The organism is Micromonospora sp. L31 (genome assembly GCF_052068075.1).
Classification (GTDB): Bacteria; Actinomycetota; Actinomycetes; order Mycobacteriales; family Micromonosporaceae; genus Micromonospora; species Micromonospora purpureochromogenes.
Window position 1 is genome coordinate 1 of the sequence record NZ_JBQHDC010000003.1, and the last position, 57,403, is coordinate 57,403.

Annotated in this window: 51 protein-coding genes; 16 read left to right on the plus strand and 35 right to left on the minus strand. The window is 72.7% G+C overall.

The genetic code is table 11. From position 1 onward, the window contains the following. Positions 1–609 precede the first annotated feature (609 nt). Positions 610–1,374, minus strand: coding sequence for an SDR family oxidoreductase (locus tag ACTMS9_RS09585; RefSeq protein WP_441164720.1), 765 nt, complete (start codon positions 1,372–1,374; stop codon positions 610–612). Between the two features lie 99 nt (positions 1,375–1,473). Between ACTMS9_RS09585 and ACTMS9_RS09590 the strand changes: the two genes are divergently transcribed. The 4 genes from ACTMS9_RS09590 (at position 1,474) to ACTMS9_RS09605 (ending at position 4,281) form a co-directional block, all read left to right on the plus strand. Beyond that, complete coding sequence (locus ACTMS9_RS09590) at positions 1,474–2,328, plus strand: helix-turn-helix transcriptional regulator (protein ID WP_441142892.1); 855 nt, start codon at positions 1,474–1,476, stop codon at positions 2,326–2,328. Positions 2,329–2,487: 159 nt separating this feature from the next. Continuing rightward, positions 2,488–3,408 carry a polysaccharide deacetylase family protein gene (locus ACTMS9_RS09595; protein ID WP_441142894.1) on the plus strand — a complete coding sequence of 307 codons (921 nt, stop codon included), beginning with the start codon at positions 2,488–2,490 and terminating at the stop codon, positions 3,406–3,408. A 47-nt stretch (positions 3,409–3,455) separates the two neighbouring features. After that, positions 3,456–3,905 carry an Rv0361 family membrane protein gene (locus tag ACTMS9_RS09600; protein WP_441164721.1) on the plus strand — a complete coding sequence of 150 codons (450 nt, stop codon included), beginning with the start codon at positions 3,456–3,458 and terminating at the stop codon, positions 3,903–3,905. A 73-nt stretch (positions 3,906–3,978) separates the two neighbouring features. Beyond that, on the plus strand, positions 3,979–4,281 hold the full coding sequence (locus tag ACTMS9_RS09605) for a DUF1540 domain-containing protein (protein WP_441164722.1): 303 nt from the start codon (positions 3,979–3,981) through the stop codon (positions 4,279–4,281). Between the two features lie 39 nt (positions 4,282–4,320). Here the strand turns inward: ACTMS9_RS09605 and ACTMS9_RS09610 are convergent, their stop codons facing one another. Continuing rightward, positions 4,321–6,330: a protein meaA gene (locus ACTMS9_RS09610; RefSeq protein WP_441142899.1), complete on the minus strand. Its 2,010-nt coding sequence runs from the start codon at positions 6,328–6,330 to the stop codon at positions 4,321–4,323. A gap of 151 nt (positions 6,331–6,481) precedes the next feature. On the opposite strand from ACTMS9_RS09610, the gene ACTMS9_RS09615 reads away from it, so the two are divergent. Both ACTMS9_RS09615 and ACTMS9_RS09620 read left to right on the plus strand, forming a co-directional pair. Then, positions 6,482–7,330: an ABC transporter ATP-binding protein gene (locus ACTMS9_RS09615; protein ID WP_441142901.1), complete on the plus strand. Its 849-nt coding sequence runs from the start codon at positions 6,482–6,484 to the stop codon at positions 7,328–7,330. Next, positions 7,327–8,172, plus strand: coding sequence for an ABC transporter permease (locus tag ACTMS9_RS09620; RefSeq protein WP_441164723.1), 846 nt, complete (start codon positions 7,327–7,329; stop codon positions 8,170–8,172). Before ACTMS9_RS09615 ends, ACTMS9_RS09620 begins: the two co-directional genes overlap by 4 nt. Before the next feature lie 40 nt (positions 8,173–8,212). On the opposite strand, the gene ACTMS9_RS09625 is transcribed toward ACTMS9_RS09620, so the two are convergent. Further along, entirely contained in the window at positions 8,213–9,166 is a 954-nt protein-coding gene (locus ACTMS9_RS09625) for a helix-turn-helix domain-containing protein (protein WP_441142904.1), read from the minus strand. Positions 9,167–9,224: 58 nt separating this feature from the next. Between ACTMS9_RS09625 and ACTMS9_RS09630 the strand changes: the two genes are divergently transcribed. After that, on the plus strand, positions 9,225–10,421 hold the full coding sequence (locus ACTMS9_RS09630) for an MFS transporter (protein ID WP_441142905.1): 1,197 nt from the start codon (positions 9,225–9,227) through the stop codon (positions 10,419–10,421). 133 nt (positions 10,422–10,554) lie between these two features. Here ACTMS9_RS09630 and ACTMS9_RS09635 read toward each other — a convergent pair whose 3' ends face one another. Further along, positions 10,555–11,403 carry a 3-hydroxyacyl-CoA dehydrogenase family protein gene (locus tag ACTMS9_RS09635; RefSeq protein WP_210776197.1) on the minus strand — a complete coding sequence of 283 codons (849 nt, stop codon included), beginning with the start codon at positions 11,401–11,403 and terminating at the stop codon, positions 10,555–10,557. A gap of 152 nt (positions 11,404–11,555) precedes the next feature. Next, entirely contained in the window at positions 11,556–12,998 is a 1,443-nt protein-coding gene (gene murA, locus ACTMS9_RS09640) for a UDP-N-acetylglucosamine 1-carboxyvinyltransferase (protein ID WP_441142906.1), read from the minus strand. Here murA and ACTMS9_RS09645 point away from each other — a divergent pair. Next, positions 12,997–13,569, plus strand: coding sequence for a cob(I)yrinic acid a,c-diamide adenosyltransferase (locus tag ACTMS9_RS09645; protein WP_350794261.1), 573 nt, complete (start codon positions 12,997–12,999; stop codon positions 13,567–13,569). The two genes, murA and ACTMS9_RS09645, sit on opposite strands and share 2 nt — an antisense overlap. After that, positions 13,566–13,982, plus strand: a complete 417-nt coding sequence (locus ACTMS9_RS09650) for a VOC family protein (protein WP_441143984.1) — start codon at positions 13,566–13,568, stop codon at positions 13,980–13,982. The genes ACTMS9_RS09645 and ACTMS9_RS09650 overlap by 4 nt, the downstream gene beginning before the upstream one ends. A gap of 117 nt (positions 13,983–14,099) precedes the next feature. Here the strand turns inward: ACTMS9_RS09650 and ACTMS9_RS09655 are convergent, their stop codons facing one another. From ACTMS9_RS09655 to glyA, 13 genes are all read right to left on the minus strand, one after another. Then, complete coding sequence (locus ACTMS9_RS09655; protein ID WP_154942282.1) at positions 14,100–14,555, minus strand: DUF2550 domain-containing protein; 456 nt, start codon at positions 14,553–14,555, stop codon at positions 14,100–14,102. A 12-nt stretch (positions 14,556–14,567) separates the two neighbouring features. Next, positions 14,568–14,846: a F0F1 ATP synthase subunit epsilon gene (locus ACTMS9_RS09660; protein WP_441142909.1), complete on the minus strand. Its 279-nt coding sequence runs from the start codon at positions 14,844–14,846 to the stop codon at positions 14,568–14,570. A gap of 147 nt (positions 14,847–14,993) precedes the next feature. Further along, entirely contained in the window at positions 14,994–16,142 is a 1,149-nt protein-coding gene (locus ACTMS9_RS09665) for an LCP family protein (RefSeq protein WP_441142911.1), read from the minus strand. A gap of 212 nt (positions 16,143–16,354) precedes the next feature. Next, positions 16,355–17,794: a F0F1 ATP synthase subunit beta gene (gene atpD, locus ACTMS9_RS09670; protein ID WP_357611360.1), complete on the minus strand. Its 1,440-nt coding sequence runs from the start codon at positions 17,792–17,794 to the stop codon at positions 16,355–16,357. Next, positions 17,794–18,723 (minus strand): F0F1 ATP synthase subunit gamma, encoded by a 930-nt coding sequence (locus tag ACTMS9_RS09675; protein ID WP_441142913.1) that lies wholly within the window; start codon positions 18,721–18,723, stop codon positions 17,794–17,796. Before ACTMS9_RS09675 ends, atpD begins: the two co-directional genes overlap by 1 nt. 3 nt (positions 18,724–18,726) lie before the next feature. Next, positions 18,727–20,379 carry a F0F1 ATP synthase subunit alpha gene (gene atpA / locus ACTMS9_RS09680; protein WP_441142915.1) on the minus strand — a complete coding sequence of 551 codons (1,653 nt, stop codon included), beginning with the start codon at positions 20,377–20,379 and terminating at the stop codon, positions 18,727–18,729. Positions 20,380–20,464: 85 nt separating this feature from the next. Continuing rightward, on the minus strand, positions 20,465–21,286 hold the full coding sequence (locus tag ACTMS9_RS09685; RefSeq protein ID WP_441142917.1) for a F0F1 ATP synthase subunit delta: 822 nt from the start codon (positions 21,284–21,286) through the stop codon (positions 20,465–20,467). After that, the gene (locus tag ACTMS9_RS09690; protein ID WP_179801598.1) at positions 21,286–21,828 is read right to left on the minus strand and encodes a F0F1 ATP synthase subunit B; all 543 of its coding nucleotides are present in this window, start codon (positions 21,826–21,828) and stop codon (positions 21,286–21,288) included. Before ACTMS9_RS09690 ends, ACTMS9_RS09685 begins: the two co-directional genes overlap by 1 nt. 27 nt (positions 21,829–21,855) lie before the next feature. After that, positions 21,856–22,086 (minus strand): ATP synthase F0 subunit C, encoded by a 231-nt coding sequence (locus ACTMS9_RS09695; protein WP_210776188.1) that lies wholly within the window; start codon positions 22,084–22,086, stop codon positions 21,856–21,858. 67 nt (positions 22,087–22,153) lie between these two features. After that, the gene (gene atpB, locus ACTMS9_RS09700; RefSeq protein WP_441142920.1) at positions 22,154–22,951 is read right to left on the minus strand and encodes a F0F1 ATP synthase subunit A; all 798 of its coding nucleotides are present in this window, start codon (positions 22,949–22,951) and stop codon (positions 22,154–22,156) included. Between the two features lie 11 nt (positions 22,952–22,962). Beyond that, a complete protein-coding gene (locus ACTMS9_RS09705; protein WP_088964442.1) occupies positions 22,963–23,199 on the minus strand; it encodes an AtpZ/AtpI family protein in 237 nt (78 codons plus the stop codon). A gap of 211 nt (positions 23,200–23,410) precedes the next feature. Further along, positions 23,411–23,842 (minus strand): hypothetical protein, encoded by a 432-nt coding sequence (locus ACTMS9_RS09710; RefSeq protein ID WP_179801600.1) that lies wholly within the window; start codon positions 23,840–23,842, stop codon positions 23,411–23,413. After that, positions 23,835–25,124: a serine hydroxymethyltransferase gene (glyA, locus tag ACTMS9_RS09715; protein ID WP_441164724.1), complete on the minus strand. Its 1,290-nt coding sequence runs from the start codon at positions 25,122–25,124 to the stop codon at positions 23,835–23,837. Before glyA ends, ACTMS9_RS09710 begins: the two co-directional genes overlap by 8 nt. Before the next feature lie 35 nt (positions 25,125–25,159). On the opposite strand from glyA, the gene ACTMS9_RS09720 reads away from it, so the two are divergent. After that, positions 25,160–26,626 carry an SDR family oxidoreductase gene (locus ACTMS9_RS09720; RefSeq protein ID WP_441164725.1) on the plus strand — a complete coding sequence of 489 codons (1,467 nt, stop codon included), beginning with the start codon at positions 25,160–25,162 and terminating at the stop codon, positions 26,624–26,626. Positions 26,627–26,642: 16 nt separating this feature from the next. Here the strand turns inward: ACTMS9_RS09720 and ACTMS9_RS09725 are convergent, their stop codons facing one another. The 4 genes from ACTMS9_RS09725 to prmC all read right to left on the minus strand — a co-directional run bounded on the left by ACTMS9_RS09725 (position 26,643) and on the right by prmC (position 31,113). Then, complete coding sequence (locus ACTMS9_RS09725; RefSeq protein WP_441164726.1) at positions 26,643–28,760, minus strand: transglycosylase domain-containing protein; 2,118 nt, start codon at positions 28,758–28,760, stop codon at positions 26,643–26,645. 149 nt (positions 28,761–28,909) lie between these two features. Further along, positions 28,910–29,521 (minus strand): arsenate reductase/protein-tyrosine-phosphatase family protein, encoded by a 612-nt coding sequence (locus ACTMS9_RS09730; RefSeq protein WP_441164728.1) that lies wholly within the window; start codon positions 29,519–29,521, stop codon positions 28,910–28,912. After that, positions 29,522–30,166 carry an L-threonylcarbamoyladenylate synthase gene (locus ACTMS9_RS09735; protein WP_441143986.1) on the minus strand — a complete coding sequence of 215 codons (645 nt, stop codon included), beginning with the start codon at positions 30,164–30,166 and terminating at the stop codon, positions 29,522–29,524. After that, the gene (gene prmC, locus ACTMS9_RS09740; RefSeq protein ID WP_441142929.1) at positions 30,166–31,113 is read right to left on the minus strand and encodes a peptide chain release factor N(5)-glutamine methyltransferase; all 948 of its coding nucleotides are present in this window, start codon (positions 31,111–31,113) and stop codon (positions 30,166–30,168) included. The genes ACTMS9_RS09735 and prmC overlap by 1 nt, the downstream gene beginning before the upstream one ends. 74 nt (positions 31,114–31,187) lie before the next feature. On the opposite strand from prmC, the gene ACTMS9_RS09745 reads away from it, so the two are divergent. After that, the gene (locus ACTMS9_RS09745) at positions 31,188–32,738 is read left to right on the plus strand and encodes a diguanylate cyclase domain-containing protein (protein ID WP_441142931.1); all 1,551 of its coding nucleotides are present in this window, start codon (positions 31,188–31,190) and stop codon (positions 32,736–32,738) included. A gap of 107 nt (positions 32,739–32,845) precedes the next feature. On the opposite strand, the gene prfA is transcribed toward ACTMS9_RS09745, so the two are convergent. Further along, on the minus strand, positions 32,846–33,934 hold the full coding sequence (prfA, locus tag ACTMS9_RS09750) for a peptide chain release factor 1 (RefSeq protein WP_441142933.1): 1,089 nt from the start codon (positions 33,932–33,934) through the stop codon (positions 32,846–32,848). A 100-nt stretch (positions 33,935–34,034) separates the two neighbouring features. Next, the gene (gene rpmE / locus ACTMS9_RS09755) at positions 34,035–34,259 is read right to left on the minus strand and encodes a 50S ribosomal protein L31 (RefSeq protein WP_280835989.1); all 225 of its coding nucleotides are present in this window, start codon (positions 34,257–34,259) and stop codon (positions 34,035–34,037) included. 274 nt (positions 34,260–34,533) lie between these two features. Between rpmE and ACTMS9_RS09760 the strand changes: the two genes are divergently transcribed. Then, entirely contained in the window at positions 34,534–35,430 is an 897-nt protein-coding gene (locus ACTMS9_RS09760) for a phosphatase domain-containing protein (protein WP_441142936.1), read from the plus strand. Positions 35,431–35,550: 120 nt separating this feature from the next. On the opposite strand, the gene ACTMS9_RS09765 is transcribed toward ACTMS9_RS09760, so the two are convergent. The 4 genes from ACTMS9_RS09765 to ACTMS9_RS09780 form a co-directional block, all read right to left on the minus strand. Further along, the gene (locus ACTMS9_RS09765) at positions 35,551–39,003 is read right to left on the minus strand and encodes a phosphodiester glycosidase family protein (RefSeq protein ID WP_441164729.1); all 3,453 of its coding nucleotides are present in this window, start codon (positions 39,001–39,003) and stop codon (positions 35,551–35,553) included. A 144-nt stretch (positions 39,004–39,147) separates the two neighbouring features. Then, a complete protein-coding gene (rho, locus tag ACTMS9_RS09770) occupies positions 39,148–41,193 on the minus strand; it encodes a transcription termination factor Rho (RefSeq protein WP_441164730.1) in 2,046 nt (681 codons plus the stop codon). A gap of 297 nt (positions 41,194–41,490) precedes the next feature. Next, positions 41,491–42,435, minus strand: a complete 945-nt coding sequence (gene thrB, locus ACTMS9_RS09775; RefSeq protein ID WP_441142941.1) for a homoserine kinase — start codon at positions 42,433–42,435, stop codon at positions 41,491–41,493. Between the two features lie 84 nt (positions 42,436–42,519). Further along, on the minus strand, positions 42,520–43,014 hold the full coding sequence (locus ACTMS9_RS09780) for a transposase (RefSeq protein WP_441164731.1): 495 nt from the start codon (positions 43,012–43,014) through the stop codon (positions 42,520–42,522). Positions 43,015–43,199: 185 nt separating this feature from the next. Between ACTMS9_RS09780 and ACTMS9_RS09785 the strand changes: the two genes are divergently transcribed. Continuing rightward, positions 43,200–43,490 carry a hypothetical protein gene (locus tag ACTMS9_RS09785; RefSeq protein ID WP_441164732.1) on the plus strand — a complete coding sequence of 97 codons (291 nt, stop codon included), beginning with the start codon at positions 43,200–43,202 and terminating at the stop codon, positions 43,488–43,490. A 65-nt stretch (positions 43,491–43,555) separates the two neighbouring features. On the opposite strand, the gene ACTMS9_RS09790 is transcribed toward ACTMS9_RS09785, so the two are convergent. The 7 genes from ACTMS9_RS09790 to argS form a co-directional block, all read right to left on the minus strand. Next, on the minus strand, positions 43,556–44,800 hold the full coding sequence (locus tag ACTMS9_RS09790; protein ID WP_441164733.1) for an MFS transporter: 1,245 nt from the start codon (positions 44,798–44,800) through the stop codon (positions 43,556–43,558). Between the two features lie 23 nt (positions 44,801–44,823). Then, positions 44,824–45,636 (minus strand): polysaccharide deacetylase family protein, encoded by an 813-nt coding sequence (locus ACTMS9_RS09795; protein WP_441142949.1) that lies wholly within the window; start codon positions 45,634–45,636, stop codon positions 44,824–44,826. Between the two features lie 165 nt (positions 45,637–45,801). Further along, positions 45,802–49,071 (minus strand): efflux RND transporter permease subunit, encoded by a 3,270-nt coding sequence (locus ACTMS9_RS09800; protein ID WP_441164964.1) that lies wholly within the window; start codon positions 49,069–49,071, stop codon positions 45,802–45,804. A 196-nt stretch (positions 49,072–49,267) separates the two neighbouring features. After that, entirely contained in the window at positions 49,268–50,317 is a 1,050-nt protein-coding gene (thrC, locus tag ACTMS9_RS09805; protein ID WP_441142951.1) for a threonine synthase, read from the minus strand. A 106-nt stretch (positions 50,318–50,423) separates the two neighbouring features. Next, positions 50,424–51,737, minus strand: a complete 1,314-nt coding sequence (locus ACTMS9_RS09810) for a homoserine dehydrogenase (RefSeq protein WP_441143990.1) — start codon at positions 51,735–51,737, stop codon at positions 50,424–50,426. 8 nt (positions 51,738–51,745) lie between these two features. Further along, on the minus strand, positions 51,746–53,131 hold the full coding sequence (gene lysA, locus ACTMS9_RS09815) for a diaminopimelate decarboxylase (RefSeq protein WP_441164734.1): 1,386 nt from the start codon (positions 53,129–53,131) through the stop codon (positions 51,746–51,748). Positions 53,132–53,137: 6 nt separating this feature from the next. After that, complete coding sequence (gene argS, locus ACTMS9_RS09820; RefSeq protein WP_441142955.1) at positions 53,138–54,802, minus strand: arginine--tRNA ligase; 1,665 nt, start codon at positions 54,800–54,802, stop codon at positions 53,138–53,140. A 97-nt stretch (positions 54,803–54,899) separates the two neighbouring features. On the opposite strand from argS, the gene ACTMS9_RS09825 reads away from it, so the two are divergent. The 3 genes from ACTMS9_RS09825 to ACTMS9_RS09835 all read left to right on the plus strand — a co-directional run bounded on the left by ACTMS9_RS09825 (position 54,900) and on the right by ACTMS9_RS09835 (position 57,260). Next, positions 54,900–55,697: a DUF3105 domain-containing protein gene (locus ACTMS9_RS09825; protein ID WP_441142957.1), complete on the plus strand. Its 798-nt coding sequence runs from the start codon at positions 54,900–54,902 to the stop codon at positions 55,695–55,697. Between the two features lie 8 nt (positions 55,698–55,705). Next, the gene (locus tag ACTMS9_RS09830) at positions 55,706–56,374 is read left to right on the plus strand and encodes a DUF305 domain-containing protein (protein WP_441142959.1); all 669 of its coding nucleotides are present in this window, start codon (positions 55,706–55,708) and stop codon (positions 56,372–56,374) included. A gap of 190 nt (positions 56,375–56,564) precedes the next feature. Then, a complete protein-coding gene (locus tag ACTMS9_RS09835; protein ID WP_357914918.1) occupies positions 56,565–57,260 on the plus strand; it encodes a winged helix-turn-helix domain-containing protein in 696 nt (231 codons plus the stop codon). The last annotated feature ends 143 nt before the right edge of the window (positions 57,261–57,403 follow it).

The following is a 57,403-nucleotide window of genomic DNA, read 5'->3' on the forward strand; positions in this document are numbered from 1 at the left end:
CTCACGGCGCCGGGACCAGGTGTAACGACCGGCGGCCCACCATCATTCCGGCGGCCCGCATCCCGGGGCCGGCCACGTGGTCGGGCCAGGCCGGCGGGGGTGCTGCTGCGATCGTCCAGGTGATGTAACGACACCGGCCAGGCCACCATTCCACCGCCAGCATGCCCCCGGTCACGGGACGGCCCGGACCAGCTAGCCCAGACCGGACATCTGGCACCTCCCAGCGCGCCCTGCAATCGGACATCCGGCACGCCGATGCCAACTCGGGGCCGGTCATCCAGGCACGCCGAGCCGTGCCGGAACCGGACAGTCGCGCCGACTGGTCCCCAAACCGCCACGCGCGTGTCTCGTCGGCACGGCCGTCACCGAATGAGCGTGATACCTCACCGTCATATTGATGCCTCTGAGGTATCACGCTCGTGGTGGTGTCATCCCCCGACTGGCGCGACCGGATCGGCACGACAGGAGCGGGCGCGACCGAAACCGGCGCGACCGGCGCAACGCAGGACCGAGGAAGCCCTGGTCCCGGCCCTCGGGCCCCGCTTCAACCGGCAGGTACCGAAGTCGCGGTGAGAAGGCCAGGACCGGGAGAGGAACGCCCCGCCGACGCTACTTTCCGTGCGGGTCGGCGGCGTTCAGCGTCTCGACCACCTGGTCGTAGTCGCCGCGCGCCTCGCCGTACCGGAGGAACTTGACCCGCTCGACCTGGATCTCCTTCGCCTCGGGCTGCGCCTCCAGCAGCCCGACCACCTCCGCCACGAACTCGTCCAGCGGCACCGCGAACTCGCTGTGCTCCTGCCCGGGCAGCAGCGAGGTACGCACGGCCGGCGGTTCGAGCTCCACGACCTTCACGGTCGTGTCAGCGAGCTGCAGCCGGATCGACTCGCTGAGCATGTGGATCGCGGCCTTCGACGCGTTGTAGCTCGGGGTGACCTTGAGCGGCGCGAACGCGAGGCCCGACGAGACTGTCATGATCGTGGCGTCCGGCTGCGCCCGCAGGTGCTCGATGAACGCGGCGATGAGCCGGATCGGGCCGAGCACGTTGGTGTTCACCACGGCCTCGGCGGAGGCGAGGAACGTCTCGGGCTGGTGCCAGTCCTCGACGCGCATGATGCCGGCCATGGTGACGAGGACGTTGAGGTCCGGGTGCCTCGCCAGCACCTCCCGCGCGGCCGACGCGATGCTCACCGGGTCCGCCGTGTCGATCGTGACCGTGTCGATGCCCCGGTGCTCGGCGGCGATCTCCTTCAGCAGATCGGTGCGGCGGCCGCCGACGATGACGGTGTTCCCCCTGGCCTGCAGTTCGAGGGCGAGGGCGAGGCCGATCCCGCTGGTGGAGCCGGGAATGAAGACGGTGTTTCCGGAGATGTTCATGCACCCACCTTCGCCGGTCCGCCGGGGTGGATGAAGAGAGCGCTCATCGGGGGATCGGCAATCCCTGGTTCGTCCCGGCGGCAGGCGGATACTCGGATCATGGACCGTGCAGCCCTGGCCGACTTCCTCCGCCGCCGCCGGGAGGCGCTGCAGCCCGGGGACGTCGGGCTGGCAGCCGGCGCGCGGCGGCGCGCGCCGGGCCTGCGGCGCGAGGAGGTGGCCGCCCTGGCCGCCATGTCGACCGACTACTACACCCGGCTGGAGCAGCAGCGCGGCCCGCAGCCGAGCCCGCAGATGCTCGCCGCGCTGGCCCGGGCGCTGCGGCTGACGACCGGTGAGCGCGACTACCTGTTCCGGGTGGCGGGGCACAACGCCCCGGCGCGGGTGACGACGGCGACGCACGTCGCCCCGGCGCTGCTGCGCGTGCTGGACCGGCTCGACGACACCCCGGCGCTCATCCTGTCCAACCTCGGCGAGGTCCTCGTGCAGAACCGGATGGCCGAAGCCCTGTTCGGGGACCGGTCGGGCCACACGGGCCTCGCCCGCAGCGAGATCTACCGGTGGTTCACCGACCCCGCCGAGCGGCTGCGCTACCCGGAGGACGACCGCCCCCGGCAGAGCCGCGCCCAGGTGGCCAACCTGCGCGCCGCGTACGGGTCGATGGGCCCGCGGTCGCGCGCCGGTGAGCTGGTGCGGGCGCTGCAGAAGGCGAGCCCGGAGTTCGCCGAGCTGTGGGAACGGCACGAGGTCGCGCAGCGCTTCGCCGACCACAAGACGCTCATCCACCCCGAACTCGGCGCGATCGAGCTGGACTGCCAGGTCCTGTTCACCGAGGACCGGTCCCAGGCGCTGCTCGTGCTCACCGCGCCACCGCGCAGCGAGGGTGACGAGAAGCTGCGGCTGCTCGCCGTGCTGGGGCACGAGCGTTTCCCCGCCGACACCACACCCGGTTAGCCCCGCCGTGCGACCACCTCGGGCACGCCGCACATCGCGCGGCCGGTGGCCGGGCCGAGGCGCGGGTGCGGGCGGCAGATCCCCCGACGGACCGGCCGCCAGGCGGAAGGGGCCGTTCGGGGGCCACCACGACACCGCCCCCACTGCCATGATCACCCGGTGCTCGCGAAGAACTCCCGCGTCCTGCTCACCGCCGCCACCCTCGCCCTGGCCGCCATCGCCGCGCTCCTCGTCGGTCCCGCGCCCCACCGGGCCCCGGTACGGGCCGTGCTGAAGATGCCGGCCGGCAACGGACCGGCCACGGCGGGCGGGACCGCCGTACCGCCGGCCCCCGGGCAGAGCGGGCAGCCCGGCAACGGTGGGCAGCCCGGGGAGGACTCCGGGCTGCCCGGTGCGACGCCACTGGGCACCCTGCCGCCGGTGGTCGACCATGGTCCGCGTACCGGGCGCAAGGTCGCGCTCACCTTCGACGCCGACATGACCGACACCATGCGCCGGCAGCTGCGCGGACCGCACCCGCCGTCGTACGCGAACCTGGCGATCGTCGAGCTGCTGGAACGGGAGCGGGTGCCGGCCACCTTCTTCCTCACCGGCAAGTGGGTCGAGGACTACCCGGAGCTGACCCGCCGGCTGGCCGCCAACCCGCGCTTCGAGCTGGCCAACCACACCTACGGGCACGCCGCGTTCACCCCGCGCTGCTACCACCTGACGCCGCTGCCCCGGCGGGAGATGACCCGGGACGTGGCGCGGACCTTCGAGGTGATCGGCCGGTACGGCGGCCGGCAGACCCGCTACTTCCGCTTCCCCGGCCTCTGCCACGACCGGGCGGCGCTGGCCGAGTTGGCCCCGCTCGGACTGACCGTGGTGGACGGTGACGTGGTCAGCGGCGATCCGTTCGCCACCGCCTGGCAGCCGATCGTCCGGGCGGTGCTGAGCCAGGTCCGGCCCGGTTCGGTGATCATCCTGCACGTCACCGAGGCGAACGCGGCGATGACCGACGAGGCGCTGCCCCGCATCCTGGCCGGGCTGGCCGAGCGAGGTCTGGAACCGGCCCCGCTCTCCGAGGTGCTCGGCCGGTGAGCCGGAGCGCGGGCAGCGGGTTTGCGCGACCCGCCTAGCCTGCGGCCATGACGTACCAGCCGATCCCGGTGCCCCCGCGCGACAATCGCCGTACCCTGCGGATCGTCCTGATCGTGGTGGGCGCGGTGCTGGCGCTCTGCTGCCTCGGCGGCGCGGTCGGCGGCTTCTTCGTCTACGGCGCGGCGAAGGAGGCGGTCGGGCCGGTCCGGGAGGCCACCACGAGCTACCTGGACGCCATCCGGAGCGGCGACCACCAGCGGGCGTACGGCCTGCTCTGCCGGGAGGAGCGGGAGCGGACGTCGCTGGCCGAGTTCGGCCGGCGGTGGGAGGCCGAGCCGCGCCTGGTCGACTACGACGTCGCCGGGCTGACCGTCAACAACACCAACGGCCGGGTCCGGGGCACCGCCACCGTGCGGCTGACGACGGAGACCGGCGGCGCGAGCACCCAGGTGTTGACGCTGGTCAAGGAGGACGGAGCCTGGCGCCTGTGCGGGTGACGGTCCCGCCGAACTCCGCGCCGAAGTCGGGCAAATGCCTACCATCGGCACAGGAGTCGAGAGGAAGGTCGTCATGACCACATCGATCGAGATGCCCCGGGTGCAGGAGTGCACCGTCGCGTCCTGCGCCTACAACCGCACCAACGACTGCCACGCCTTCGCCATCACCGTCGGCAGCAGCGACCACGCCCACTGCCACACCTTCGTCGAGATGCCGGTGCGGGGCGGGATCGAGCAGATCATCGCGCAGGTGGGCGCGTGCAGCCGGTCGGACTGCCGGCACAACTCGGAGCTGGAGTGCCACGCCCCGGCGATCACCGTCGCCCCGGACCAGGACATGGCCGACTGCGTGACGTACCAGCCGCAGACCGTGTGAGCCCGCGCGACCGGGCGGTCGCGCGGGCGGTGGGTGCGGTCAGGCGGTGAGGCCGTTCGCCTGGCGGATCACGCCGACCAGTTCGTCGATGATCCCGGTCAGGGCGAAGTCCTTCGGGGTGAAGACCCGGGCGACCCCGGCGGCGCGCAGCGCCTCGGCGTCCCCGGCGGGGATGATGCCACCGACGACGACGGGCAGGTCAGCGCGGCCGGCCGCGCGCAGCCCGTCCAGCACCGCCGGCACGGCCGCGAGGTGCGAGCCGGAGAGCACCGAGAGCCCGACCAGGTCCACGTCCTCCTCGACGGCGGCGGCGACGATCTGCCCGGCGGTCAGCCGTATGCCCTGGTAGACCACCTCGAAGCCGGCGTCCCGGGCGCGTACCGCGATCTGCTCTGCGCCGTTGGAGTGCCCGTCCAGGCCCGGCTTGCCGACCAGCAGCCGCAGCCGGCCGCTGCCCAGCTCCTGCGCGGTGGCGGCGACCCGTTCGCGGACCGCGACGAGGGTGGCGTCCCCGCCGACCCCGGCCGCGCCGGTCAGCCCGGTCGGCGCGCGGTACTCGCCGAAGACCTGGCGCAGCGCGCCGGCCCACTCGCCGGTGGTCACCCCGGCCCGCACGCACTCCAGCGTCGCCGGCATCAGGTTCGCCGTGGTCGCGGCGTCCGCCCGCAGCCGGGCCAGTGCCGCGTCGACCGCCGCGTCGTCCCGGCCGGCCCGCCATTCGCGTACGGAAGCGGTGGCGGCCGCCTCGACCGCCGGGTCGACCTGCTCGACGGACTCCGCGCCGGCGGCGGTCAGCGGGGACGGCTCGGTCTCGGTGAACCGGTTGACGCCCACCACCACGTCGGCGCCGGACTCGATCCGGCGGCGCCGGTCGGCCAGCGAGGCGACCAGCGCGCTCTTGAGGTAGCCGCTCTCCACGGCGGTCACCACGCCGCCCATCTCCAGCACCTTTTCCAGCTCGACGCGGGCACCGGTGACGATCTCGTCGACCAGCGCGGTCATCACGTGCGAGCCCTCGAAGAGGTCGGGGTACTCCAGCAGGTCCGACTCGTACGCGAGCACCTGCTGCATCCGCAGCGACCACTGCTGGTCCCACGGCCGGGGCAGGCCGAGCGCCTCGTTCCAGGCGGGCAGCTGCACCGCGCGGGCCCGGGCGTCCCGGGAGAAGGTGACGCCGAGCATCTCCAGCACGATGCGCTGGATGTTGTTCTCCGGCTGCGCCTCGGTCAGGCCCAGCGAGTTGACCTGCACCCCGTAGCGGAAGCGGCGCTGCTTCGGGTTCTCCACGCCGTAGCGCTCACGGGTGATCTCGTCCCAGAGCGCGCCGAAGGCGCGCATCTTGGCGATCTCCTCGACGAAGCGCACGCCGGCGTTGACGAAGAACGAGATCCGCTGCACCACGTCGCCCATCCGCTCGGCGGGCACCTGGCCGGAGTCGCGGACCGCGTCGAGCACGGCGACGGCGGTGGCCAGGGCGAAGCCGACCTCCTGCACCGGCGTCGCGCCGGCCTCCTGCAGGTGGTACGAGCAGATGTTCGTCGGGTTCCAGCGCGGCATCTCGCGCAGCGTGTACGCGATGATGTCGGCGGTCAGCCGCAGCGACGCCGCCGGCGGGAAGATGTACGTCCCCCGGGACAGGTACTCCTTGATGATGTCGTTCTGCGTCGTCCCCGCGCAGCGCGACAGCTCGGCGCCCTGCTCCGCGCCGACCGTGCCGTAGAGGGCGAGCAGCCACATCGCCGGCGCGTTGATGGTCATCGAGGTGTTCATCTCGGCGAGCGGGATGCCGTCGAAGAGCGCCCGCATGTCGCCCAGGTGGGCCACCGGCACCCCGACCCGGCCCACCTCACCGGCGGCCAGCTCGTGGTCCGGGTCGTACCCGGTCTGGGTCGGCAGGTCGAAGGCGACCGACAGACCGGTCTGGCCCTTGGCCAGGTTGCGCCGGAAGAGCGCGTTGGTGGCCGCGGCGGAGGAGTGCCCGGCGTACGTGCGCATCACCCAGGGGCGGTCGCGCTCGGGCAGCCGGCCGGAGAGTGCCTTCTCGTCCATGGCCGGAGTTTAAGTTACCGTTCAGTAAAACGGGCTGTGGAAAACCACACAGGTCCATGGAGCGGACCACCGGGCACGGCCGACGCGACATGGCCGACACCACCACACCCCGGCCGGCCGGGACGGCGTCCCAGGTCGCACACTGGACGTCATGGATGACGAGCTCGCGATCTCCGTACGGGGACTGCGCAAGGCGTACGGCGACACCGTCGCGGTGGCGGGGGTCGACCTCGACGTCCGGCGCGGCGAGGTGTTCGCCCTGCTCGGCCCGAACGGCGCGGGCAAGACCACCACGGTGGAGATCCTCGAGGGCTACCGGCAGCGCGACGCCGGCGAGGTCTCGGTGCTGGGCAGCGACCCGGCCCACCCTGACCCGCACTGGCGGTCCCGGGTCGGCATCGTGCTCCAGGGCACCGGCGAGTTTGACGAGCTGACCGTCGCCGAGGTGGTCCGGCACTTCTCCGGCTTCTACCCGGACGCCGACGACCCGGACAAGGTCGTCGAGCGGGTCGGCCTGGCCGGCAAGGCGAAGGCCCGCACGCACACCCTCTCCGGCGGGCAGAAGCGCCGGCTCGACGTGGCGCTGGGCATCATCGGCCGCCCCGAGCTGCTCTTCCTCGACGAGCCGACCACCGGCTTCGACCCGGAGGCCCGGCGGGAGTTCTGGGAGCTGATCCGGGACCTGGCGGCGGCCGGCACCACCATCCTGCTCACCACGCACTACCTGGACGAGGCCGAGTCGCTGGCCGACCGGGTCGGGGTCATCGCGGACGGCCGGCTGGTCGAGGTCGCCGCGCCGAACCGGCTGGGCAATCGGCAGGAGGCCCTGGCGACGGTCTCCTGGCGCACGCCGGAGGGGACTCTGGAGAGCGTCGAGAGCGCGACGCCGACGGCGCTGGTGGCGGAGCTGGCCGCGCGCTACGGCGGCGAGGTGCCCGGCCTCACGGTGGCCCGGCCGACCCTGGAGGACATCTACCTCACCATGATCGGACACGCATGACCGCCACCATGAAGCCGGCCGCGCCGGCCGCTGCCGGGCCGGTCCGGCGGCGGGGGCCGCTGGCCCTCGCCGGGCGGCAGGGCCGGCTGGAGATCACCCAGTTCCTGCGCAGCCGTGAGTCCGTCGTCTTCACGATGGGCTTCCCGGTCATCATGATCCTGATCTTCGCGGCGATCTTCAGCGACGAGATCGCGCCCGGAGTCAGCTACACCCAGTACTTCATCACCGGCATGATCGCCACCGGCCTGATGACGGTGAGCTTCCAGAACCTCGGCATCTGGATCCCGATCGAGCGCGACCGGGGAGTGCTCAAGCGCTACCGGGGCACGCCGATGCCGAAGTGGGTGTGGTTCGCCGGGAAGGTGCTGATGGTGGTCGCCATCGGCGTCGCGGAGACCGTGCTGCTGCTGGCCGTCTCGGTGGCGCTGTTCGACCTCGACCTGCCCGGCACCGCCGCGAAGTGGTTCACCTTCGGTTGGGTGTCGGTGCTGGGCGTGACCGCCTGCACCCTCTGCGGCATCGCCATCTCGTCGCTGGCCCGCACCGCGCGCAGCGGCTCGGCGGTGGTCACCCCGGTCGCGCTGGTGCTCCAGTTCATCTCCGGGGTGTTCTTCGTTTTCACCGAGCTGCCGTCCTGGATGCAGCAGGTGGCCGCGCTTTTCCCGCTGAAGTGGATGTGCCAGGGGCTGCGCTCGGTCTTCCTGCCGGAGAGCTTCGGCGCCCAGGAGCCGACCGGCTCGTTCGAGCTGGGCCGGGTCGCCCTGGTGCTCGCCGCCTGGTGCGTGATCGGGCTGGTGCTCTGCCTGACCACCTTCCGCTGGACCACCAAGCGCGACGGCTGATCCGCCGGAGGGTTCCGGCACCGCCGGTCGGCCGGCCCGCTCACCCGCCGGCGACGAGCGCGGCACCGAGCGGCGTACGCCAGTAGAGCACCTCGCGCCCGGACCGCCGTTTGCTGACGGCGCCCGCGTCGAGCAGCACCCGCAGGTGGTCACTCACCGTCCCGAGGGACAGCCCGGTCACCGCCATCAGCTGCGAGGTGCTCAGCGGCGCATCAAGCCTGGCCAGGATGTTGGCCCGGTTCGCGCCGATCAACCGGGCGAGACCGTCGGGTGCCGGTGAGGTGGGATCCACCAGGATTCCGCGTGCCGGATAGACCATCCCGAACCGGGTGGGCACGTCCCACACCACCCAGCCGCGACGGCAGTGTGCCGGCACGAAGACCAGTTGCTCGGCCTCGTCCAGCGACAGCGGCGGCTCCGGGTAGTCGTTGATCTGGAGACGACCGTCGCCCAGCCAGCGCATGTTGCGGTTGAGGTCGGCGAACACCCCGGCCCAGCCGCCCGTGCTCAACGCGGCGGTGCGGGCCACGATGTCCGCGCGGAGCCGGCGTTCCCGCTCCGGCCACTCCGGCTCGACGGTGTGCGTCCAGACCCAGTCGAGGAGTTCCACCACCTGCCCGGTGAGACCGTCCGCCAGCAACTCGGCGGCGAGCGGCGCCGGGCGGGTGGCCAGCAGGTCGGCTCGGATCTGCTCGTCGGACAACTGCTCAACGGCCGCCAGCTCCGCCGGGAACGTCGGTTCCGGCGAGGCGGGTGCGATGGTGAGGAAGTCCGCGGTCCACCGGGGGTTGAACGACGCGGGCAGCAGCGCCCGGGCCACGGGCCGGGCGGCCAGCATCCGCCGGAACGCCTCCATGTGGCGCTCTCGCCAGGCACGCTGCCAGGGCGTACGCGGGTGATACAGCGCGTGCAGCGCGGCGACCGTGTCGACCATCGGCGAGACCGCGAAGCGGCTGCGCGCGAGCAGATCCGATGGCACCTGCCAGACGCCCACGTTTCGCCTCCAGACGTAACTCTAGGAGATCCACTCGGCGGCCCACACGATCGTGCCCGTGAGAACGTACGCAGACCTGTTCGCGGCCCGTGAGTTCCGCAACCTGTTCCTCGCCAACTGCGCCGGGATCGCAGCGCACACCACGTCAGCGCTGGCGCTGGGCGCGTTGACCTATGCGTCGACCGGCTCGGCACTACTCACCGCGCTCAGCATGTTCGGCGCACCGCTGGCCGGCGTGCTCGGCAGCCTGACGTTGCTGTCGGCCGCGGACAGCCTGCCGCCCCGCCGGGCGCTGACCCTCGCTGCGGTGCTGGTCACCGTCGGAGCGGTGGTGCAGGCCGTGCCCGGGCTGCCGCTGTGGGCCCGCTTCACGATCATCTTCTTCAGCGCGTACGTCGGCTCGATCACCGGTGGGGCCAGGTGGGCGCTGCTCACCGACATCCTGCCGGCCAACGCCTACGTACTGGCCCGGGCCACCATGAACACGAGCGTCGGGGTGATGCAGATCGCTGGGTTCGGGCTGGCCGGCGCCCTGCTCGTCCTGCTGACCCCGTACCAGGTGTTCCTGCTCGCCGCGGTGCTCCGGGCGGTGGCCGCCGCGGTGGGCTGGTTCGGGCTGTCCGAACGCCCGGTTCGGGTCACCGAGCGGACGACGATCGCGCGCACCGTGCGGGTGAACAAGGAACTCTGGGCAGACCCGGGCCGCCGCTCGCTATTCCTGAACCTGTGGGTACCCAACGGTCTGATCGTCGGGTGCGAGGCGCTCTTCGTCCCGTACGCCGGTGACCGCGCCGGCTTCCTGTTCGCCGCTGCCGCCCTCGGCATGCTGATCGGGGACGTGGTGGTGGGGCGGTTCCTGACCGTGGCCCGCCGGGAGCGGTGGGTTCCCGCGCTGCGGTTGCTGCTCGCAGTCCCCTATCTGGTCTTCCTGCTGTCGCCGCCGCTACCACTGGCCATGGTCGTCGCACTGATCGCCTCGGTCGGCTTCGCCGCCGGGCTGCCGTTGCAGGAGCGGCTGATCGCCCACTCGCCACCCGAGGCCCGTGGCCAGGTGCTCGGCCTGCACCACAACGGCATGCTGGCCGGTCAGGCGGTGTGCGCCGCGCTCGCCGGCACGGTCGCGGACCTGGTCCCGGCGTACTGGGCCGTCGCGCTGCTGGCCGGAGCGTCGCTGGCGGCCACCGTCGCGCTCACCTCGGGGTTGCGACGGACCGCACCCGAACCCGTCACGGCGATACCGACGCCGCCGGCGTGAGCAGGCTCCCGGCGACCTCACCGGCCGTACCGAGGTGCGATCCGGCGGCGACGGCCTGGTGCAGGACGAAGGCGCCGGCGGCCACCCGCCCTGGGCGGTTTGAGCGCCGCCGGCGCCCGGCGTCGAGGTCGGCTCAGTACGTGTAGAAGCCCTTGCCGGTCTTGCGGCCCAGGTCGCCGGCGGTGACCATGCGCTGGAGCAGCTCCGGCGGGAAGAACTTCTCGTCGGCGGTGTCGGTGTAGATGTTCTTCGAGGCGTGCAGCAGCACGTCCACGCCGGTCAGGTCGGTGGTGGCCAGCGGACCCATGGCGTGGCCGAAACCGAGCTTGCAGGCGGTGTCCAGGTCCTCGGCCGACACCACGCCGGACTCGACCAGCTTGACCGCCTCGACGACCAGCGCCGCGATCAGCCGGGTGGTGACGAAACCGGCGATGTCCCGGTTGACCACGACGACCGTCTTGCCGATCCCCTCGGCGAACGCCTTCACCGTCGCCAGCGTCTCGTCGCTGGTCTTGTAGCCCCGGACCAGCTCGCAGAGCTTCATCATCGGCACCGGCGAGAAGAAGTGGGTGCCGACGACCGCCTCCGGCCGCTCGGTCACCGACGCGATCTGGGTGACCGGGATGGCCGAGGTGTTGGTGGCCAGCACCGCGTCGGCCTTGCAGATCTTGTCCAGCGCGCGGAACACCTCGTGCTTGATCTCCAACCGCTCGAAGACCGCCTCGACCACGATGTCCGCGTCGGCGACCGCCTCCAGGTCGGTGGTGGGGGTGATCCGGCCCAGCGTCGCCTCGACCTCGGACGCGTCGATCCGGCCCTTCTCGGCGAACTTCTCCAGCGACTTCCGGATGCCGTCGACGCCCCGCTTGGTGGCCGCGTCGTCCAGGTCGCGCAGCGTCACCTGCCAGCCCGCCTGCGCCGCCACCTGGGCGATGCCCGAACCCATCAGCCCGGCACCGACGACCGCGAGTCGACCCGCCATCTGCTTCTCCCTCGCTGCGAATGAGTTGTCTGTCAGCACCCTAGTCATGACCGAACGCACCGAGCGCAGCGAGGGCCGTGAGGGCATGACAGGACAGTCCAGTCGGCGAGCCTGAACGACGGCTAAGGCCCCGGCTGCGGCGGCGGGGCCGATCAGATGGTGAGGTCCGGGGCCTCCGGCGCGGTCCCCCGCTCCACCCGCACACCGAGCGCCCGCAGGTCGGCCACGAAGTCCGGATAGCCCCGGTCCACGTGGTACACGTGGGAGACCTCGGTGACCCCCTCGGCGCAGAGCCCCGCGATGATCAGACCCGCGCCGGCCCGGATGTCGGTGGCGCGTACCGGGGCGCCGGAGAGGCGGTCGCGACCGCGTACCACCGCGTGGTGGCCGTCGGTCTTGATGTCCGCCCCCAGCCGCATCATCTCGTTGGCGAACATGAACCGGCCGTCGAAGATGTTCTCGGTGATCAGGGAGGCGCCGTCACTCACCGCGGCGAGGCCGATCGCCATCGGCAGCAGGTCGGTGGCGAAGCCCGGGTACGGCAGGGTGACCACGTCGACCGCGGCGGGCCGGTCGTCGGCGCGTACCCGGAAGGCGTCGCCGCGGGTCTCCACCAGTGCGCCGGCCGAGACCAGTTTGTCCAGCGCGACCTCCAGGTAGGCCGGGTCCACGCCGGTGACGGTGACGTCCCCCCGGGTCATCGCGGCGCCGAACGCCCAGGTGCCGGCGACGATCCGGTCCCCCACCGTGGCGTGCCGCACCGGGTGCAGCTCGGGCACCCCGACGATCCGCAGGGTGGAGGTGCCCGCGCCGGAGATCCGCGCGCCCATCTGGTTGGCCATCGTGCAGATGTCGACGATCTCCGGCTCCCGGGCCGCGTTGTCGATCACCGTCACGCCGCGGGCCAGCACCGCCGCCATCACCAGGTTCTCGGTCGCCCCCACGCTGGGGAAGTCCAGCACGATCTCCGCGCCGTGCAGGCCGTCGGGAGCCGACGCGATGACGAAGCCGTGCTCACCGGAGATGTCCGCGCCCATCCGGGTCAGCCCGGAGATGTGCATGTCCAGCCCCCGGGAGCCGATCGCGTCCCCGCCCGGGTGGGCCACCCGGACGTGCCCGCGACGGGCCAGCAGCGGGCCCAGCACACAGATCGACGCGCGCAGCCGGCGGACGAGGTCGTAGTCGGCCTCCACGCCGGGCCGCTCCGGGACGTCGATGACGACCGAGCGGGACCGGGCGGCCCCACCCCGGGCGACCATCGGGTCGACCGGATCGTCCGCCTCGAACCGCACGCCGCAGCCGAGCCGGCGCAGCACCTCGCCCATGATCGCGATGTCGGTGATCCGGGGGACGTTGGTGATCACACTGCGCCCCGGGGCGAGCAGCGCGGCCGCCATCAGCTTGAGCGCGGAGTTCTTGGCGCCGACCACGTGCACCGTGCCGGCCAGCCGGGCGTCGCCGCCGACCCGGATGACGTCGACGTCGTTGACCGCCTGGTCGCCGGCGTCACCGGCCCCCGTTCCGCTCGGCCAGCCGAGGGCGGGGTCCGGCCGTGCCGGGATCGTCAGGTCCGGTATCCGTAGGCTGTGCGTCATGGCCGTCCACCTCACGCGCATCTACACCAAGGCCGGCGACGCCGGCATGACCAGGCTGAGCAACAACGAGCAGGTGCCGAAGACCGACCCGCGGATCGCCGCGTACGCGGACGTCGACGAGTGCAACGCCGCGATCGGCGTGGCGCTCGCCCTGGGGCAGCTCGACGAGGAGCTCCGGGCGGTGCTGGGGTCGATCCAGAACGACATGTTCGACGTCGGCGCCGATCTGGCCACTCCGGTCGAGCCGGATCCGGCGTACCCGCCGCTGCGGGTAACCGAGGAGTACGTGGAGCGCCTCGAGGGCTGGTGCGACGAGTACAACGCACGCCTGAGCAAGCTCGACTCCTTCATCCTCCCCGGCGGCACCGCTGGCGCGGCGCTGCTGCACGTGGCACGGACGGTCGCCCGGCGCGCCGAACGGGCCGCCTGGGCACTGGTCGCGCACGACCCGGATCGCACCAGCTCCCTTCCGGCAAAGTATCTCAACCGCCTCTCCGACCTGCTGTTCATCCTGTCAAGAACGGCAAATCCGGACGGAGATGTGCTATGGGTGCCGGGCGGTAAGCGCTGAGCCTCGGCGCGCTGCACCACGTCGAGGTCTGGGTGCCCGACCTCGACGCCGCCCGGGCGAGCTGGGGCTGGTTGCTGGGCGAGCTGGGCTGGACGCCGTACCAGGACTGGCCCGCCGGCCGGTCCTGGCGGCTCGGCCCGACGTACCTGGTGCTGGAGGAGTCCCCCGCGCTGTCGGGGCGGGCGCACGACCGGCTCGCCCCCGGGCTCAACCACCTCGCGTTCCACGCCGGTCCGCCCGCCGCGGTGGACCGGCTGGTCGCGGCCGCGCCCGCGCACGGCTGGACGCTGCTCTTCCCGGACCGCCATCCGCACGCCGGCGGCCCGAACACCTACGCCGCCTACCTCACCGACATCCAGGGGTACGAAGTCGAGCTGGTCGCCTCCGACGAACCCGGTAACGGTGCAAGGTAAGAAGCGTCTGGCACGGCGCGTCAACATGAGGGATTTCCGGGGAGCCCACTCGCGGAGGGATCAAGCCTGACCGCCCGGAGCGAGTGGGCTCCCCGGAAATCCCGGAGTGCGCGCGGGTCAGGCCGCGGGCCAGTCCTGGGAGGCCACACGCGGCGAGGCCGCCCCGGGCGGGGCGGCCTCCAACCAGCTGAGGAATCCGGTGACGGTGGAACGCGCCATGGCGATCTCGACCGGAGCGTGGTGACTGGTACACCGGAGGATCACCCAGTCGGCGGGCATCGAGAGACGCTCCTGCCCCTCCGGCAGGCGCCGTCGCTCCACCACCAGCTCCTTGCGGGAGAGCACCCGCTTGGGTCGCAGGGCGAAGCTGAACATCCGATACCACCGGAGCTCGTCGCCGACGAAGCGCCCGAAGCCGGGCGACCAGCCCCGGCCGTCGAGCACCGTGGTGACTCGGACGCCGAGCCGGATGATGCCTCCGCTACGGGTGACCAGGGCCCGCCGGATGAAGAGGATCAGGATCGCGGCGACGACCACCGCAAAGCCGATTCCGATCCCTTCCACGATCTCCATCGGCGGGTCGGCTCAGCGCGCGGGGGTGGCCGGGGAGGCGCTCTCGGCGAGGACGGTGACGCCCTCACCGGTCACCGACAGGAAGCCGCCGGCGACGTCGTACGCGACCTGCTGGCCGCCGACCTGCTTGATGCGGACCTGGCTGGGCTCCGCCAGCTGGCCGAGCAGGGGCGCGTGCCCGGGCAGCACACCCAGCTCACCCTCGGTAGTCCGGGCGACGACCATCTCGGCCTCGCCCGACCAGACCTTCTCCTCGACGGCTACGAGCTCGACGTGAAGCTGCTGTGCCACGCTGTCTCCTTGCTGCGGCGGCGGAATGTCGAAAGTCTAGTCCCGCGGCCGGGATCGCCCCAACGCGGGTGGCGAGACCTACGCCACCCGGTGTCGTGACACGCGGAGCCGGGCCGGCGAAAGGCCGGCCCGGCGGTGGCGCGAAGGTCACTTGTTCCGGTTGCGGAACTCCGGGTGTTCGAGCAGGAACGCGTCGAGCTGCTCGTTCTTCAGCGCGGTGAAGAAGTCGTCCGCGGCCGGCAGCAGCCGCTCGCCCCGGTACGCGCTGCCGGTGCCGAGCCCCTCCCCCGGCAGCTTGATCAGCTCGACGTTCTCCGGGCGCACACCCTTGAGGGCGACGGCGAAGTCGACCACGCTGTTGCCCCGGCCGTTGAAGGTCAGCGACTGGCCCGCGGCCCGGATCACCCGGTCCAGCTTGATCGGGTTGGTCACCACGTCGGCGCTGAACGCCTGCTTGACCATCGCCTTGATGAACTGCTGCTGGTGGCGCTGGCGGCCGTAGTCGCCGTCCGGGACGCCGTTCTTGGGGTAGCGCTGCCGCACGTAGTCCAGCGCCTGCCAGCCGCTCAGGTGCTGGTTGCCCTTCTTGTACTCCGCCTGCGGCCCGATGTAACCGGGGCCGTTCGGGTTGCCCTTGCGGTGCGTACCGTCGGGCTCGCGGTGCTCGGACCGCACGTCCCGCTCGATGTACATGTCGACGCCGCCCATCGCGTCGACGATCTTCTGGAAGCCGGTGAAGTTGATGATCGCGCCGGCGTCGAACCGCTCGATGCCGGTCACGTTCTGCACGGTCTTGGCGAGCAGCTCGAAGCCCTGCGGGGCGCTCGGGTTCTGCCCCTGCACGACGCTGCCGTGCGACATCGCGCCGTTGAGCTTCCCGGCGCCGCCGGAGTAGCCGGCCTTGTCGAACTGCGGGATGTCGACGTACAGGTCGCGGGGCAGGGAGAACAGGTACGCCCGGTCCATCGACTCCGGCACGTGCAGCACCATGATCGAGTCGGCCAGCGGCCGGTCCTCCGGCTTGCGGGGGTCGGTGCCGACCAGCAGGATGTTGAGCGGGCCCTTGACGTCGCTCTTGCGCTCCTGCGCCCCGGCCGCCTGGTCGCCGAAGAGGTCGGCCTTGCCGACGGCGCCCTCGTACCGGGCCAGCAGCGCCTCGTAGCCGACCAGCACCACGCCGCTGAGCAGCATGAGCACGGCGCCGAAAATGGTGCACGTCCTGGCCCACCGCGGCACGCCCGACCACATGGACGGCTTGCCGCCGCCCTTGCCGGCCTTACCCACGAGCTTCTCCATTCGTCGTCACGCCCACAACTCAAGGGACGGGCGGACGCAGCCGAAAAGTTGCACCGGATCGACGCCGATTGGCGGGCGTCGCGCTCGAAACGGTACCCCGCCGTCGTGGGAATCGCTCTCCCGACAATCGGACATTCGGTCCGACCAGCCCCGCAACGGGCGAAGGCCACCCCGGCGAACCGGGGTGGCCTTCGTCAGTTGTGGCGGAGTTCTCAGCCCTCCGACATCAGTTCCTTCGCCTTGCGCTCCAGGTCCTCGAGACCGCCGCACATGAAGAAGGCCTGCTCGGGGAAGTGGTCGTACTCGCCCTCGCTGATCTTCTTGAACGCCTCGATGGTCTCGCTGATCGGGACCGTCGAGCCCGGCACGCCGGTGAACTGCTCGGCGGCGTAGGTGTTCTGCGACAGGAAGCGCTCGATCCGCCGGGCCCGGGCCACGGTGATCTTGTCTTCCTCGGAGAGCTCCTCGATACCGAGGATGGCGATGATGTCCTGCAGGTCCTTGTAGCGCTGCAGGATCCGCTTCACCTCGGTGGCCACCGCGAAGTGCTCGGCGCCGACGAACTCCGGGGCGAGGATCCGGGACGAGGACGCCAGCGGGTCCACGGCCGGGTAGATGCCCTTGTCGGAGATCGACCGCTCCAGGTTGGTGGTCGCGTCGAGGTGGGCGAACGTGGTGGCCGGGGCGGGGTCGGTGTAGTCGTCCGCCGGCACGTAGATCGCCTGCATCGAGGTGATGGCCTGGCCCCGGACGGAGGTGATCCGCTCCTGGAGCTCGCCCATCTCGTCGGCCAGGGTCGGCTGGTAACCCACGGCGCTCGGCATGCGGCCGAGCAGCGTGGAGACCTCGGAACCGGCCTGGGTGAAGCGGAAGATGTTGTCGATGAAGAGCAGCACCTCCTGCTTCTTCACGTCGCGGAAGTACTCCGCCATGGTCAGCGCGGACAGGGCGACCCGCAGCCGGGTGCCCGGCGGCTCGTCCATCTGACCGAAGACCAGCGCCGTCTTGTCGATGACGCCGGACTCGGTCATCTCGGCGATGAGGTCGTTGCCCTCACGGGTCCGCTCACCCACGCCGGCGAAGACCGACGTACCACCGAAGTTGTTCGCGACTCGGGTGATCATCTCCTGGATGAGCACCGTCTTGCCCACGCCGGCACCGCCGAACAGGCCGATCTTGCCGCCCTTGACGTACGGGGCGAGCAGGTCGATGACCTTGATGCCGGTCTCCAGCATCTCGGTCTTCGGCTCCAGGTCCGCGAAGGCCGGGGCCTTGCGGTGGATGCCCCAGTGGTCGTCGGGCTGGAGGGTCTCGCCCTCGGTCAGGTTGAGGCACTCGCCGATGGCGTTGAAGACGTGGCCCTTGACGGTGTCACCCACCGGAACGCTGATCGGCGAGCCGGTGTCGCTCACCTCCGTGCCGCGGACCAGGCCGTCGGTCGGCTGCATCGAGATCGCGCGGACCATGTTGTCACCCAGGTGCTGGGCGACCTCCAGGGTCAGCGTCTTCCCGCCGCCGGCGAGCTTCACCTCCACCCGCAGGGCGTTGAACAGGGCCGGCATGGCGTCGCGCGGGAACTCGGCGTCGACGACCGGGCCGATGACCCGGACCACGCGACCCGTGGCCGTCTTGGTCTCCACTGGTGCAGTCATCACACTTCACTTCCCGACGCGGCCAGCGCGTTCGCGCCGCCGACGATCTCGCTGATCTCCTGGGTGATCCCGGCCTGGCGGGCCGAGTTCATCTCGCGCGTGTACTTCTCGATCATCTCTTCGGCGTTGTCGGTGGCGCTCTTCATCGCCCGCCGCCGCGCCGCCGACTCACTCGCCGCCGACTCGATCAACGCCGCGTAGATCCGCGTGTTGATGTACTTCGGCAGCAGCGCGTCGAGCAGCGCCTCGGCCTCCGGCTCGAACTCGTACGCCGGCAGCAGGCCCTCGGACCGCGGACGGTCCTCGACCTGCATCGGGCCGATGATCTTCGCGACCGGGTTCTGGGTCATCAGCGAGTGGAACTCGGTGTAGACGATGTGCAACTCGTCGATGCCGAGTACCCCGTCCGCCCCGGCGCCGCCGTCGAGGTCGTCCGCACCGGCCGAGAACGCCTTGATCAGCGTCTCGCCCACGGTGCGGGCGTCGGCGAACGTCGGCTGCTCGGAGAACCCGGTCCAGTTCGCCTCGATCGGCCGGTTGCGGAACCGGTAGAACGTGACGCCCTTGCGCCCGATGACGTAGAGCACCGGCTCCTTGCCGTCGGCCTTGAGCCGGGCGATCAGCGACTCCGCCGTCCTGATCGCGTTGGAGCTGTAACCGCCGGCCAGGCCGCGGTCGCTGGTGACCAGCACGACGCCCGCCCGCCGCACCCGCTCACGCGGGGTGAGCAGCGGGTGGTCGATCCGCGCGTTGGACGCCAGCGCCGTGAGCACGCCCGTGATGGCCCGGGCGTACGGCAGGGAAGCCTCCACCCGGGCCTGGGACTTGGCGATCCGGCTCGTCGCCACGAGCTCCATCGCCTTGGTGATCTTTTTCATCCCCTTCGCCGAGCGGATCCGCTGGCGAAGAACGCGAACCTGGGCAGCCATGGATCAGCTCTCGGCCGGGCGGTCGGTCGAGCCGTCCCGGAAGCGGGTCACCGTCTCGCGGTTCTCCTCGCCCTCGAGCGGCGCGGCCGGGGCCTCGTTGATCCGACGCTCGTCCTCCTTGCCCAGGAAGACCTGCTTGAACTCGGTGATGGCCGACTCCAGCGAGCCGATGATGTCGTCGCCCCACTTGTTGTCCGCGATCGCCGCCAGCACACCCTCGTGCTTGTGCCGGAGGTACTGGAGGAACTCGGACTCGAAGCGACGCACCTCGCCGACCGGGATGTCGTCCAGCTTGCCCTCGGTGCCGGCCCAGACCGAGACGACCTGCTCCTGCACGGGGTACGGCGAGTAGTTCGGCTGCTTGAGCAGCTCGACCAGGCGGGCGCCGCGCTCCAGCTGGGCGCGGGAGGCCTTGTCCAGGTCGGAGGCGAAGGCGGCGAACGCCTCCAGCTCGCGGAACTGGGCCAGGTTGAGCCGGAGCGAACCGGCCACCTTCTTCATCGGCTTGACCTGCGCCGCGCCGCCGACCCGGGAGACCGAGGTGCCGACGTTGATCGCCGGACGGACGCCCTGGTTGAACAGGTCGGTCTCGAGGAAGATCTGGCCGTCGGTGATCGAGATGACGTTGGTCGGGATGAAGGCCGAGATGTCGTTGGCCTTCGTCTCGATGATCGGCAGGCCGGTCATCGAGCCGCCACCCAGCTCGTCGGAGAGCTTGGCGCAGCGCTCCAGCAGGCGGGAGTGCAGGTAGAAGACATCACCCGGGTACGCCTCGCGGCCCGGCGGGCGACGCAGCAGCAGCGACACGGCCCGGTACGCCTCGGCCTGCTTGCTCAGGTCGTCGAAGACGATCAGGACGTGCTTGCCGCCGTACATCCAGTGCTGCCCGATGGACGAGCCGGTGTAGGGGGCCAGGTACTTGAAGCCGGCCGGGTCGGAGGCCGGGGACGCCACGATGGTGGTGTACTCCATCGCGCCCGCCTCCTCCAGGATGCCCTTGATCGAGGCGATCGTGGAGGCCTTCTGGCCGATGGCGACGTAGATGCAGCGGACCTGCTTCTTCGGGTCGCCGGAGCGCCAGTTGTCCCGCTGGTTGAGGATGGTGTCCAGGGCGACCGTGGTCTTGCCGGTCTTCCGGTCACCGATGATCAGCTGCCGCTGGCCCCGACCGACCGGGGTCATGGCGTCGATCGCCTTGATGCCGGTCTGCAGCGGCTCGTCGACGGACTGCCGGGACATCACGTTCGGGGCCTGGAGCTCCAGCTCGCGGTAGCCCTCGTTGGCGATGTCGCCGAGCCCGTCGATCGGCTGGCCGAGCGCGTTGACCACGCGGCCGAGGAAGGCGTCGCCGACCGGGACGGAGAGCACCCGTTCGGTGCGCTTGACGCGCTGCCCCTCCTCCAGCTTGGCGGAGTCACCGAGGACGACGACACCGATCTCCCGGACGTCGAGGTTCAACGCCACGCCGAGCGTGCCGTCCTCGAACTCCAGGAGCTCGTTGGTCATGGTCGAGGGCAGGCCCTCGACGTGGGCGATGCCGTCACCGGTGTCGGCGACGGTGCCGACCTCCTCGCGGGAGACGTCGGCCGTGTAGGAGGAGACGTAGCGCTCCAGGGCGCCGCGGATCTCCTCCGTCGAGATGGTCAGCTCGGCCATCCTCTGCTTCCTTAAGTATCAGGGTCCCGGGATACCTAGTACCGACCGGTCCGAATGGCGTCGATCAGGGCTGCGGAGACGCTGGTCAGCGCTTCGCGAGCGCGTTGCGGGTCTCGTTGAGGCGGCGCAGGACGGTGCCGTCGTACAGGTCGGAGCCGACCTGCACGCTCACCCCACCGAGCACCTCCGGGTCGACCGTCTGCTTGACGGAAACCTCTCGACCGTACATCGCGGAGAGGCGGGCACCCAGGCGTCGCTCCTCCTCGTCAGTCAACGGGGCTGCCACCGTGACGTACGCCACCTGGCGGTCCCGCCGTTCGGCGGCCAGCTCGACCAGCCGGGTGAGCGATCCGGTGAAGGAACGCCCCCCGAAGCCGGCCAGCGCCACCTCGATGAGGCGGACGGTGGCCAGCTTGGCCTTGCCGGCCAGCAGCTCGCCGACCAGGACAGCCCGCTGGTCCACCGGGGCCACCGGGTTCGACAGCACCGCGGAGAGCCCGGGCTGGCCGGCGACGACCTGCCCGAAACGGAACAGCTCGTCCTCGACCTCGCCCAGATCACCCGCGGCGTCGACGCTGGCCAGCACGGCCTCCACGCCGAGCCGCTCGGCGCCGTCCAGCAGTTCCGACGGCGCCGACCAACGGCCGGAGACCAGCGCGGCGAGCAGGTCGAGCGCGCCATCGCTGATCTTGCCCCGCAGCATCTCGCCGAGCAGACCGGCACGGTCCGCGGCGGACCGGGCGGAGTCCGAGAGCGCCCGCCGCAGCCGAGTCTCCCGCCGGAGCAGGCCGGCGACGGCGAGCAGGTCGTTCGCGGTGTGGGCCACCGCGACCGGGTCGGCACTGCGCGCGTACGCGTCGAGGTGCTCCGCCGCGACCTTGTACGACTCCCGGCTGGCGGCCTGCATCAGCGGGCCCCCGCGCTCTCGAGACCGCTCAGGAACCGGTCGACGGTGCCCTTGCGACGAGCCTCGTCGGCGAGCGACTCACCGACGATCTTGCTGGCCAGGTCGACCGCGATCGTGCCGACCTCCGTGCGCAGCTCGCGCACGATGGTGGCCCGCTCGGCGACGAGCTGCTCCTTGCCCGCCGCGATGATCCGGTCGGACTCCTCCCGCGCCTTGGCGAGGATGTCCTGGCGGATGCCCTCGGCGTCGGCCCGGGCGTCGTCCCGGATCTTGGCGGCGTCGGTGCGCGCCTCGGCGAGCTGCGCGCGGTACTGCTCGAGGAGCTGGTTGGCCTCGGCCTGAGCGGCCTCGGCGCGCTTGATGCCACCCTCGATCGCGTCGACCCGCGCCTGGAACGTCTGCTCCATGCGGGGGAAGACGAACTTCATCAGCACGAAGCAGAGCACGGCAAAGGCGACCGTCCCGACCACGAGCTCCTGCCACAGCGGAACGATCGGGTTGTGCGCCGTTTCACCACCTTCGGCGGCGAGCAGGTGGTACATGGTTACCTCCCGGTCAACAGGGGTGGATCAGGCGCCAGCCCAGATGAAGCCGAAGGCGATACCCAGCAGCGCGAGCGCCTCGATGACGGCGAAGCCGATCCAGACGTACGGCAGGGTCATCCGCGACGACTCCGGCTGGCGGGCGGTCGACTGGATGTAGGCGGCGAAGACCAGGCCGACACCGATGCCCGGGCCGATGGCCGCGAGACCGTAGCCGATGGCGGCGGTGCTGCCCTCTACCGCGGCGTAGACGTCCATTAGTGGGTTCCTCCTGGTTATCACGCGTGACGGTCACGCGGGACGACAACGGTTGGTGCGAAGTGGATCAGTGCTCTTCCGCGAGCGCGCCCTGCACGTAGCTGGCGGTCAGCACCGTGAAGACGTACGCCTGCAGGACGATCACCAGGAACTCGAGGAAGGTCAGCGCGATGGTCATCACCCAGGACAGCACCGAGACCGGAGCCAGCCAGGTGTTGGCGCTGAGCATCGCGAAGCCGCCGAGCGTGAAGACCAGCAGGAGCATGTGGCCGGCGAACATGTTCGCGAAGAGACGGACGGCCAGCGAGAACGGCCGGACGAGGAAGGTCGAGAAGAACTCGATCGGGATCAGCAGCGGCAGGATGTACCAGGGCGCCGGCGGGATCAGCGAGTTCTTGACGAACTTGCCGAAGCCGTGGTGCTTGATGCCGGCGTAGATGAAGAGCACGTAGCTGATCACCGCGAGGATCGCCGGGAAGGCGATGTGCGAGTTCGGCGAGATCTGGAAGCCCGGCAGGATCGCGAAGAAGTTGGTCAGCAGGATGAAGCAGAACAGCGTGGTGAAGTACGGCGCGAACCGCACCCCCGCGTGCCCGATCATGTCGACCGCGATGTTGTTCCGCACGAAGCCGTAGATCGACTCGGCGAACCACTGCTTCTTCGTCGGGACCAGCTGCGGCTTCCGGTAGCTGGCCAGGAAGAAGATGATCAGGACGCCGACCGCGATCCAGACCATCGCCGTGATCTTGGTGAACCAGTACGAGTCGTGCGCACCCCAGGGCAGGATGCTGGGCAGGTAGAAGTCCTCCACACTGGGTGGGAATGCCGCCTGGCCCGCTGCCAGGACGTTCGCCTGTCCGAACACCGCGTCCCTTCCTAAGTAGGCGTGCCGAGTCGGCGGACGACCAGGATGATTCCCCCGGCCATGCCGAGCACGACGCCGATCCCGGTGGCGATGCCCCCGGTGTCGAGCCACTGGTCGACCAGCCAGCCGATGAAACCCCAGAAGACCATGCCCGTGATGAGGTATCCGAGCGCGGTCCAACCCTGGCCGGCACCGGACGGAACGTCGCCTGAGCCGCCGCTGGATCGGGGGGTTTGGTCATCAGCCATGACGGGGCGAACGATATCAGCCGGGAAGACGAGGCTGTGCCTCACCCCCCGCACAACCGTCGTTGTGTGGGCCTTTGGCGGGCGCGTCGTCTGGAGGCACGCTACTCCCCTTCGGCCGGCCAGAAAATGACCGAAGGTGGACAGACGCGCGCGTCGCCCGCCAGGTGGGACGGCGCTACAGATCCACCACGCTCGGTGTGCGCCAGACCGGTCAGCCGGCGACCCCGCGTCGGTGCACCCGGGTCAGCCACCAGATGTGCACCCCGGTCCAGACCGCCACGCCCGCCGCGATGCCGAGGCAGAGCGGGAGCAGCCCGTCCCAGCCCGTCGACGCCACGGCCACCATCACGACACCCAGCAGGGTGAACTTGGCGGCGTACAGGCCGAGCCCGAACGGGAGCACCAGCTGCGGGTTGACCGCGTCGGCCCAGGCCAGCACCACGGTGGTCAGCGTGTAGCTCGCCGCCGTCACCGCCACCCCGGCCGCCGCGCCCAGCGCCGCGTCGCCACCGCCGACCACCCCGCCCACCAGGGCGGCCACCGCACCCAGCAGGACCGAGGCGATCAGCAGCACCGGCAGGTGGCGCAACCGCCAGCGCCGGTCCGCGGCCGCCTCCGGCGCGCGCACCCCGGGCTCAGCCACGGGGGTACGCCGGGAAGGCGGCGACCAGCTCGGCGACCTCGCCGGCGATCCCGGCGAGCATGTCCGCGCCCCCGGGCGAGGCCGGGTCGGTGCGTACCGCGCGGGCGATCAGCGAGGCGACCTGACGCATCTCCGGGACTCCCATGCCCTGGGTGGTGACGCTCGGCGTGCCGACCCGGATGCCCGAGGCCACCATCGGCTTCTGCGGGTCGTACGGGATCGCGTTCTTGTTCAGGGTGATGGTCCCGGCGTCGCAGCGGGCCTCGGCCTCCGCGCCGGTCACCCCGGTCTCGCGCAGGTCGATCAGGGCGAGGTGGGTGTCGGTACCGCCGGAGACCGGGCGCATCCCCTCGGCGGCCAGCCCGGCCGCGAGCGCCCGGGCGTTCTCCACCACCTGCCCGGCGTACGCCCGGAACTCGGGCTGCGCGGCCTCGCGCAGCGCGACCGCCTTGGCCGCGACGGCGTGCATCAGCGGGCCGCCCTGGGTGAACGGGAAGACCGCCTTGTCGATCCGGGCGGCCAGTGACTCCCGGCAGAGGATCATGCCGCCGCGCGGGCCGCGCAGCACCTTGTGGGTGGTGAAGCAGACGACGTCGGCGTACGGCACCGGCGACGGGATGGCCCGGCCGGCGACCAGCCCGATGAAGTGCGCGGCGTCCACCATCAGGTACGCGCCGACCTCGTCGGCGATCTCCCGGAACCGGGCGAAGTCGATCAGCCGGGGATAGGCGGTCGCGCCACAGATGATCATTTTGGGCCGGTGCGCCAGGGCGAGGTCACGGACCTCGTCGTAGTCGATCAGCTCGGTGTCCGGCCGGACCGTGTAGCCGACCGGATGGAACCACTTGCCGGAGAAGTTCACCCGGCTGCCGTGGGTGAGGTGCCCGCCGTGCGGCAGGTCCATCGCCAGCACCGTGTCGCCGGGCTGCACCAGGGCGGCGTACGCGGCGAGGTTGGCGCTGGCCCCGGAGTGCGGCTGGAGGTTGGCGTGCTCGGCGTCGAAGAGCTCCTTCGCCCGGGCGATGCCGATCTCCTCGGCCCGGTCGACCTCGCCGCAGCCGCCGTAGTAGCGCCGGCCGGGGTAGCCCTCGGCGTACTTGTTGGTCAGCGTCGAGCCGAGCGCCGCGAGCACCGCCGGGGAGGTGAGGTTCTCGCTGGCGATCAGTTGCAGGCCGCCGCGCAGCCGTTCCAGTTCGCCCAGCACCACCCCGGCGATCTCCGGGTCGACGGTACTGAGCTGCTGGAAGTCCGGCCCCCAGAAGGTGTTGCTCGCGTTCTCCACAGCGAAGGAGTCTATGGGGCCGCACACTGGAAACCGTGAGATGCCTGGTCACCGGCGCCACGGGTTACATCGGCGGACGGCTCGCCCCCCGGCTGCTCGCCGAGGGGTACGAGGTGCGCTGCCTGGCCCGCAAGGCCGGGCGGCTGCGCGACGTGCCCTGGGCGGCGCGGGCCGAGGTGGTCGAGGGCGACCTGCGCCGGCCGGAGACGCTGCCCGCCGCGTTCGAGGGCGTCGACGTCGCGTACTACCTGGTGCACTCGCTCGGGCAGGCCGGCTTCGAGGCGGCCGACCGGGAGGCGGCGACCCACTTCGCCGCGGCGGCCGCCCGGTCCGGCGTACGCCGGATCGTCTACCTCGGCGGCCCGGAGCCGAAGCAGGACGGCGCGGTCCCCTCGCCGCACCTGCGCTCCCGGGCGGAGGTGGCGCGGATCCTGCTGGCCAGCGGCGTGCCGACGGTGGTGCTGCGGGCCGCCGTGATCATCGGGTCCGGCTCGGCCTCGTTCGAGATGCTGCGCTATCTCACCGAGCGGCTGCCGGGGATGGTCACCCCGCGCTGGGTGCGCAACCGGATCCAGCCGATCGCGGTCCGCGACGTGCTGCGCTACCTGGTCGCCGGCGCGGCCCTGCCGCCCGAGGTGGACCGGGCCTTCGACATCGCCGGCCCGGACGTGCTCACCTTCGAGGAGATGATGCAGCGGTACGCCCGGGTGGCCGGGCTGCGCCGGCGGGTGATCCTGCGGGTGCGGCCGCTGACGCCGTCGCTCTCCTCGTACTGGGTCGGGCTGGTCACCCCGGTGCCCAACAAGATCGCCCGGCCGCTGGTGGAGAGCCTGGTCCACGAGGCGGTGGCGCACGAGCACGACATCGCCCGGTTCATCCCCGACCCGCCGGGCGGGCTGACCGGCTTCGACGAGGCCGTGGCGCTGGCGCTGGCCAAGGTGCGCGACGCCGAGGTGGAGACCCGCTGGTCCACCGCGAGCGGCCCGGACGCGCCGGCCGAGCCGCTGCCCAGCGACCCGAAGTGGTCCGGCGGCACGGTCTACACCGACGTCCGGACATGCGACGTGGCCGCCCCGACCAGCGCGCTGTGGCGGGTGATCGAGGGGGTCGGCGGCGAGCACGGCTGGTACTCGTTCCCGCTGGCCTGGTCGGTGCGGGGCTGGCTGGACCGGCTGATCGGCGGGGTCGGGCTGCGCCGCGGCCGGCGGGACCCGCACCGGCTCCAGGTCGGCGAGGCGCTGGACTTCTGGCGGGTCGAGGAGATCGTGCCGGGCGAGCTGCTGCGGCTGCGCGCCGAGATGCGGCTGCCCGGCCGGGCCTGGCTGGAGATGCGCGTCGAGCCCACCGCCGACGGCCGCAGCCGGTACGTGCAGCGCGCCGTCTTCCTCCCCCGCGGCCTGGCCGGGCACGCCTACTGGGGCTCGGTCGCCCCCTTCCACGCCATCGTCTTCGGCGGGATGGCCCGCAACATCGCCCGGGGCGCCGAGCACGCCACCGGCTGACCCGGTCCGGCGCGGGTCAGTTGCCGTCGCGGGGGCCGGTCTGGCGGTAGGTGACCGCCGCGCTGGGCGGGACGAAGTCGCGGACGGGCTGGTCCTTGAGCGCGGTGAGGAGCACCCGGCCCACCGCGTCCACCATCCGGGCCTGCACCGCCTTGCCGACCGCGTCGCGCGGGTCGTCCGGGTTCGCCGCCATCGAGGCGATCGCGAGCTGCGGGGTGAACGCGACCACCGACTCGCTCTCGTACCCCTCCGAGCTGCCGGTCTTGCCGGCCACCGGGCGGCCCAGCAGCGGCCGGAGCCGCTCCGCGGTGCCGCCGTCACAGCGGTGGTACATGGTCTGGTCGCCGACCGGGCAGCGGGCCGCGTCCACCGCCGCCCGGGCCACGTCGGTGTCGACCACCTGCCGGCAGTCCGGGCGGCCGGCGGCCACCTCCTGCCCGGCGCTGTCGGTGATCGACACCACCGGCAGCGGCGCGCACCAGGTCCCCTCGGCGGCGACCGTGGCGTACGCGTTGGCCAAGTCGAGCGGGGTGGTCGAGGAAACCCCGAGGGTGAACGAGCCCCAGTTCCGCGCGCCGGAGCGGGCCAGCCGGGCGTCGTCCTCGGCCCGGAACCCGATGCCCAGCCGCTCGGCCATCTCCACCACCCGGTCCGCGCCGACCCGCTCGATCAGCCAGGCGAAGTAGGTGTTCACCGAGCGGCCGAAGGCGCTCCACATGGTGTGCCGCCCGTCCATCCAGTCCGGCGTGGCGTTGACCGGGCACCAGTTGCCGCCGCAGCTGGCCCGTCCCGCGTCGACCGGGAACCGGGTGACGATCCGGGTCGGGGCGTCGAAGCCGGTGTCCAGCGGCAGTCCGGACTCGAGGGCGGCCAGCATGGTGAAGAGCTTGAAGGTCGAGCCGCCCTGGTAGCCCTCGATGCCGCCGCCACCGGCGACGAGCTGGTTGACGGTGTTCGGGTGGTTCTTTTGGCCGCCGGGGTTGTCGGCCACGCTGTAGTTCCGGTTCACCGCCATCGCCAGCACCCGGCCGGTGCCGGGCTGGATGACCGCGGTCGGCACGGCCCGCCGGTCGGTGACGGGGTAGATGTCCAGCACCTGCCGCAGGGTGGCCCGCTGCACGGCCGGGTCCAGCGACGAGACGATCCGGAAGCCGCCCCGGCGCAGGGTGTCCTGCCGCTCGGCGGCGGATGCGCCGAAGGCCGGCTGGGCGTTCCACCACTGAGTGAACCAGTCGCAGAAGAAGCCCCAGTCGCCCTGCTCCCGCGGCACCGCGGTGCAGTCGTTCGGGGTCTGGCTGGGGCGCAGTGCCAACGGGGCGGCCTTCGCCTGCGCCGCCTCGGCCGTCGACACCTGCCCCGCGTCGACGAGCCGGTCCAGCACGTACGCCTTGCGGCGCAGCGCCGCGTCGGCGTCGCCGTTGATCGGGTCGTCGGTGTCCGGCGAGCGGACCAGACCGGCGAGCAGGGCCGCCTGGGGCAGCGTGAGGTTCGCCGGCGAGGTGGAGAAGTAGCGCTTGCTGGCGGCCGCGATGCCGTACGCCCCGGCGCCGAAGTAGGCGATGTTGAGGTAGCGCCGGAGGATCTCGTCCTTGTCCAGCTCGCGCTCCAGCGACAGGGCGTACCGCATCTCCCGCAGCTTGCGGGCGGCGCTGATCTCGGTGGCCGCGGTGCGTTGCTCCCGGGTCAGCCGGGGGTCGCTGGCCAGCACGTTGCGCACGTACTGCATGGTCAGCGTGGAGGCGCCCTGCCGGGTCGTGCCGTCGCGCCGGTTGACCGTGAGGGCCCGGAGCACGCCGCGCAGGTCGACGCCCCGGTGCTGGTAGAAGCGGGTGTCCTCGGCGGCCACCATGGCCTGGCGCATCACCGGCGCCACCTTGGCCAGCGGCACCTCGACGCGGTCCTCGGTGTAGAACGAGGTGATCAGGGTGCGGCCGTCGTTGGCGTACAGGTTCGACCGTTGCGCGGTGGGTGGGGTGCGCAGGCTCGACGGCAGCTCGGAGTAGGGCGCGGAGAGCGCGCCGAAGCCCAGCCCGAGCACCAGGGCGACCGGGAGGGCCGCCGCCGCCAGCACCAGCCCGGCGAGCACGCCGGCGATCACCACGGTGAACAACTTGTCGAGATGGGCCCGGATCATCAGCACTCCCCGCAGGAGCCGTCAGGACCCGTTCAGAATGACCCGCTATGCCCCTTCCGCCCTCATATTTCGTGAAACCCGGAGGAAACTCGCGAGCGGGACGCGGCGCGGAGCACCGGACACGCCGCCCGGTTCACCCGGACGGGGGGTCAGGGCAGCAGCGCCGCGGTGAGCGGGTGCACGGTCTCCTCGATCTCGTCGGCAACCCGGCTGAAGCACTGGTCGCCCCGGCCCCAGGGGTCGTCCAGGTCGTCGGAGTGCAGCGCGGAGGCGCCCTGCCGGGCCGCGTCGGCGGCCGCCACCAGGGCCACGCCCCGGGCGTACACCGCCTCGCCGGTGGCCTCCGCCGGTGGCAGGGCGGCGGCGTCCACCAGCCCGAGCAGCCGGCCGAACTCGCCGAGCACGAAGGTGCGGGCCGCGGCGTCGGGACGCAGCGCCACCACGTACTCCTGCTGGTCGGCGGTGGCGGTGAGGACCAGGTCGGCGGCGTCGATCAGATCCGAGCGCAGCTTGCGGGCGGCGAAGCCGTCCACGTCACCGCCGCGCGAGAGCACCTGCCGGGCCGCCGGCGGGTTCATCTCCTCGCCGGCGTGCCAGCCGCCGGTGCCGGCGCTGTGGGTGTGCAGCAGCTCGTCGGAGCGGGTCGGATCGACGCCGAGCCGACCCAGCCGCTCCCGGACCGCGAGCACCAGCAGCCGCTCCGCCATCGGCGAGCGGCAGATGTTGCCCATGCACACGTGCAGGACGGTGAACGGCGGCACTCACGCCCCCCGCTCGTCGAGGATGTCCGGCGCCACGTCGCGGAGCTTGTCCAGCCCGATCGCGCCCAGCCGGAGCACCCGCGGCAGCTCGCCGGTCAGGTCGACGATCGTGCTCGGCACCGGGTCCGGGCAGGGCCCGGCCTCCAGGTAGGCGCGCACCGAGTAGCCGAGCTGGTCGCGGGCCTCCTCGGCGGTCAGCGCGGCCGCCTGGCCCGCCTTGTTCGCCGAGGCCACCGCCATCGGGCCGGTCTCCCGCAGCACCTCCAGCGCCACCGGGTGCAGCGGCATCCGGACCGCCACCGTGCCGGTGGCGTCGCCCAGGTCCCAGGCCAGGCTCGGCGAGTGCTCCACCACGATGGTCAGCGCACCGGGCCAGAACGCCTCGACCAGGTCGCGCGCGGCGCGCGGCAGCGAGAAGACCAGGCCGTCCAGCGTGTGCCGGGAGCCGATCAGCACCGGCGGCGCCTGCCGGCTGCCGCCCTTGGCGTCCGCCAGGGCCTTGACCGCGTACGGGGTGAAGGCGTCCGCGCCGATCCCGTAGACCGTGTCGGTCGGCAGGACGACCAGCTCGCCGTTCTTGACCGCCTCGATGGCAGCGGCGATGCCGCGGTCCCGGTCGGCGGGCGACCGACAGTCGTAGAGCATCACGAGGAGCCAGTCTGCCACGCCGGGGCCACACCGGCGTGCGGGCCGTCCGCCCGCCGGGACGCGGTGGCGAAGCGGGACCGTCCCGCCAGGTCCCGGTGCTCCGTCACGTCGACGTACCGGCCGTCGGCGGCGAGCAGCGCCGGCACCGCCGCCCCGTGCGTGTCGTCGTGCTCCACGCCCAGCGCGCCGCCGGGGCGCAGCAGGTCCCCGGCGCGGGCCAGCACCGGCCGGATCACGCTCAACCCGTCCGTCCCGCCGAAGACCGCCTCGTCCGGATCGTGCCCGGCCACCTCCGGCGGTACGGCCACCGCCCGGGGCACGTACGGCGGGTTGCAGAGCAGCACGTCCACCTCGCCGACCAGCGCGGCCAGCAGCTCCGGGTCGGTGACGTCGGCGGCTACCACCTCGATCGGCCGGTCCCCGGCGGCGGCCCGCTCGGCGGCGTTGCGCCGCAGCCACTCCAGCGCGGCGGGCGACCGCTCCACGGCCACCACCCGGGCGGCCGGCACCTCCTGGGCGACCGCCAGCGCGATCGCCCCCGAGCCGCTGCACAGGTCCACCACCAGCGGCGCCGGCCGGGACCGGGCCACCTCGATCCCCCACCCGGCCAGCAGCTCGGTCTCCGGCCGGGGCACGAAGACCCCCGGCCCGACCGCCAGCTCCAGGTGCCGGAACCCGGCCCGGCCGGTCAGGTGCTGCAACGGCACCCGGTCGGCCCGGCGGGCGACCAGCGCCTCGAACCGCTCCCGCTGGGCGGCGGTGAAGCCGTCCGCCAGCGCCAGCCGGCCGCGGGGCACGTCCAGCACGTACGCGGCGAGCAGTTCCGCCTCGGCGCGGGCCGACTCCACCCCGGCGGCGGTCAGGGCACGGGTGGCGCGGGCCACGGCGAGCGAGGGTCGCTCGCGTTCTGTCCCTTCGGAGGGGTGGCGCGGAAGGAAGGTCACGACATAATCATGAAGCGTCGCGGGTCACGTCACGAGTGGGTGCGGCCGGACGCACACCGACAGGAGGTTCGCAGGTGGGGTGGCTCGACCGGGTCGATGACCAGGTTGACGCTCTCCGGCGTGCCCGGGCCCTGCAGGAGGCGAGCCGGTCCGCCGAGGCGTGCGGCCTGCTGGAAGCGGTGCTGCGCAGCACCACCGACCCGAACACCCGCGCCGACGCGCTGGTGCAGCGTCTCTGCGCGCTGATCAATCTCGGTCGGACGGCGGAGTTCACCGGGGCCATCGAGGAGGCGTCCACCGCCGTCCGCGACCTGCCCGAGCCGTACCTGCACGGGCACCTCAACGCGCTGGCCGCGCTCGCCGCGCACCACCAGGGCGCGCTGGACCGGTGCGTCACCCACCTGGTGCGCGCCGCCCGGGCGCTGGGCGCGGCCGAGGAGCGCGACCGGGACACCGCCTGGGGCTGGCACGACCTGGCGATGGCCTACTCGTACCTCAGCTTCCACGGCTACGCGCTCGGCGCGATCGAGCGGGCCCGGCAGCACGGGCTGGCCGCCGGGCTCCCCGAGGAGGTCTTCGCCGCGCCGGGGATCCGACTGCGCAACGCGGTCGCCCTGGACCACAACGGCGACAGTGACGGCTGCCTGCGGGTGCTCCGGGACATCGCCATCGACCTGAACCGGTTCGTCCGCGACGGGCGGAGCGAGCGGATCCGCCCCAGCAGCCTGGCCGCGTACGGCTACGCGGCGGCCCGCCGGGCCGCCCTCGGCGACCCGCTGGAGACCGGCACCAAGACCGACCCGGTCCGGCTGCTCGCCCACGGCGGCGACAGCGCCCGCGCCCGCGACATGCGGCAGCTCGGGCAGGTCTGCCTGGCCGTCGCCGACGGCCGGCCGATCGAGGCGATCACCCGGCTGGACACCGCGCTGGTCTCCAACGAGACGCTCGGCGCGGCCGAGCCGTCCCGGCTGCGCAGCATCGCGTACGCCCGGGCCGGCGACCACGTGGCGGCGCACCGGGCCGACCGGATGGCGTTCCGGCTGGCCGCCCAGCGCAACGACCGGCTGCGCGACGTGTACATCGACGGCATCGCCGCCCGGATCGACCACGAGGAGATGCGCCGCGAGGCCGCCCGGTACGAGGGCGAGGCACTGACCGACCCGCTCACCGGCCTGCCGAACCGGCGCCGGCTGGAGCGCTACATCGCCTCGGTGACCGCCCGCGGCGAGCGGGTGGTGATCGGCGTCTGCGACCTGGACGGGTTCAAGGCGGTCAACACCACCCACGGCCACCACTCCGGCGACCTGGTCTTGCAACGCATCGCCGGGGTGATCAACCGGGTGATGCGCCGGGGCGACTTCGTGGCCCGCTACGGCGGGGACGAGTTCGTGGTGGTGCTCTCCGGGGCCGGGATGACCGAGGCGGCCGAGGTGGCCCGGCGGATCCACGCGGCGGTCCGCACCGAGGACTGGGAGTCCCTGGTACCCGGCACCCCGGTCGGCGTGAGCATCGGCTTCGCCGAGGTCGACGGCGCCCACGGCGCCCTGCGCGACGCCCTCGGCACCGCCTTCGAGATCGCCGACCGCGAGATGCTCCGCGCGAAAACCCGCCCCCGCGCCTCCTGACCCCCGAGCGCTTGGGGCCTCTTTCACGGAAAGCGTGGCTATTCGGCGCCGAATAGCCACACTTTCCGTGAAGGTGCGTCGTTGGGCCCGCCCCGTGGGGAGGTCGGTCAGCGGCGGGTCAGTTCGGGGTCGCCGGCCAGGCGGGCGGCGCGGTCGGCCTCGGTGAGGGCGTCCAGGACGCCGTCCAGGTCGCCGGCGAGCGCCAGGTCGAGGTTGTACGCCGTGTAGCCGATCCGGTGGTCGGTGATCCGGTTCTGCGGAAAGTTGTAGGTGCGGATCCGCTCCGAGCGGTCCACCGTGCGCACCTGCGCCTTGCGGGCGTCGGAGGCGGCGGCGTCGGCCTGCTCCTGGGCGGCGGCGAGCAGCCGGGCCCGCAGGATGCGCATCGCCTGCTCCCGGTTCTGCAGCTGGGACTTCTCGTTCTGGCAGGAGACCACCACGCCGGTCGGCAGGTGGGTGATCCGGACCGCCGAGTCGGTGGTGTTCACCGACTGGCCGCCCGGCCCGGACGAGCGGAACACGTCGATCCGCAGCTCGTTGGGGTCGATGGTGACGTCGACGTCTTCCGCCTCGGGCAGCACCAGCACGCCGGCGGCGCTGGTGTGGATGCGCCCCTGCGACTCGGTGACCGGCACGCGCTGCACCCGGTGCACGCCGCCCTCCCACTTCAGCCGCGACCAGACGCCGTTGCCGCCCTCCGGGACGCCCTTGGTCTTGATCGCCAGCGAGACGTCCTTGACCCCACCCAGGTCGGAGTCCTGCGCGTCGATCACCTCGGTGAGCCAGCCGTGCCGCTCGGCGTACCGGGTGTACATCCGCAGCAGGTCGCCGGCGAAGAGCGCGGACTCCTCGCCACCCTCGCCGGCCTTGATCTCGATGATCACGTCCTTGGCGTCGTGCGGGTCGCGCGGGATCAGCAGCTCGGCCAGGCGCTCCTCCAGTGCCGGCAGGCTCGCCGCGATCGACTCCGCCTCCGCGGCGAAGGACGGGTCCTCGGCGGCCAACTCCCGGGCCGCGGCCAGGTCGGCGCGGGCCTGCTCCAGCTCACCGGCGGCCTTGTGCAGCGGGACCAGCTCGGCGTACCGGCGGCCCACCCGGCGGGCGGTGCCCTGGTCGGCGTGGATGGCCGGGTCGGCCAGCCGCTTCTCCAGCTCGGCGTACTCGTCGAGGAGGGAAGCCAGGCGCTCGCTGCTCATGCGGGGGATGCTCCTTCGACGGACGGACGGGCGTAACCGGGGGCGGAACGGACGAACGCCCGTGCCCGGCCGAAGCCGGACACGGGCGTCGTCGGTGGAGCTACTTGGCCTTCTTCGGCTGAACCTTGGCGTACTTCTGCTGGAACTTGGCGACCCGGCCGGCGGTGTCGAGGACGCGCTGCTTACCGGTGTAGAACGGGTGGCAGGCGCTGCAGGTCTCGACGTGGATCGAGCCGCCCTTGGCGGTGCTGCGGGTCGAGAAGGTGTTACCGCAGGAGCAGGAGACCTCGGTGGTCACGTACTCCGGGTGGATGTTGGGCTTCATGTCGCCTCGGTCCTTTCGTCGATGGTCGCCGGGTCGCCGCTGATCTCCCCGTCGCCTGATGCGCGACGGACTCGGGCGTGAACCGGAACCGGTGGCCGATTGACCAGTGTGCCATGGGCGTGAGCCGACCCGGCAGGCGGGCCGCACGATCGGTCCGGCAGTGGAAACGCCCGCCTCCCTGCTCGCATTCCCGCCACCGGGGACCAGCATTCCCGCCCCCGGCGTACGGTGGGATCGTGCCCGATTCATCCCTGACCCGAGTGGGATGGGCAGGATGCCCCGACTGATCGCCACCCGCGGGCTGCCCGCCTCCGGCAAGACCAGTTTCGCCCGTACCCTGCAACCGGCCGTGGCCCGGGTGAACCGCGACGACCTGCGCCGGATGCTGCACGGTGAGCGGCTGTTCACCCAGCGGGCCGAGTACCAGGTGACGCTCGCCCAGCGGGCCCAGGTGGAGGCGCTGCTGCGGGCCGGGGTGAGCGTCTGCGTGGACGACACCAACCTGCGCTCGCGCACCCTGCGGGACTGGGCCGACCTGGCCGCCCGGTACGACGCGGACTTCGAGGTGCACGACTTCACCGACGTACCGCTGGACGAGTGTCTGCGCCGCGACGCCGTGCGGGCGGAGGCGGACCGGGTCGGCGAGTCGGCCATCCGTCGCCTGCACGAGCGCTTCCTGGCCAACCGGCAGCTGCCGCTGCCGGTGCCGACGGCCCGCACCGGCCGGGCCGGCACGGTCGACGCGAGCCCGGCCGGCCCGCCGGAGATCGTGCTGGTCGACATCGACGGCACGGTCGCGCTGAACGTCTCCCGCAGCCCGTACGACATGACCCGGGTGGGCGAGGACGAGCCCAACGAGGCGGTGATCGCGGCGGTCCGGGCGATGCACGCCGCCGGATACGGGGTGATCTTCTGCTCCGGACGCGACGCCACCGCCCGTGCCGCCACGGTGGCCTGGCTGGACCGGCACGTGCGGGTGCCGTACCTCGGTCTGCACCTGCGCGCGGTGGGCGACTCCCGCAAGGACGCCGTGGTGAAGCAGGAGATCTACGAGCGTGAGGTGCGCGACCGCTACCGGGTGGCCGGGGTCTTCGACGACCGGCAGCAGGTGGTGCGGATGTGGCGGTCGCTCGGGCTGACCGTCTTCCAGGTCGCCGAGGGCGACTTCTGAGACGCGCCGCCGGTCGGCCCTCGCCGAGGAGACCGACGACCGGGCCGGAGCGGACCGCCGGTCGGCCCCTCGCCGCAGGGGCCGACCGGCGAGCGGGATGCCCGGCGTACGCCGGGCCGGTCAGGCGGCGGATGCCTCCCCAGGTGTCTCCGCCGCCGTCAGCGCGATCGTCGCCTCGGCCCGGACGCCGTTCACGGTCACCGCGAGCAGCACCTGCGCGCCGGCCCGCAGCGCGGTCAGCTGCCCGGTGGCCGGGTCGAAGCGGGCCACGTGCCAGGGCCGCACCCCGCCGGCCCCTCCGATGTGGACGTTCGGTGAGGCGGACCAGTCGGCGCTGACCGGCGCCGCCACGGGGACGGTACGGCCGCCCGGCTGGGTCAACGTCGCGGTCACCGTGGCCGGCGTCCCCACCGGCACGGCGGCCGGCGCGCTCACCGCGAGCCGGTCGGTGTGGGCGTGGAACTCCGCGGCGACCCAGCGCGGCCCCTCGACCAGCGGATCCCGGCGGGCCCGGTCGGCCTCGGCCGGGGTCACCGGGTCCACGCCGAACTCGGTCCAGCCGGTGAAGCCGCCGAGCTGCGGCGGCGTCGACGGGTTCTTGCCCGAGTTGCCGTTGATCACGTACGGCACTCCGTCCACCCGGTCGGCGTGGAAGGTGCCGACGTGCCCGCCGACGAACAGGGCGCCCTTGCCCGTGCGGTGCTGGAAGTCGGCCAGCCACTGCTCCAGCAGCGCCGCCTCCTTGCGGTCGCCGAGCTGGCTGGCCTTGGCGGGGCTCGGATCGCGGGGCGGGTGGTGGTGCAGTACCACCACCGAGCCGACCGCCGGGTCGGCGGCGGCCGAGTCGAGCGCCTCGCGCAGCATCCGGACCTGGTCGAAGCCGCCGCCGCGCAGCGACCCGGTGGACGAGTTCAGCGTGACGAACCGGGTGCCCTCGTGGTCGAAGACCCGCTGGGTGTCGCCGAAGACGGCGCGGAAGTTGTCGATCGGCGCGCCCATGATCTCGTGGTTGCCCGGGACGTAGTACCAGGGCAGTTCGCCGCCCAGTTCCTCGTCCAGCAGCCGCTTCGCCAGCGCGAAGTCCGCCGGGTACGCGGTGTCCACGAAGTCGCCGTTGATCACCAGGAAGTCCGGCTTCGCCGCCTTCACCTCGCGCAGCGTACGGCGGGCCTGGGCGACCAGGTCGCTGTCCGGGTCGGCGGCGACGAACTGGGCGTCGGACATCACCGCGAAGCGCCAGGGCGCGCCGTCCACCGTGCCGTCGCGCAGCACCACCCGGTCGGTACGGGGCGGCTCGGCCGGCGCGTCGAGGGTGGGCGGCACCTTCGCCACCAGGTCGTCGATGACCACCTCACTGGTGTACTGCGCCGCCGGGTTGGTCTCCGCCACGTAGAACCGGCGGACCCGCACCGGGTACTGCACGCCGGGCGGCACCGCGAACTCGACGTACTTCCAGCCCTTCCAGGTGACCAGCGGGCCGCGCAGCACATGCTGGGTGTCCTGCGCGTCGTGCAGGTGCAGGCTGGGCCACTCGCCGGTGCCGTTGCCGTGGATCCACATGCCGAACGCCTGCGGCTGGCCGGGCACCACGATCCAGGCCGGCGGGTCGGCGTAGGCGGCCCGGGTGCCGGTGGATCGGCTGAAGTCGTACGTCATCCGCAGGCCGGTGCCGGTGTGCCCGGGCGCCGGGGCGACCGCGCCGCTGGCCCGGGCCTGGCTGAACCTCCAGGAGGCCGCGTCGTCGAAGCCGGCCACCGGCACGTCGGTCAGCCCGACGGTCACGGGCAGCACCGTGGCGTGCCGGCCGACGTGGACGGTGACCAGGGCGGACCCGCTGTCGCCGAGGGCCTTGACCGACAGGTTGCCGTCGGCGGTGGGGGTGACCGCCAGCAGCTTCGGGTCGTACTCCAGCTTCAGGTCGGCCGGCTCGATCGGCGCGGTGTTGCCCTCGGCGTCGTAGCCGACCACGCCGAACAGCCCCCTGTCGCCGGCCCGGTTCAGGCCGACCCGGTCCACGGTGGAGTCGACCCGGGCCAGCGGGCCGAGCACGGTCAGCTCGACCGTGCCCCGGGCATCGCCGCGCCAGGCGGTGACGGTGCTGCGGCCGGGTGCGCCGGCGCGGAAGACCCCGTCGGTCACGGTGCCCTGCGCCGCCGGGTTCGCCCGCCACGTCGGCGCGCCATCCGCCGGGCCGTACGTCTCGTCGTAGCCCGCGGCGGTCAGCCGGCGGGTCAGTCCGGGGAAGACCCGGTCGGGCCGGCCGCCCCGCACCGGCGCGACGCCGGGCGCGGCGGTCGGGTCGCTCGCGGTCTCCAGCCAGTAACCGGTGAGCCGCCCACTGCCCTCGGGGGCGTAGACCGCCAGCCCGTTGGGGACTGGGCGCTCGGTGCCGTCGGAGGGGGTGTTCTCCACCTGCACGGCCGCCGCGCCGGGCTCCCGGGCGAGCAGGGTGGACGAGCCGCCCCCGTCCAGGTTGAGCGCGTGGTACGCGCCCAGCCCGGCCATCATCTCGCCCATCTCAGTCTGCGTGACGCCCCGGCTGTCCACCTGACGCCCGTCCACGGTGAGCAGGATCATCCGCCGCCCGTCGGCGGAGAAGCCGACGGCGGTGCGCGGGGCCAGGGTCGGGTCGGCGATGGTCTGCACCGCCCCGTCGCGGACCAGGACGTTGCCGCCGCCCACGGCGGCGCGCAGCTCGCCGCCCTCGGAGGGCTTCGGCTTCCAGGTCAGGTCGATCGGGTCGCCGGGGCGCAGGGCGGCCAGGGCGTCCGCGCCGGCGTCCCGGCCGAGCAGCACGGTGGTCCCGGCCGGAATCGGTCCCTCGCCCGCCGCGGCGCCGACGGTCGCCACCCGGCCGTCCCGGACCGCCACCTCGGTGACCCGGGCCGCCCCGTCGACGGCCCGCCGCCGGGGGTACGACCCCCAGAGCGCGGTGAACACGCCGACGCCGTTGGCCTGCACCATGTTGTTGAACTGGGTCAGGGTGACCGGGCCGGCCGGCAGCGTCGCGGTGCCGTCGAAGTGCACCTGGACCACCCGGCCAAGGCCGTCGCCGGTGATCGCGGCCGCGTTGTGGTGGCCGGCGACCGGCGACTGGATCAGTTCGCCGTCGCGGATGCCGACGCCCTGCGCGGCACCGGAGTTGTTGATGTCGAAGAAGTCGCCGTTGACCGCGGCGACAGCCCGGGACCGGTCGACCGCGCCGCGCAGCGGCTCGGCCCGGGCCACCTCCCCCGAGTTGACGTAGTCGACTCTCAGCCCGCCGCCCAGGTCGGCGGTGAGCGCGTCGGCGCGCAGCCAGCCGGCGGCGTCGTACCGGTCGAAGGAGGTGAGGTCGAGCCCCGGCGCGACCGGTCGGGTGGTCCGGGCGGTCTCCAGTCCGTCGGCCAGCGCGACGGCGGTCGGGGCGAGCGCCACCGCGGCGGCCGGATACGACGAGGCGCGGGGCGCGTCCTCGGCGGCGGTGCCGGCGGCGGGCGGCGCGGCGGACGCCGGGACGGCCCCGGCGAGCGCGAGCAGCGGCGTCAACAGCAGGACGCCGGGAAGGCGGGCAGTTCGGCTGCGGGTACGCATGGACGACAGTCAACCCGGCGGTGCACAGAAGTTTCAATACCCGGGGACTGAATTGAAGGAAAATTCCAGAGCCCACCGGCCGGGGACACGACGAAGGGCACGGCCGGTGTGGCCGTGCCCTTCGCGGGTCTCACCCGGGTGAGGTCACTCCCCCGGCGTCGACTTGGCGATCTGCATCAGGAACTCGATGTTGGTGCGGGACTTCTTGAGCCGGTCCAGCAGCAGGTCCAGCGCCGCCTGGGAGTCCAGCGAGTGCAGCACCTTGCGGAGCTTGTGGATGATGGCCAGCTCCTCAGGCGAGAGCAGGATCTCCTCCTTGCGGGTGCTGGACGCACTGACGTCGACGGCCGGGAAGGTCCGCTTGTCGGCGATCTTCCGGTCCAGCTTCAGCTCCGCGTTACCGGTGCCCTTGAACTCCTCGAAGATGACCGTGTCCGCCATGGACCCGGTCTCCACCAGCGCGGTGGCGAGGATGGTCAGCGAGCCGCCGTTCTCGATGTTGCGGGCCGCGCCGAGGAAGCGCTTCGGCGGGTAGAGCGCGGTGGAGTCGATACCACCCGACATGATCCGGCCGCTGGCCGGCGCCGCCAGGTTGTACGACCGGCCGAGCCGGGTCACCGAGTCGAGCAGCACGACCACGTCGTGCCCCAGCTCGACCAGGCGCTTGGCCCGCTCGATCGCCAGCTCGGCCACCGTGGTGTGGTCCTGCGGCGGACGGTCGAACGTGGCCGCGATGACCTCGCCCTTGACCGTGCGCTGCATGTCGGTGACCTCTTCGGGCCGCTCGTCCACCAGCACCACCATCAGGTGGCACTCCGGGTTGTTGTGCGTGATCGCGTTCGCGATCGCCTGCAGCACCATGGTCTTACCGGCCTTCGGCGGCGACACGATCAGCGCCCGCTGCCCCTTGCCGATCGGCATGACCAGGTCGATCACCCGGGTGGTGAGGATGTGCGGCTCGGTCTCCAGCCGCAGCCGCTCCTGCGGGTACAGCGGAGTGAGCTTGTAGAACTCGGGACGACGCTTGGCCTCGTCCAGCTCCATGCCGTTGATGGTGTCCAGCCGGACCAGCGGGTTGTACTTGTCCCGCCGCTGCTCACCGTCACGGGCGGAGGCCCGCACCGCACCGGTGATCGCGTCACCGCGGCGCAGCCCGTACTTCTTGATCTGGGACATCGAGACGTAGACGTCGTTCGGGCCGGCCAGGTAGCCGGTGGTCCGGACGAAGGCGTAGTTGTCCAGGATGTCGACGATGCCGGCCACCGGGACGAGCACGTCGTCCTCGCTGACCTGCGGCTCGCGACCGCCCTCACGACCGCCCTCGCGGCCACCGTCGCCGCCCTCGGCCCGCTCGCCGCGGCCACGCCGACGGTCGCGGAACCGGCTGCGCCGGCCACGCCGGCCGCCGCCCTCGCCGTCCTCGTCGGTGTCGGTGTCGCGCTGGGCCCGGTCGCCACCGCGGTCGTTGCGGTCGCCCCGGTCGGTGCGGTCACGCTCGGCCCGCTCACCGCGGTCGTTGCGCTCGCCGCGCTCGGCCCGGTCGCCACGGTCGGCCCGCTCGTTGCGGTCGCCGCGCTCGGCACGCTCACCGCGCTCGGCACGCTCACCGCGCTCGCCGCGCTCGGCCCGGTCCCGGCCACGGCCCTCGCCGCGCTCGGCACGCTCGCCGGTCTCGGCGGGAGCAGCTTCCTCGGTCCGCGCCTCGGCGGGACGGCCCTCAGCGGGACGGCCCTCGGCGGGACGGCCCTCGGCGGGACGGCCCTCGGCGGGACGGCCCTCGGCGGGACGGCCCTCGGCGGCGGCCCGGCTGCGCCGGGTCCGGGTACGGCCCTCGGCCTCGCCGGTGGCGGCCGGTGCGGCGGCAGCCTGCTCGGCAGCCCGCTCACCGGTCTCGCGAACCTCGGCGTGCACCTCTTCACGGGCGGGGGCGGCCGCGGCCGCGACCTCGGCCCGCGGTCGAGGGGTGCCGGCGGCGCCGCCCTGCTGCCGCTCGGTGATAGCGCTGATCAGCTCGCCCTTGCGCATACGCGCCGTCCCGGAGATGCCGAGCGACGCGGCCAGGCTCTGCAGCTCTGGCAGCAGCATCGCCGACAGGCCGGTGCCGCTGCGTCGACGACGGGCGGGGGCAGCGGTGGTGGCATCGCCAGCGACGTTGGAAACATCCGACGTCACGTCGGTGGTGTCGCTCAATGGATTCCTTCCCTCGATAGGCCGGGACTGCCCGGAGTCGACAAGCTCAGGTGGCCGGGCGGCCTCGGTGCACCCGCCTCGCATGGACACGTCGCGGGAGTCTGTGGCACAGCAGCTGGTCGGTTTCCCGACTCACCAGCATCGGTGAGCAGGTCTCGCCGTCTGCGGCGACCTGTGGAAACTGCGGTGCGGCGTGGGCCTTGGCAGGGGTGACGGGCTTACCGCCGAGAGCTTCGGGGGTGCGCCGACCCGCAGGGAGATCGCATGCTTCGCGGCTGTGCTAAGTCTAGAGCGTAATCAACTCTTCCGACCTGCGGCAACAGGGTCCCGCTCGGCGTGTCCCAGTCTACCCCGCGCGACCGTTGCGCCGCGCACCTCTACCGACAACCGCCAGACCTGCCAGTCTGTTCCCGCCTGGAAGCCGCTCGGCGGCTCGCCCAGCGCCAGCACCGTCGGCCCCGCCCCACTGACCACAGCCGCCACATCCGCCGCACGCAACGCGTTGACCAGGGCCGCCGTCCCCGGCATCCCGGGCGCGCGGTAGTCCTGGTGCAGCCGGTCGACGGTCGCCGGCAGCAGCAACGCCGGCTCGGCGGTCAGGGCGTGCACCAGCAGCGCCGCCCGGCCGGCGTTCTGCGCGGCGTCGGCGTGCGGAACGGTCACCGGCAGCGCCGCCCGGGCGGTCGCGGTCAGCCCGCGCTCGGCCGGGACGAAGACGGTGGGCCGGATCCCCCCGGCGACGGGCAGCGACACCGCCCGCGCGCCGCCGGGCTCCGTCCAGGCCACGGTGAAGCCGCCCAGCAGGCAGGGGGCCACGTTGTCCGGATGGCCCTCGATCTCGGCGGTCAGCCGGAGCACCGCGTCGTCGTCGAGTCGCTCCGGCCCGTCGGTGACCAGCGCGCGGGCCAGCAGCACCCCGGCCACGATCGCCGCCGAGGAGGAGCCCAGGCCACGGGCCTGCGGGATCCGGTTGACGCACTCCAGCGCCAGCCCCGGCGGCTGACCGCCGAGCACGTCGAAGGTGGCGCGCATGGCGCGGGCCACCAGGTGCTGGTCGTCCGCCGGCAGCTCACCGGCGCCCTCGCCGGTCACCGACACTCGTACGCCGCCCGAGGTCACCTCGGCCGCCACGTCGTCGTACAGCCCGAGGGCGAGGCCCAGCGCGTCGAAGCCCGGGCCCAGGTTGGCGCTGGTGGCGGGGACCCGGACGCGGACCGGCCCGGAGGCGAAAGTCAACGGCACCGGCTCATGCTAGGGCCCGGGACCGACGTGGCGGGGTTCCGCCCGGAGCGTGGGAACTGATCTTTTCCGCTAGTGCGGTGTCCACTAACGTTCACTGGGTGTCCGGTGGGTGTTGTGGATCCTCGCCGGGTGGGCGAGCGACTCCCCACCGGGTGGTGGGGCGGGCATCCGCGGGCCAACTGATCCTCGCGCCACCCATGCTGGGCGCCGCGGGTCACGTCGGGACCGTCCGGCACCGGGGAGGTGCCGGCCGGCTCGACGGTGCGTGACCACCTGCGGCAGCACGACGGCTGTCGGGGTGGTGGGTCCGCCGCCCGGGGTTCGGGTGGCGATGCTGGCGGCCGCGACGAGGTCGCGGTGCCCGGAGAACGCGCAGTGCGGGCAGGACAGGGTCCGCCCGCGGGGTTTCGGTACCCGGCGGGCGCAGGCCGGGCAGGTGGAGGAGGTGCCGCGTTCGTCGACCAGCCGGACGGTGATGCCGGCGAGGGTGGCCTTGTCGGTGAGGACCTGCAGGAGCCGGCCGATCTGCCACTGCCGCAACCGCAGGTTGTGCCGCCGCCCCGCGGAAAGATCCAGCACGCCCCGTGGGTCACCGACATGCAGCACACCGACCCGCTGCCGCACCGCCCACGAAACGACGCTGCGGGCGGCCTCGTGCTGGGCTTGACGGACCCTACGCCGGTGCCGGCCCTCGACTAGGCGTGCCCGACGCCGGTACTGCCGCCACCGCCGCGACCCCTTCTGGCCCGGCTTCGGTGCCCGGCGTGAGACGCCTCCGCTCGATCGACGGTGGCGGCGAATTCCGCCGGTTCAAACTGTTCAGCATCGCGGTGAGCGTGGTGGCGTGGATCGGGTACCCGGTCGGCACCGGCCTGCTCGTCGCCGCCGTGCTCGCCGGCCGGCCGGTCACCGCTCCGACCGTCGACTGGGGCGCCTGGACGCCGCCGGCCGGGGACGACGCGGGGCACGCCGACCCCGGCCCGCCGTCACCGGCCCCCGCCGCCACGCAGTGGGGCGTGACCGACCTCCCCGCGCCCCCGCCCGACCGCACCTGATCCGCCGGGTGACGCCGGCCGCCACGGGGCGGTCGGCGGCCGTCGGGAGGGTGGGCCGGTGGTTGTCAGGAAGCCGGCGCCGGCGCCGCCTCCGTGGCCGGGTCGGACAGCGAGAGGCGACGGGTGGCGATCCGCCAGCCCACCGCGTAGACCAGCGTCACCAGGCCGCAGCCGGCGAGCACCACCCGCTCGTCGACCAGGTCCACCACCGAGGCCACCACCAGCTGGCTGACCGAGATGGCCAGCGTCGCCAGCATCATGTCGGTGGCGAAGACCCGACCGCGCAGCCGGTCCGGCACCTCGCCCTGGAGGGCGAAGTTCGACAGCACCCAGTTGCTGCCGCCGCCGAAGTGGGCCACGAAGACCAGGACCAGCACCAGCGGGAACCAGCCGACCACCGAGGTGCCCAGGTAGGCCAGGCCGTACAGGGACATCGACGCGGCCAGGCCGGGCAGCAGCCAGGCCCGGTTGGTGAGCACCCGGCGCATCAGGATCGGCCCGACCAGCGCCCCCGCGCCCCGGAACGCGAAGAGCAGCCCGGCGCCGACCGGGCCGACGCCGTACACGCCGGCGAGCAACGGGAAGACGGTCAGCACGCCGTTGCCCAGCCCGACCGCCGACTTGACCGTGACCAGCGCCAGCACCCGCGGCCGGTGCCCGATGTAGCCCAGCGCCTCCCGGATCGCCGCCCAGGTGCGCGGCGTCGGCAGGTCGGCGTCCCGGGGGGCCTGCAGGGGCCGGCGGATCAGCGCGGCCAGGCCCGCGGCCAGCGCCAGGCCGACCGCTGCCACCCAGAAGCAGGCGTACGGCCCGGCCGCCGCGCTCAGCACGCCGCCGAGCGAGGCGCCGACCACGGTCATCGTGCCCCAGGCGGAGCCGGCGATCGCGTTGCCGGCGGCCAGTTCGTCCGGGTCGAGCACATTGGGCAGGGCGGCCTGCGCGGCCGGCGAGTAGAACGCCTTCGCCACCGCCACCGCGGCGATCGCCAGCATGGCCAGCCAGGCGGTACCGGCGCTGCGCACGCCGAGCAGGAGCAGCACCCCGAGCAGGGCGGCGACGTTCGCCACCATCATGATCTTCTTGCGGTCGAACCGGTCGGCGATTGTTCCCGTGTACGGCAGCAGCAGCGCGACCACCCCGGTGTCCAGGGCGAGCACCAGCGCGCCCCAGACGCCGCTGCCGGTCAGCTTCGGCAGGAGCACCAGCAGCGGCACCATGACGAACCAGTCGGCGCCGAAGACCACCAGCTCGGCCAGGAAGAGGTTGCGGAAGTTCCGGTTGCGGGTGAGGACCGAGAAGGTGGGCGACACGTGCCCGAACCTTACCCGGCCGCTCACACCGCGGCGGTGCGTCGCAACAGCTGGGAGACGGTGACGAAGGTGTAGCCGCGGTCCCGCAGCCCGTCGATCATCGCCGGCAGGCCGCGCAGCGCGACCTGGCGGCGTTCGGCCCCCACGTCGTGGGCGAGCAGGATGGTGCCCGGCACGACGTCGGCCACGATGCGCCGGGCGTGCCCCGCCGGGTCGTTCGGGAACTCGCCCTCGACCATCTGGAGCGACCAGAGCACCAGGCGGTAGTCGAGGCGTACGGCGGCGTGCAGGACCGCGCCGCCGAGGTGGCCGTACGGCGGCCGGGCCACCCGGGGCGGGCGGCCGGTGACGTCGGTGATGGCGTCGTGGGAGCGGCGCAGGTCGTCGTGGACCTCGGCGGCGTCCATCCGGGCCAGGTCCCGGTGCCGCCAGCTGTGGTTGCCCACCTCGTGCCGGCCCAGCCGGTCCCGGATCAGACCGGCGTGCCGGCGGACCCGCTGGCCGACCAGGAAGAAGGTGGCCGGCACGTCGTGCTCGTCGAGGGTGTCCAGCACCATCGGCGTCCACTGTGGCAGCGGGCCGTCGTCGAAGGTCAGCGCCACCGTCCGGTCCTCGGTCGGGACATGCCAGACCACCTCCAGCGCGCCACCGCCGACCTGCTGCCGGCGGTTGCCCACGGTGGCGCTGGCCGGCCCGCCGGCGAGCGGGAGCCGCCGGTCGGCGAGGTACGTGGTCTCGGACATCCCGACCGCACCGATCGCGGTGCCACCGGCCAGCAGCGCGCCGCCGCGCAGCACCGTCCGCCGTCCCCACCGCACGCCGTCCCCGCCCGCCATGCCGCGCCCCGCCCGTCTGGTCGTCCGAAGTGGATGATCGACAACCGACGGTAGGGGGCCGCCGCAACGCCGGCACAGGGCCAAGGTCACGGCGGGCTGTCGGAGTTTCGACAGCACAGCGCCCCGGCCGGTGGTACGGGCCGGGGGCGCTGTGCGTGGGTCGGACTACTCCTCGGTCGGCGGCAGCGGCGAGCGCCGGGTCTTCGGCAGCCGCAGCACCTCGAACTGGTCCGTGCCGTCCAGCAGCGCGGCCGAGGGCGCCGGCCGGGCCGGCGATCCGGCGGCCGGCGTACCGGTGGCGGCGACCGCGGCCGGGACCGGCGCGTCGGTCTCGTCCCCGGCGGCGGCCGGCGCGGCCGGCTCGACCGGGGCCGGGCCGCCGGAGCGCCGGGCCCGGCGGGCCCGCAGCGACTCCTTGGTGCGCTCCACCATGGTGTAGAGCGTCGGCACCAGCACCAGGGTCAGCAGCGTCGAGCTGAGCAGACCGCCGATCACCACCACGGCCAGCGGCTGGGAGATGAAGCCGCCCTCGCCGGTCAGCCCGAGGGCCATCGGCAGCAGCGCGAAGATGGTGGCGACCGCGGTCATCAGGATCGGACGCAGCCGCCGCCGGCCGCCCTCGACCACCGCCTCGGCCACGCCCATCCCCTGCGCCCGGTACTGGTTCACCAGGTCCAGCAGCACGATCGCGTTGGTCACCACGATGCCGACCAGCATGAGCACGCCGATCAGCGCCGGCACGCCCAGCGGGGTGCCGGTGACCAGCAGCAGGCCGATCGCGCCGGTCGCGGCGAACGGGATCGAGATCAGCAGGATCAGCGCCTGGGTGATGCTGCGGAAGGTCGCCACCATGATCAGGAAGACGATCGCGATCGCGGCCAGCACCGCCAGGCCCAGGTCGCCGAAGGCGTCCTCCTGCTCGGCGCTCGCGCCACCGACGGTCACCGTCGCGCCGGGCACGTCGATGTCGTCGATCCGCTTCCGCAGCTCCTGGGTGATCGCTCCCAGGTTGGAGCCGGTGGCGGTGCCGGTGACGGACACGCTGCGCTCGCCGTCGATCCGGGTGACCTGCTGCGGTCCCTCGCCCTGGGTGACGTCCGCGATGTCGTCCAGCTTGACCGGGCCGACGGGAAGGGCCCGCAACTGCTCCACGGTCCTCGGCGGGGTGGCCGAGGTCCGCAGCACCACGTCCTGCTGACCGCCGTCCAGGGTCACCCGCCCCAGCGGGGCACCCCGGTACGCCTGCGACACCAGCTGCCCGACCGCCGCCTCGCTCAGCCCGACCCGGGCCGCGGCGAGCCGGTCGACGCTGACGTCGACCTGGGGCACGCGCGTCGCCAGGCTGGTCGAGACGTCCTCGACGTCCGGCGTGCCGGCCATCGCCGCGCGAGCCTCCTCGGCGGCCCTGGCCAGCGTCTCCTGGTCGGCGGCCTGGACGACCAGCTCCAGCTGGTCACCCTGGCCCTGGCCGAAGGTGAGCTCGCCGACCTCGGCACCGAGGGCGTCGAACTTCTCCCGCAGGATCTCCTTCATCTCCTTGGCGTCGGTGTCGCCGTCGAGCGCCACCGACCAGCGGGCGGTGTTGTTGCCCCCGCCGGCCAGCCACGGCTGGTCGCTGCCGCCCGCCGTGACCTGGTACGTCTCGACGCCGTCGGTCCGGCCGAGCACCTCCTCGACCCGGCGGGCCGCCTGGTCGGTGGCGGCCAGTCCGGCGCCCGCCGGCAGCTCCTGGGTGATGTTCAGGGTGTCCTGGCCGGAGTCGTCCAGGAAGTTGGTCTCCAGCTTCTGGGCGAGGCCGAACGTGCCGAGCAGCACCAGCAGCCCCACCGCGACGGTGATCCAGCGGGTCCCGCGGGTGCGGGTGGCGAACCCGATCGTCGGCAGGTACGCCCGCTGCAACGGGCTGCGCAGCTCCTTCTCCTCGGCGGCCCGGCGCACCTCGGCGTCGTCCGCCCCGGCCCGGCGCGGCGTGAGGAACCAGTACGCCAGCACCGGGATCACGGTCAGCGAGACCAGCAGCGAGGCGAGCAGGGCCACCGTCACGGTGATCGCGAACGGCGCGAAGAGCTGCCCGACGAAGCCGCCCACCAGCGCGATCGGGGCGAACACCGCGACCGTGGTGAGGGTCGACGCGGTCACCGCGCCGGCCACCTCGCGGACCGCGGTGACGATCGCGTCCCGCTTGGGTTCGCCGTACTCCAGGTGGCGTTTGATGTTCTCCAGCACCACGATCGAGCCGTCGACCACCCGGCCCACGGCGATGGTGAGCGCGCCGAGGGTGAGCAGGTTGAGCGAGTAGTCGCCGACCCAGAGCGCGAGCAGCGCCACCACCACCGACAGCGGGATGGAGACCGCGGTGACCAGGGTGGAGCGCACCGACAGCAGGAAGACCAGGATCACCACCACGGCCATGAGCAGGCCGAGCAGGCCCTCGGTGGTCAGGCTCTCGATGGACTTCTCGACGAACGGCGCCTGGTCGAAGACGACGGTCAGCTCGGCGCCGGAGGTGGAGCGCAGCGCGTCGAGCCGGTCCCGGATCTCGTGCGAGATGCGTACGGCGTTGCCGTCCGGGGCGGCGATCACCTGGACGCCGAGGCTCTCGATGCCGTTGGTGCGGGTGATCGCGGTGGCCGGGGCGAGCTGCTGCTGCACGGCGGCCACGTCACCGAGGCGGACCGGCGGCGCCTTGGGCACGCTCGGGGTGAGCACGATGCCGCGCAGGTCGTCCAGGGTGGTGATCGGGGCGCCGACCTGCACCGGGAGCGCCCGGGTGCCGTCGGTGACCGCGCCGGCCGGCACGGAGATGCCGTTGGTCTTCAGCGCCGTCGGAATGGCGGTCGGGGCCAGCTTCTTGGCGGCGAACTTCGCCGGGTCCGGCGTGATCGTCACGACCTGGTCGCGAGTGCCGGTCACCTCGACGGTACGGACGCCGTCGATCCCCTCCAGCTCTCCTACGACGGTGCTGCGCAGCTTCTCCGCCAGCGCCCGCTCGTCGCCGCCGCCGCTGGCGGCGAGCACCACCGCGGGCAGGTCGTCGGTGCTCCCGGTGAGGACCTGCGGGTCCACCTCCGCGGGGAGCTGCGCGTCGATCCGGCCCAGCGCGGTCTGCATCTTGTTGGCCGCGTCGTCGACGTCGGTGCCGAACTCGAACTGCACCGAGACGGTCGCCGAACCCTCCCGCGAGGTGGAGGTGACCTTCTCCAGCCCGGGCAGGCCCTGGAGGCTGTTCTCGATCGGCTCGGTGACCTGGGACTCGACGATCTCCGGCCCGGCGCCGGGGTAGACCGCCACGACGAACGCGCCGGGGAACTCCAGCGACGGAAGCAGCTGCTGCTTGAGCGAGGGGACGGCGAACGCCCCGAACGCCGCGGTCACCACCGCGATCAGGGCGACCAGTCCCCGGTTGGCGAGGCTGGATCGGGCGAGCAGCGACATCAGCGGACTCACTCCTGCAGGAGGTCGACGGGGTGACCAGAGTGTGCCCGATTCACTTTCCCCCACCCCCACCGGCCCACCGCCGCCCCCACCCACCGGCACCCCGCTCGTTGATCATGAAGTTACCGCCCGGGAAAGCGTTTCAGGCTGCCAACTTCATGATCAACGCTCGACCCCGTCGGAGCGGGGACCGGGGTCAGGCGAGGTCGAGGGAGCGGGCGGCGGCGAGGGGGTCGTTGGCGATGGTGACCGGGGCGGGGGCGGTGGAGATGGCCCACTCCGGGTCCTTGAGGCCGTGGCCGGTGACCGTGCAGACGACCGTGGAACCGGGCGGGACCCGGCCCGCCGCGGCCTGCTGGAGCAGGCCGGCCACGCTGGCCGCGCTGCCCAGCTCGACGAAGACGCCCACCTCCCGGGCGAGCAGCCGGTACGCCGACAGGATCTCCCGGTCGGTGACCGCCGCGATCAGGCCCTGCGAGGCGTCCCGGGCGTCGACCGCCTTCGTCCAGCTCGCCGGGTTGCCGATCCGGATGGCGGTGGCGATCGTGGACGGCTCGTGCACCACCTGGCCGGTCACGATCGGCGCGGCGCCGGCGGCCTGGAAGCCGTACATCTTCGGGGCCCGGGTGGCGTTGCCGGCGGCCAGGTCCTCGCCGTAGCCCATCCAGTACGCGGAGATGTTGCCGGCGTTGCCGACCGGCAGGCAGTGGATGTCGGGGGCGTCGCCGAGCGCCTCGACGATCTCGAAGGCGGCGGTCTTCTGACCGTGCAGCCGATCGGGGTTCACCGAGTTGACCAGCGCCACCGGGAAGTCCTGGGCGAGCTTCGCGGCCAGCGACAGGCAATCGTCGAAGTTGCCGTGGACCTGGAGCAGCTTCGCCCCGTGCACCAGCGCCTGGGCCAGCTTGCCCAGCGCGATCTTGCCCTGCGGCACGAGCACCGCGCAGGTGATCCCGGCCCGGGCCGCGTACGCCGCGGCGGAGGCGCTGGTGTTGCCGGTGGAGGCGCAGATGATCACCTTGTCGCCCGCCTCGACCGCCTTGGACACCGCGACGGTCATGCCGCGGTCCTTGAACGAGCCGGTCGGGTTGGCCCCCTCGACCTTCAGGTGCACGTCACAGCCGAGCCGGGCGGAGAGCACCGGCGCGGGCAGCAGCGGGGTGTTCCCCTCGTGCAGGGTGACGACGGGGGTGGCGTCGGTGACCGGCAGCCGGTCCCGGTACGTCTCGATCAGACCCCGCCACATGTCGCTCTCCTCGCCTCGCCCCGTTCCTTCGGGGGTGCCTCAAGCCTGGACCAACCGACCGGGGTGGCGACCGGCGCACCCGCCGCCACCCACCAGACGGGACGCCCTACTGCCCGCCCTCCACCCGCAGCACGCTGGTCACCGATCCGACGATGTCCAGCCCGCGCAGCTCGCGTACGGTCGCGGCGAGCGCCGCGTCCGGCGCGACGTGGGTGACGATGACCAGCTCGGCGTCGGAGCCCCGACCGGCCGGCCCGCCGCCCGCCGGGCCCTGCCGCACGGTGGCGATGGAGACCTCGTGCCGGGCGAACACCCCGGCCACCGCCTCCAGCACACCCGGACGGTCGGCCACGTCGAGGCTGATGTGGTAGCGGGTCAGCGCCTCCCCCATCGGCCGCACCGCCAGGTCGGCGTACGCGGACTCGCTGGCCGCCCGCGCCCCGGCGAGCCGGTTACGGGCCACCGCCACCACGTCGCCGAGGACAGCGCTGGCCGTCGGCGCGCCACCGGCGCCCCGGCCGTAGAACATCAGCTGCCCGGCCGCCTCGGCCTCGACGAAGACCGCGTTGAACGCGTCGCCGACGCTGGCCAGCGGGTGGGTCAGCGGGATCATCGCCGGGTGCACCCGCACGCTGACCGTCTCCCGGCCGGCGGCGTCGGCGCCCCGGGCCGCGATGCAGAGCAGCTTGATCGTGCAGCCCATCGCCCGGGCGCTGGCCACGTCCGCGGCGGTCACCTCGGTGATCCCCTCGCGGTGCACGTCGGCGGCGGTGACCCGGGTGTGGAACGCCAGCGAGGCGAGGATGGCGGCCTTGGCGGCGGCGTCGAAGCCCTCCACGTCGGCGGTGGGGTCCGCTTCGGCGTACCCGAGCTCGGTGGCCTCCTCCAGCGCCTCGGCGAAGCCGGCGCCGGTGGCGTCCATCGCCGAGAGGATGAAGTTGGTGGTGCCGTTGACGATGCCGGTGACCCGGTTGATCCGGTCCCCGTGCAGCGAGTCGCGCAGCGGGCGCAGCAGCGGGATCGCCCCCGCCACCGAGGCCTCGTAGTAGAGGTCGGCGCCGCCCTCGGCCGCCGCGTCGTGCAGGGCCGCGCCGTCCTCGGCGAGCAGCGCCTTGTTGGCGGTGACCACGCTCTTGCCGGCCCGCAGCGCCTCGACCAGCCAGCCGCGCGCCGGCTCGATGCCGCCGACCACCTCGACCACCACGTCGACGTCGTCGCGCTTGATCAGCCCGAGCGGGTCGGTGGTGAACAGCGCCGGGTCGACCGGCAGGTCACCGCGGTCGCGCCCGACCCGGCGTACGGCGATGCCGGCGATCTCCAACGGGGCGCCGATCCGGGCGGCGAGGTCCGCCGACTGCTGGTGCAGCAACCGGACCACCTCGCTGCCCACGGTCCCGCAGCCGAGCAGCGCCAAACGCACAGGTGACGTCATCCCACATCCAAAGCGAGCAGGTCCTCTTCGGTCTCCCGCCGGACGATCAGCCGGGCCCGGCCGTCCCGCACCGCGACCACCGGGGGGCGGGGCACGTGGTTGTAGTTGCTGGCCATGCTGCGGCAGTACGCACCCGTGCCGGGCACCGCGACAAGATCTCCGGGCTGCACGTCGGCGGGCAGGAATTCATCCTTCACCACGATGTCCCCGGACTCACAGTGCTTTCCCACCACGCGGGCGAGCATCGGTTCGGCCACCGACGCCCGGTTCGCCATCGTGGCCGAGTACGAGGCGTCGTAGAGCGCGGTGCGGATGTTGTCGCTCATCCCGCCGTCGACGCTGACGTAGGTGCGGATCCCGTCGACGTCCTTGACCGTGCCCACCTCGTACAGGGTGAAGACCGCCGGGCCGACGATCGCCCGACCGGGCTCGATCGACAGGTGCGGCACGGCCAGTCGCTCGGCCGCGCACTCGCCGTCGACGATCTTGCGCAGCCGCTTGGCCAGTTCCTGCGGCGAGGCCGGGTCGTCCTGGGTGGTGTACGCGATGCCGAAGCCGCCGCCGAGGTCCAGCTCGGGCAGCTCCACCCCGCGGGCGTCGCGGATCTGCGCCTGCAGGGCGAGCACCCGGCGGGCGGAGACCTCGAAGCCGCTGGCGTCGAAGATCTGCGACCCGATGTGCGAGTGCAGGCCGCGCAGGTCGAGCACGCCCTCGTCGAGCACCTTGAAGGCGGCCGCCGCGGCCGCCCCGCCGGCGAGCGAGAAGCCGAACTTCTGGTCCTCGTGCGCGGTGGCGATGAACTCGTGGGTGTGCGCCTCGACGCCGACGGTGACCCGGATCAGCACGCCGGGGCGTACCCCGCGCTCGCGGGCCAGCGCGGTGAGCCGGTCGATCTCGGTGAACGAGTCGAGGATGATCCGGCCCACCCCGGCGTCCAGCGCCCGGGTCAGCTCGGCCACGGACTTGTTGTTGCCGTGGAAGCCGATCCGCTCCGGCGGCATCCCCGCCGACAGCGCGGTGGCCAGCTCGCCGCCGGTGCAGACGTCGAGGTGCAGGCCCTCCTCGGCGATCATGCGGACCACGGCGCGGCAGAGGAACGCCTTGCCCGCGTAGTAGACGTCGACGTCCTGGAAGGCGGCGCGGAAGTCGCGGCAGCGCGACCGCAGGTCGTCCTCGTCGAGGACGTACAGCGGGGTGCCGTACTCGGCGGCGATGTCGTGGATGCCCAGGCCGGCGACGGCGAGCGCGCCGTCGTCGGCGCGCGTCACGTTGCGCGGCCACAGCTGCGGCACCAGGGCGTTGACGTCGACCGGGGTACGCAGCCACGCCGGCTCCCGGCTGCCGATATCGCCGTGCATGGCACCGGCCTCATGTGCGCGCACAGGTGCTCACATCCTCTCCGGAGCGGTGACGCCGAGCAGGTGCAGGCCGTTGGCGATGACCACCCGGGTCGCGTCGTTGAGCCAGAGCCGGGCCCGGTGCAGGTCGGTGACCTCCTCGTCACCGCGCGGCAGGATCCGGCAGTTGTCGTAGAACCGGTGGTACGCCCCGGCCAGCTCCTCCAGGTAGCGGGCCACCCGGTGCGGCCCCCGCAGCTCGGCGGCGGTGGCCACCACGGCGGGGAACTCGGCGAGCGCCTTGAGCAGCTCGTTCTCCTTCTCGTGCCCGAGCAGCTCGGCCCGGAAGCCGGCGGCGTCACCGCGGGTCAGCCCGACCTCGGCGGCGTTGCGCCCGACGCTGGCCGTCCGGGCGGCGACGTACTGCACGTAGTAGACCGGGTTGTCGCGGGTGGCCCGGGTCCACAGCTCGACGTCGATGTCGATCGGCGAGTCGCTGGAGTAGCGGGCGAGCGCGTACCGGGAGGCGTCCACGCCGATCGCGTCGACCAGGTCCTCGAGGGTGACCACGGTGCCGGCCCGCTTGCTCATCCGCACCGGGGCACCCTCGCGGACCAGGTTGACCAGCTGGCCGATGAGGATCTCCAGGTTGCGGTCCGGGTCGTCGCCGAAGCAGGCCGCCATCGCCTTCATCCGGCCGATGTAGCCGTGGTGGTCGGCGCCGAGCATGATCACGACCCGCTCGAAGCCGCGCTCGCGCTTGTCCAGGTAGTAGGCGCAGTCGGCGGCGAAGTAGGTCCACTCGCCGTTGGACTTGCGCAGCACCCGGTCCTTGTCGTCGCCGAAGTCGGTGGTCCGCAGCCAGGTGGCACCGCCGGCCTCGAAGAGGTGGCCCTGCTCGCGCAGCCGCTCCAGGGCGAGGTCCAGCTCGCCCCGGTCGTGCAGGTCCTTCTCGTTGAAGTAGGTGTCGAACTCCACCCCGAAGGCGCGCAGCGAGGACTTGATCTCGGCGAACATCAGCGCGACGCCCTCGACCCGGAAGACCTCCTGGGCGGCGGCGTCGTCCAGCTCCAGCACGTCCGGCCGGACGGCGCGGACCTGCTCGGCGATCTCGGCGATGTACGCGCCGCCGTACCCGTCCTCGGGGGCCGGCTCGCCCTTCGCGGCGGCGAGCAGCGACCGGGCGAACCGGTCGATCTGGGACCCGGCGTCGTTGAAGTAGTACTCGGTGCCCACGTCGGCGCCCGTGGCGCGGAGCAGCCGGCTCAGCGCGTCGCCGACGGCCGCCCAGCGGACGCCGCCGATGTGCACCGGGCCGGTGGGGTTGGCCGAGACGAACTCGAGGTTGATCTTCTGGCCGGCGAGGGCGTCGCTGCGGCCGTACTCCGCGCCGGCCTCGACGATCGACCGGGCGAGCTGGCCCGCGGCGGCGGCGTCGAGCCGGATGTTGAGGAAGCCGGGGCCGGCGATCTCCACGGACTTGACGCCGGGGGCGCGGCCGAGCTGGTCGGCCAGCGCGGCGGCCAGCTCCCGCGGCGGGACCCCCACCTTCTTGCTGAGCTGCAGCGCCAGCGTCGAGGCGTAGTCGCCGTGCTCGGGGTTACGGGGTCGCTCCACCGCCGTCCGCGCCGGGAGCGCGGCCGGGTCCAGGCCCCGCTCGGTGAAGACGGCGTGGGCTGCGGAGAGGACGACCTCGGCGAGTTCTGCGGGAGTCACCGAACCATGTTATCGGGGGTAGACTCGGGCACTCGGCGGCGACCCTGCGCGTCACCCGGCCCGCCAATCCCCTGACCGACCGACCTGACGAGGCACCATGAGCATCAGCACCCCGGGCGGCCCGGAGCGCCGTCCGACCGTGGTCAGCACCGGCAAGAAGCCGGCGGCTGGCCGGCCCGCGTCCGGCGCCAAGCCCGGGGCCGGCAAGTCGGCGGGCTCCCCCCGCCCGACCTCGGGTGGCAAGGGCCCCCGCAAGCCGATCACGCCGGTCAAGGTGAGCCAGGGCCGGCCCTGGGGCCCGATCGCGCTCTTCGTGGCCGTCGGCGTGCTCGCCGCGGCGATCATCGGGTACGGCGCGTACGCGGCCTTCCAGGGCTCCAAGCCGTGGGAGAAGCGGGCCGCCGACATCGACGGCATCGTCGACTTCCGGAAGAAGGACGCCAAGCTCGTCCAGGGCGGCCAGCACCAGCAGGGCCCGATCAAGTACGACGTCAACCCGCCGGTCGCGGGCCCGCACAACGCGGCCTGGCAGAACTGCATGGGTGACGTCTACGACGCCCCGATCGCCAGCGAGCACGCGGTGCACAGCATGGAGCACGGCGCGGTCTGGATCACGTACCGCTCCGACCTGCCGGCCGACCAGGTGACGAAGCTGAAGAGCAAGGTCCAGGGCAAGGAGAAGCTGATGCTCAGCCCGTTCGACGGGCTGGACAAGCCGATCTCGCTGCAGGCCTGGGGCTACCAGCTCAAGGTCGACAACGCCGACGACGGCCGGATCGACGACTTCATCAAGACCCTGCGCGTCAACGCCTCGGTCGAGGGCCCGAACGCCAACTGCGGCCAGGGCATCACGGCCACCGGCACCACCCCGCGCGACCCGCAGCCCACCCAGTAAGGACGGCCATGACCGCTCCCGTGACGACGGCCAGCGCACCCGACGAGGCCCCGGTCACCGACGACGGTGGCCGGCGGTCCGCGCGCCGCTACGGCGTCCTCGCGCTGACCGCCGCCGTCGTGGTCGGTCTCCTCCTCGGGTACGCCGGCGGCCTGCTGACGCCGAGCCTCACCCGACCGGGTGACAGCTCGGCCGAGGCGGGCTTCGCCCGGGACATGACCAGCCATCACGCCCAGGCGGTGGAGATGGGCCTGATCGCCTTCCAGAAGGGCAGCGACCCGGAGGTACGCCAGGTCGGCGGCGACATCGCCACCGGTCAGCAGGGCGAGATCGGCACCATGCAGACCTGGCTGCGGTCGTGGGGGCTGGACCCGACCGGCTCCGAGCCGGCGATGGCCTGGATGCCGGACGGCCGGGAGAGCCTCCGGGACGGGCTGATGCCCGGCATGGCGACGCCGCAGGAGATGGCGCAGCTGCGCGCGGCGCAGGGACACGACCTCGACGTGCTCTTCCTGCGCATGATGATCAAGCACCACCTGGGTGGGATCCACATGATCCAGGGCATCCTCGACCACGGCGGGGACGACGACGTGCTCAAGGTCGCGCAGACCATGAAGAACACCCAGCAGACGGACCTGGTCAACCTCCAGAACGCCCTCAAGCGCCTGGGCGGCTGATCCCGGCACCCGGCTCGACGGAGGCCCGCGTACCGCCTCGGCGGACGCGGGCCTCCGTCCGCTCCGACCCGCATGGGTGTCCCTTTACTCCCTTTTAGCGACCTTTGGCCGCTCCGACCGATTGCGGTCGTTGGAGACTTTTCTCCCCACATATCGTGACCAGTTGCGATTCGGGCTCGTTGCGCAGGACGTGGGGGTTGCACTGAGAGACGCGCGGCGTTCGGTCACCAGCTGGTGCCGGCGCCACACCATCGGCGGTGACGGAGCGGTGGCAGCCGTCCGTCGCGGACACCGGCAGGGCGAGCCCGGAACGCTCAGCCGCGAACAGGAACTCGAACTGATCGACGCCCTGCGGAGCGTCCACCCCGACGAGTTCGGGCTGGACGAGGAGCTGTGGACGCGACAGAGCCTGACCACGCTGATCCAGCGCCAGTTCGACCTGGCGATGGACGCCGGCACCGTCGGGGCGTACCTGCGGGCCTGGGGGTTGGGTCCGCGGGAGCCGCGGGAGCGGGCCTGCGGGCTCTGCGTCGGCGCGGTCGAGCGCTGGGTACGCAGCGAGTACCCGGCGATCACCCGGGCCGCCCAGGAGCACTCCGCGGAGGTCTACTGGATCGGCCGCGTACGCCTGCGCGGCACCATGCCGGCCGCGGACGTGATCTCCGCGGTGTCGTCCCGGGGCCGGGTCCGGTTCATGGTGACCACGCCCGGCGTGGACGCGCCGCTCCCCCGCGACTTCGTGCTGCGGCTCAGCGGCGCCGAGGAGCGCACCGTGCACCTGATCGTGGACGGCTCGTGGCCCAAGAACGAGTGGCCCCGACGCCTCCCCCGCCGCATCGTCCTGCACCCCCTCCCCAGCTGCGGCCGCGCCCTCGCCGCCGCCTGACCCCCCGGCTCTTTCGCGTTGATCATGAAGTTGTTGTCGGCGGACACGGTGTGTCGGGACAACAACTTCATGATCAACGCGGGATTCGAGGGACACGGAGGGGGCAGCGGGTACCGATTCGGTGTTCGGGACGGGGTTTGGTA

Bases quoted from the DNA above. Each gene is read 5' to 3' on its own strand.
- ACTMS9_RS09695 (WP_210776188.1), bottom strand. From the start codon at position 22,086: ATGGACGTCTACGCCGCGGTAGAGGGCAGCACCGCCGCCATCGGCTAC.
- ACTMS9_RS09725 (WP_441164726.1), bottom strand. From the start codon at position 28,760: ATGATCCGGGCCCATCTCGACAAGTTGTTCACCGTGGTGATCGCCGGC.
- ACTMS9_RS09735 (WP_441143986.1), bottom strand. From the start codon at position 30,166: ATGCTCTACGACTGTCGGTCGCCCGCCGACCGGGACCGCGGCATCGCC.
- ACTMS9_RS09830 (WP_441142959.1), top strand. From the start codon at position 55,706: ATGACCGCTCCCGTGACGACGGCCAGCGCACCCGACGAGGCCCCGGTC.
- ACTMS9_RS09675 (WP_441142913.1), bottom strand. From the start codon at position 18,723: ATGGCTGCCCAGGTTCGCGTTCTTCGCCAGCGGATCCGCTCGGCGAAG.
- ACTMS9_RS09800 (WP_441164964.1), bottom strand. From the start codon at position 49,071: ATGTCGCTGCTCGCCCGATCCAGCCTCGCCAACCGGGGACTGGTCGCC.
- ACTMS9_RS09655 (WP_154942282.1), bottom strand. From the start codon at position 14,555: ATGGAGATCGTGGAAGGGATCGGAATCGGCTTTGCGGTGGTCGTCGCC.
- prfA (WP_441142933.1), bottom strand. From the start codon at position 33,934: ATGAGCAGCGAGCGCCTGGCTTCCCTCCTCGACGAGTACGCCGAGCTG.
- atpA (WP_441142915.1), bottom strand. From the start codon at position 20,379: ATGGCCGAGCTGACCATCTCGACGGAGGAGATCCGCGGCGCCCTGGAG.
- ACTMS9_RS09600 (WP_441164721.1), top strand. From the start codon at position 3,456: ATGACGTACCAGCCGATCCCGGTGCCCCCGCGCGACAATCGCCGTACC.
- murA (WP_441142906.1), bottom strand. From the start codon at position 12,998: ATGACGCACAGCCTACGGATACCGGACCTGACGATCCCGGCACGGCCG.
- ACTMS9_RS09665 (WP_441142911.1), bottom strand. From the start codon at position 16,142: ATGGAGAAGCTCGTGGGTAAGGCCGGCAAGGGCGGCGGCAAGCCGTCC.
- ACTMS9_RS09590 (WP_441142892.1), top strand. From the start codon at position 1,474: ATGGACCGTGCAGCCCTGGCCGACTTCCTCCGCCGCCGCCGGGAGGCG.
- ACTMS9_RS09645 (WP_350794261.1), top strand. From the start codon at position 12,997: ATGGCCGTCCACCTCACGCGCATCTACACCAAGGCCGGCGACGCCGGC.
- atpD (WP_357611360.1), bottom strand. From the start codon at position 17,794: ATGACTGCACCAGTGGAGACCAAGACGGCCACGGGTCGCGTGGTCCGG.
- rpmE (WP_280835989.1), bottom strand. From the start codon at position 34,259: ATGAAGCCCAACATCCACCCGGAGTACGTGACCACCGAGGTCTCCTGC.
- ACTMS9_RS09765 (WP_441164729.1), bottom strand. From the start codon at position 39,003: ATGCGTACCCGCAGCCGAACTGCCCGCCTTCCCGGCGTCCTGCTGTTG.
- ACTMS9_RS09635 (WP_210776197.1), bottom strand. From the start codon at position 11,403: ATGGCGGGTCGACTCGCGGTCGTCGGTGCCGGGCTGATGGGTTCGGGC.
- ACTMS9_RS09585 (WP_441164720.1), bottom strand. From the start codon at position 1,374: ATGAACATCTCCGGAAACACCGTCTTCATTCCCGGCTCCACCAGCGGG.
- ACTMS9_RS09615 (WP_441142901.1), top strand. From the start codon at position 6,482: ATGGATGACGAGCTCGCGATCTCCGTACGGGGACTGCGCAAGGCGTAC.
- ACTMS9_RS09610 (WP_441142899.1), bottom strand. From the start codon at position 6,330: ATGGACGAGAAGGCACTCTCCGGCCGGCTGCCCGAGCGCGACCGCCCC.
- ACTMS9_RS09760 (WP_441142936.1), top strand. From the start codon at position 34,534: ATGCCCCGACTGATCGCCACCCGCGGGCTGCCCGCCTCCGGCAAGACC.
- ACTMS9_RS09605 (WP_441164722.1), top strand. From the start codon at position 3,979: ATGACCACATCGATCGAGATGCCCCGGGTGCAGGAGTGCACCGTCGCG.
- ACTMS9_RS09795 (WP_441142949.1), bottom strand. From the start codon at position 45,636: ATGGCGGGCGGGGACGGCGTGCGGTGGGGACGGCGGACGGTGCTGCGC.
- ACTMS9_RS09620 (WP_441164723.1), top strand. From the start codon at position 7,327: ATGACCGCCACCATGAAGCCGGCCGCGCCGGCCGCTGCCGGGCCGGTC.
- ACTMS9_RS09690 (WP_179801598.1), bottom strand. From the start codon at position 21,828: ATGTACCACCTGCTCGCCGCCGAAGGTGGTGAAACGGCGCACAACCCG.
- ACTMS9_RS09825 (WP_441142957.1), top strand. From the start codon at position 54,900: ATGAGCATCAGCACCCCGGGCGGCCCGGAGCGCCGTCCGACCGTGGTC.
- ACTMS9_RS09685 (WP_441142917.1), bottom strand. From the start codon at position 21,286: ATGCAGGCCGCCAGCCGGGAGTCGTACAAGGTCGCGGCGGAGCACCTC.
- ACTMS9_RS09705 (WP_088964442.1), bottom strand. From the start codon at position 23,199: ATGGCTGATGACCAAACCCCCCGATCCAGCGGCGGCTCAGGCGACGTT.
- thrC (WP_441142951.1), bottom strand. From the start codon at position 50,317: ATGTGGCGGGGTCTGATCGAGACGTACCGGGACCGGCTGCCGGTCACC.